Source organism: Rhodovastum atsumiense (genome assembly GCF_937425535.1).
Lineage (GTDB): Bacteria > Pseudomonadota > Alphaproteobacteria > Acetobacterales > Acetobacteraceae > Rhodovastum > Rhodovastum atsumiense.
In genome coordinates this window covers 1-57,357 of record NZ_OW485601.1, presented here as the reverse complement: position 1 = coordinate 57,357, position 57,357 = coordinate 1, and the positions used below count along the sequence as shown (strand labels likewise).

Annotated in this window: 50 protein-coding genes (1 of these 50 only partly in view); 27 read left to right on the top strand and 23 right to left on the bottom strand. The window is 69.1% G+C overall.

Annotated features, from left to right (window positions below):
- The 11 genes in view from NBY65_RS00250 to NBY65_RS00200 are tightly spaced (at most 39 nt apart) and all read left to right on the top strand, a layout consistent with a single transcriptional unit that may run on beyond the window.
- Window positions 1-992 carry the 3' portion of an ABC transporter substrate-binding protein gene (locus NBY65_RS00250; RefSeq protein WP_150042940.1) on the top strand. It extends 52 nt beyond the left edge of the window, so 992 of the gene's 1,044 nt are visible here — the last part of the coding sequence; its start codon lies off the left edge, out of view; the stop codon is at window positions 990-992.
- Between the two features lie 39 nt (window positions 993-1,031).
- The gene (locus tag NBY65_RS00245) at window positions 1,032-2,096 is read left to right on the top strand and encodes an ABC transporter ATP-binding protein (RefSeq protein ID WP_150042939.1); all 1,065 of its coding nucleotides are present in this window, start codon (window positions 1,032-1,034) and stop codon (window positions 2,094-2,096) included.
- Window positions 2,086-2,964 (top strand): ABC transporter permease, encoded by an 879-nt coding sequence (locus tag NBY65_RS00240; RefSeq protein ID WP_239002936.1) that lies wholly within the window; start codon window positions 2,086-2,088, stop codon window positions 2,962-2,964. The genes NBY65_RS00245 and NBY65_RS00240 overlap by 11 nt, the downstream gene beginning before the upstream one ends.
- Window positions 2,961-3,758, top strand: a complete 798-nt coding sequence (locus NBY65_RS00235) for an ABC transporter permease (protein WP_150042937.1) — start codon at window positions 2,961-2,963, stop codon at window positions 3,756-3,758. Before NBY65_RS00240 ends, NBY65_RS00235 begins: the two co-directional genes overlap by 4 nt.
- Window positions 3,755-4,864 (top strand): NAD(P)/FAD-dependent oxidoreductase, encoded by a 1,110-nt coding sequence (locus tag NBY65_RS00230; protein WP_150042936.1) that lies wholly within the window; start codon window positions 3,755-3,757, stop codon window positions 4,862-4,864. Before NBY65_RS00235 ends, NBY65_RS00230 begins: the two co-directional genes overlap by 4 nt.
- Window positions 4,848-5,138, top strand: a complete 291-nt coding sequence (locus NBY65_RS00225) for a (2Fe-2S)-binding protein (protein ID WP_150042935.1) — start codon at window positions 4,848-4,850, stop codon at window positions 5,136-5,138. Before NBY65_RS00230 ends, NBY65_RS00225 begins: the two co-directional genes overlap by 17 nt.
- Window positions 5,135-6,532, top strand: a complete 1,398-nt coding sequence (locus NBY65_RS00220) for an FAD/NAD(P)-dependent oxidoreductase (RefSeq protein ID WP_150042934.1) — start codon at window positions 5,135-5,137, stop codon at window positions 6,530-6,532. The genes NBY65_RS00225 and NBY65_RS00220 overlap by 4 nt, the downstream gene beginning before the upstream one ends.
- Window positions 6,529-7,686: an NAD(P)/FAD-dependent oxidoreductase gene (locus NBY65_RS00215; protein ID WP_150042933.1), complete on the top strand. Its 1,158-nt coding sequence runs from the start codon at window positions 6,529-6,531 to the stop codon at window positions 7,684-7,686. The genes NBY65_RS00220 and NBY65_RS00215 overlap by 4 nt, the downstream gene beginning before the upstream one ends.
- Window positions 7,687-8,031, top strand: coding sequence for a RidA family protein (locus NBY65_RS00210; RefSeq protein WP_150042932.1), 345 nt, complete (start codon window positions 7,687-7,689; stop codon window positions 8,029-8,031).
- Entirely contained in the window at window positions 8,028-9,446 is a 1,419-nt protein-coding gene (locus NBY65_RS00205) for a dipeptidase (protein WP_239002935.1), read from the top strand. The genes NBY65_RS00210 and NBY65_RS00205 overlap by 4 nt, the downstream gene beginning before the upstream one ends.
- Window positions 9,443-11,062 carry an ABC transporter substrate-binding protein gene (locus NBY65_RS00200; RefSeq protein ID WP_150042931.1) on the top strand — a complete coding sequence of 540 codons (1,620 nt, stop codon included), beginning with the start codon at window positions 9,443-9,445 and terminating at the stop codon, window positions 11,060-11,062. Before NBY65_RS00205 ends, NBY65_RS00200 begins: the two co-directional genes overlap by 4 nt.
- Window positions 11,063-11,203: 141 nt before the next feature.
- On the opposite strand, the gene NBY65_RS00195 is transcribed toward NBY65_RS00200, so the two are convergent.
- The 5 genes from NBY65_RS00195 to NBY65_RS00175 are packed head-to-tail and all read right to left on the bottom strand — an operon-like array spanning window position 11,204 to window position 15,609.
- Window positions 11,204-11,527 carry a cytochrome C oxidase subunit IV family protein gene (locus NBY65_RS00195; RefSeq protein ID WP_150042930.1) on the bottom strand — a complete coding sequence of 108 codons (324 nt, stop codon included), beginning with the start codon at window positions 11,525-11,527 and terminating at the stop codon, window positions 11,204-11,206.
- An 11-nt stretch (window positions 11,528-11,538) separates the two neighbouring features.
- Window positions 11,539-12,261 carry a heme-copper oxidase subunit III family protein gene (locus tag NBY65_RS00190; protein WP_150042929.1) on the bottom strand — a complete coding sequence of 241 codons (723 nt, stop codon included), beginning with the start codon at window positions 12,259-12,261 and terminating at the stop codon, window positions 11,539-11,541.
- A gap of 36 nt (window positions 12,262-12,297) precedes the next feature.
- A complete protein-coding gene (locus NBY65_RS00185; RefSeq protein WP_239002938.1) occupies window positions 12,298-13,002 on the bottom strand; it encodes a cytochrome c oxidase subunit 3 in 705 nt (234 codons plus the stop codon).
- Between the two features lie 24 nt (window positions 13,003-13,026).
- Window positions 13,027-14,787: a cytochrome c oxidase subunit I gene (gene ctaD / locus NBY65_RS00180; RefSeq protein ID WP_150042927.1), complete on the bottom strand. Its 1,761-nt coding sequence runs from the start codon at window positions 14,785-14,787 to the stop codon at window positions 13,027-13,029.
- Between the two features lie 15 nt (window positions 14,788-14,802).
- Window positions 14,803-15,609, bottom strand: a complete 807-nt coding sequence (locus NBY65_RS00175; protein WP_150042926.1) for a cytochrome c oxidase subunit II — start codon at window positions 15,607-15,609, stop codon at window positions 14,803-14,805.
- A gap of 459 nt (window positions 15,610-16,068) precedes the next feature.
- Here NBY65_RS00175 and NBY65_RS00170 point away from each other — a divergent pair, with 459 nt between their 5' ends.
- From NBY65_RS00170 to NBY65_RS00145, 6 genes are all read left to right on the top strand, one after another.
- Window positions 16,069-16,932 carry a DUF2189 domain-containing protein gene (locus NBY65_RS00170; protein WP_150042925.1) on the top strand — a complete coding sequence of 288 codons (864 nt, stop codon included), beginning with the start codon at window positions 16,069-16,071 and terminating at the stop codon, window positions 16,930-16,932.
- A gap of 82 nt (window positions 16,933-17,014) precedes the next feature.
- Window positions 17,015-17,359, top strand: a complete 345-nt coding sequence (locus tag NBY65_RS00165) for a hypothetical protein (protein WP_150042924.1) — start codon at window positions 17,015-17,017, stop codon at window positions 17,357-17,359.
- A gap of 165 nt (window positions 17,360-17,524) precedes the next feature.
- Complete coding sequence (locus tag NBY65_RS00160) at window positions 17,525-18,505, top strand: D-2-hydroxyacid dehydrogenase family protein (protein ID WP_150042923.1); 981 nt, start codon at window positions 17,525-17,527, stop codon at window positions 18,503-18,505.
- A gap of 78 nt (window positions 18,506-18,583) precedes the next feature.
- On the top strand, window positions 18,584-18,808 hold the full coding sequence (locus NBY65_RS00155) for a hypothetical protein (RefSeq protein ID WP_150042922.1): 225 nt from the start codon (window positions 18,584-18,586) through the stop codon (window positions 18,806-18,808).
- 86 nt (window positions 18,809-18,894) lie between these two features.
- Window positions 18,895-19,956: an alcohol dehydrogenase gene (locus tag NBY65_RS00150; protein WP_150042921.1), complete on the top strand. Its 1,062-nt coding sequence runs from the start codon at window positions 18,895-18,897 to the stop codon at window positions 19,954-19,956.
- Between the two features lie 101 nt (window positions 19,957-20,057).
- On the top strand, window positions 20,058-21,077 hold the full coding sequence (locus NBY65_RS00145; RefSeq protein ID WP_150042920.1) for an NADP-dependent oxidoreductase: 1,020 nt from the start codon (window positions 20,058-20,060) through the stop codon (window positions 21,075-21,077).
- Window positions 21,078-21,118: 41 nt separating this feature from the next.
- Here NBY65_RS00145 and NBY65_RS00140 read toward each other — a convergent pair whose 3' ends face one another.
- From NBY65_RS00140 to NBY65_RS00125, 4 genes are all read right to left on the bottom strand, one after another.
- Window positions 21,119-21,571 carry a MarR family winged helix-turn-helix transcriptional regulator gene (locus NBY65_RS00140; protein ID WP_203330612.1) on the bottom strand — a complete coding sequence of 151 codons (453 nt, stop codon included), beginning with the start codon at window positions 21,569-21,571 and terminating at the stop codon, window positions 21,119-21,121.
- Window positions 21,572-21,961: 390 nt separating this feature from the next.
- Complete coding sequence (locus NBY65_RS00135) at window positions 21,962-23,470, bottom strand: SpoVR family protein (RefSeq protein ID WP_150043829.1); 1,509 nt, start codon at window positions 23,468-23,470, stop codon at window positions 21,962-21,964.
- Entirely contained in the window at window positions 23,467-24,762 is a 1,296-nt protein-coding gene (locus NBY65_RS00130) for a YeaH/YhbH family protein (protein ID WP_150043827.1), read from the bottom strand. Before NBY65_RS00130 ends, NBY65_RS00135 begins: the two co-directional genes overlap by 4 nt.
- Window positions 24,763-24,799: 37 nt before the next feature.
- On the bottom strand, window positions 24,800-26,743 hold the full coding sequence (locus NBY65_RS00125) for a PrkA family serine protein kinase (protein WP_150043825.1): 1,944 nt from the start codon (window positions 26,741-26,743) through the stop codon (window positions 24,800-24,802).
- A 1,129-nt stretch (window positions 26,744-27,872) separates the two neighbouring features.
- Here NBY65_RS00125 and NBY65_RS00120 point away from each other — a divergent pair.
- The 4 genes from NBY65_RS00120 to NBY65_RS00105 all read left to right on the top strand — a co-directional run bounded on the left by NBY65_RS00120 (window position 27,873) and on the right by NBY65_RS00105 (window position 32,937).
- Entirely contained in the window at window positions 27,873-28,718 is an 846-nt protein-coding gene (locus NBY65_RS00120) for a BtpA/SgcQ family protein (protein WP_150043823.1), read from the top strand.
- The gene (locus NBY65_RS00115) at window positions 28,715-29,602 is read left to right on the top strand and encodes a ribokinase (protein WP_162530792.1); all 888 of its coding nucleotides are present in this window, start codon (window positions 28,715-28,717) and stop codon (window positions 29,600-29,602) included. The genes NBY65_RS00120 and NBY65_RS00115 overlap by 4 nt, the downstream gene beginning before the upstream one ends.
- A gap of 58 nt (window positions 29,603-29,660) precedes the next feature.
- Entirely contained in the window at window positions 29,661-30,506 is an 846-nt protein-coding gene (locus NBY65_RS00110; RefSeq protein WP_150043819.1) for a branched-chain amino acid aminotransferase, read from the top strand.
- Between the two features lie 139 nt (window positions 30,507-30,645).
- Window positions 30,646-32,937 carry a hybrid sensor histidine kinase/response regulator gene (locus tag NBY65_RS00105; protein ID WP_150043817.1) on the top strand — a complete coding sequence of 764 codons (2,292 nt, stop codon included), beginning with the start codon at window positions 30,646-30,648 and terminating at the stop codon, window positions 32,935-32,937.
- Window positions 32,938-32,942: 5 nt separating this feature from the next.
- Here the strand turns inward: NBY65_RS00105 and NBY65_RS00100 are convergent, their stop codons facing one another.
- The 6 genes from NBY65_RS00100 to NBY65_RS00075 all read right to left on the bottom strand — a co-directional run bounded on the left by NBY65_RS00100 (window position 32,943) and on the right by NBY65_RS00075 (window position 42,034).
- A complete protein-coding gene (locus NBY65_RS00100) occupies window positions 32,943-33,302 on the bottom strand; it encodes a YidB family protein (protein WP_162530791.1) in 360 nt (119 codons plus the stop codon).
- Window positions 33,303-33,458: 156 nt separating this feature from the next.
- Window positions 33,459-34,205, bottom strand: a complete 747-nt coding sequence (locus tag NBY65_RS00095; RefSeq protein ID WP_150043813.1) for an SDR family NAD(P)-dependent oxidoreductase — start codon at window positions 34,203-34,205, stop codon at window positions 33,459-33,461.
- Between the two features lie 101 nt (window positions 34,206-34,306).
- Complete coding sequence (locus NBY65_RS00090; RefSeq protein WP_150043812.1) at window positions 34,307-35,671, bottom strand: alpha/beta hydrolase family protein; 1,365 nt, start codon at window positions 35,669-35,671, stop codon at window positions 34,307-34,309.
- A 5-nt stretch (window positions 35,672-35,676) separates the two neighbouring features.
- The gene (locus NBY65_RS00085; RefSeq protein WP_150043810.1) at window positions 35,677-39,645 is read right to left on the bottom strand and encodes a non-ribosomal peptide synthetase; all 3,969 of its coding nucleotides are present in this window, start codon (window positions 39,643-39,645) and stop codon (window positions 35,677-35,679) included.
- Between the two features lie 455 nt (window positions 39,646-40,100).
- Window positions 40,101-40,880 carry a GDSL-type esterase/lipase family protein gene (locus NBY65_RS00080; protein ID WP_150043808.1) on the bottom strand — a complete coding sequence of 260 codons (780 nt, stop codon included), beginning with the start codon at window positions 40,878-40,880 and terminating at the stop codon, window positions 40,101-40,103.
- Window positions 40,877-42,034, bottom strand: coding sequence for a trans-sulfuration enzyme family protein (locus tag NBY65_RS00075; RefSeq protein ID WP_150043806.1), 1,158 nt, complete (start codon window positions 42,032-42,034; stop codon window positions 40,877-40,879). The genes NBY65_RS00080 and NBY65_RS00075 overlap by 4 nt, the downstream gene beginning before the upstream one ends.
- A 136-nt stretch (window positions 42,035-42,170) precedes the next feature.
- Here NBY65_RS00075 and hutI point away from each other — a divergent pair, with 136 nt between their 5' ends.
- The 6 genes from hutI (at window position 42,171) to NBY65_RS00045 (ending at window position 49,314) form a co-directional block, all read left to right on the top strand.
- Window positions 42,171-43,388, top strand: a complete 1,218-nt coding sequence (gene hutI, locus NBY65_RS00070; protein WP_150043804.1) for an imidazolonepropionase — start codon at window positions 42,171-42,173, stop codon at window positions 43,386-43,388.
- Entirely contained in the window at window positions 43,385-44,917 is a 1,533-nt protein-coding gene (hutH, locus tag NBY65_RS00065; RefSeq protein ID WP_203330657.1) for a histidine ammonia-lyase, read from the top strand. Before hutI ends, hutH begins: the two co-directional genes overlap by 4 nt.
- A 171-nt stretch (window positions 44,918-45,088) precedes the next feature.
- Entirely contained in the window at window positions 45,089-46,759 is a 1,671-nt protein-coding gene (gene hutU / locus NBY65_RS00060) for a urocanate hydratase (protein WP_150043833.1), read from the top strand.
- 273 nt (window positions 46,760-47,032) lie between these two features.
- Window positions 47,033-47,410, top strand: a complete 378-nt coding sequence (locus tag NBY65_RS00055) for a hypothetical protein (RefSeq protein WP_150043800.1) — start codon at window positions 47,033-47,035, stop codon at window positions 47,408-47,410.
- Window positions 47,407-48,879, top strand: a complete 1,473-nt coding sequence (locus tag NBY65_RS00050; protein ID WP_150043798.1) for an aldehyde dehydrogenase family protein — start codon at window positions 47,407-47,409, stop codon at window positions 48,877-48,879. The genes NBY65_RS00055 and NBY65_RS00050 overlap by 4 nt, the downstream gene beginning before the upstream one ends.
- Window positions 48,880-48,960: 81 nt before the next feature.
- A complete protein-coding gene (locus NBY65_RS00045) occupies window positions 48,961-49,314 on the top strand; it encodes a hypothetical protein (RefSeq protein WP_150043796.1) in 354 nt (117 codons plus the stop codon).
- Here the strand turns inward: NBY65_RS00045 and NBY65_RS00040 are convergent.
- The 8 genes from NBY65_RS00040 to NBY65_RS00005 all read right to left on the bottom strand — a co-directional run.
- Complete coding sequence (locus tag NBY65_RS00040) at window positions 49,300-51,288, bottom strand: DUF2075 domain-containing protein (protein ID WP_239003037.1); 1,989 nt, start codon at window positions 51,286-51,288, stop codon at window positions 49,300-49,302. The two genes, NBY65_RS00045 and NBY65_RS00040, sit on opposite strands and share 15 nt — an antisense overlap.
- 111 nt (window positions 51,289-51,399) lie before the next feature.
- Window positions 51,400-52,554, bottom strand: coding sequence for a GNAT family N-acetyltransferase (locus NBY65_RS00035; protein ID WP_150043792.1), 1,155 nt, complete (start codon window positions 52,552-52,554; stop codon window positions 51,400-51,402).
- A gap of 27 nt (window positions 52,555-52,581) precedes the next feature.
- Complete coding sequence (locus NBY65_RS00030; protein ID WP_150043790.1) at window positions 52,582-53,049, bottom strand: RidA family protein; 468 nt, start codon at window positions 53,047-53,049, stop codon at window positions 52,582-52,584.
- Window positions 53,050-53,105: 56 nt separating this feature from the next.
- Window positions 53,106-54,332 carry a BaiN/RdsA family NAD(P)/FAD-dependent oxidoreductase gene (locus tag NBY65_RS00025; protein ID WP_150043788.1) on the bottom strand — a complete coding sequence of 409 codons (1,227 nt, stop codon included), beginning with the start codon at window positions 54,330-54,332 and terminating at the stop codon, window positions 53,106-53,108.
- 85 nt (window positions 54,333-54,417) lie between these two features.
- On the bottom strand, window positions 54,418-55,179 hold the full coding sequence (locus NBY65_RS00020; RefSeq protein ID WP_203330656.1) for a DnaJ domain-containing protein: 762 nt from the start codon (window positions 55,177-55,179) through the stop codon (window positions 54,418-54,420).
- A gap of 327 nt (window positions 55,180-55,506) precedes the next feature.
- Window positions 55,507-56,283, bottom strand: a complete 777-nt coding sequence (locus tag NBY65_RS00015; RefSeq protein WP_150043786.1) for an arginyltransferase — start codon at window positions 56,281-56,283, stop codon at window positions 55,507-55,509.
- Window positions 56,284-56,321: 38 nt separating this feature from the next.
- Window positions 56,322-56,813: an RDD family protein gene (locus NBY65_RS00010; protein WP_150043784.1), complete on the bottom strand. Its 492-nt coding sequence runs from the start codon at window positions 56,811-56,813 to the stop codon at window positions 56,322-56,324.
- Window positions 56,810-57,357: penicillin acylase family protein (locus NBY65_RS00005; RefSeq protein WP_250265605.1), on the bottom strand; the 548-nt coding region annotated here is incomplete at its 5' end. The genes NBY65_RS00010 and NBY65_RS00005, both read right to left, overlap by 4 nt.

Below are 57,357 nucleotides of genomic sequence, written 5' to 3'. Positions count from 1 at the left end.
CCTGTGTCCCTTCGTTGGCCCAGGCGCAGCAGAAGACGCTGTACGTCGCGGCCTATGGCGGCTCGTTCGAGACCATCATGCGCCAGAAGGTCTTTCCTGACTTCGAACGATCCCGCAACGTGCGCATCGCCTATGTCGCCGGCAACTCCACCGATACATTGGCCAAGCTGCAGGCGCAGAAGAACGCGCCTGACATCGACGTCATCATCGTCGATGACGGGCCGATGCAGCGGGCGCTGCAACTGGGTTTCTGCGCGCCGCTCAAGCCGGGCCCGAGCTATGCCAACCTCTATGACGTAGCCAAGATCAGCCCGGAGGCGGTGGCGACCGGCGCGGTCGGCGTCGGCATCGCCTATAACGCCGATGCCTTCCAGAAGCTCGGCTGGGCGGTGCCGCAGGGCTGGACCGATCTCGCCGATCCCAAGTTCAAGGGCAAGATCGCGACCCCGGGCATCGACAACACCTACGGCCTGCAGGAACTGATCATGTTCGCCCGCATCAACGGCGGCGACATCGACCACATCGATCCCGGCTTCGCCTACATGAAGAGCAAGATCGCCCCCAACATGCGTGCCTTCGAATCCTCGCCCGGTCGCATGTCGGAACTGTTCCAGAGCGGCGAGATCGTTGCCGCCGTGTGGGGCAGCTCGCGCACCAAGGCGCTGGCGATGACCGGCTTCCCGGCGAAGTTCGTGTTCCCGAAGGAAGGCTCGCCGGCGCTGTTCACCACCGCCTGCGTGGTCAAGGGCGCGCGCAACGAGGCGGACGGGCAGGCCTTCATCGAGACTCTGCTGGCCCCGCCCGCCCAGGTCGCCTTCGCCGAGACCGGCGCGGGGCCGGTGAACAAGAAGGTTGAACTGACGCCGGAACAGGCGCAGGGCATGCCCTATGGCCCGGCGGAGATCGCCAAGCTGGTGACCTTCGACTGGCCGGCGATCAACACCAAGCGTGACGCCTGGACCAAGCGCTGGAACCGGGAGATCGAGCGCTGATCAGCCAGGGTGGTACCGCTTCCGCGGACGGATGCTGACATGAGCTTTCTGGAACTGACCGGCCTGGCACGTCGCTACGGAGACTTCCATGCCGTGAGCGATGTGACGCTGGCGATGCGGCAGGGCGAATTCGTTTCTCTGCTTGGTCCTTCCGGCTGTGGCAAGACCACCACGCTGCAGATGATCGCCGGCTTCATCGAGCCCACTGCCGGCTCGGTGACGATCGAGGGCCGGGACCTCACGCGGGTCCCGGCCAACCGGCGCGGCATCGGCATCGTCTTCCAGTCCTATGCGCTGTTCCCGCACATGACGGTGGCGGCGAATGTCGCCTTCGGGCTGGAGATGCGCCGCGTGCCTCGCGCCGAGCGCACCGAGCGGGTCGGGCGGGCGCTGGAACTGGTGCATCTGGCCCATCTCGCCGGGCGCTATCCGCGCCAGCTTTCCGGTGGCCAGCAGCAGCGCGTGGCGCTTGCCCGCGCGCTGGTGATCGAGCCGCGGCTGCTGCTGCTCGACGAGCCGATGTCCAACCTCGACGCCAAGCTGCGCGAGGACATGCAGATCGAGTTGCGCCGCCTGCAGCGCAGCCTGGGCATCACCACCATCATGGTGACGCATGACCAGAACGAGGCGATGGCGATGAGCGACCGCATCGCGGTGATGCGTGCCGGCCGCATCGTGCAGATCGACACGCCCGAGGCTGCCTACGAATACCCGGCGGACGATTTCGCCTCCACCTTCCTCGGCAAGAGCAACAACGTGCCCGCGCGCGTCACCGGCCGCAGCATCGCGCTGCCGGGCGGGCTGACCCTGGCCTTGCCGCCGGGCGGGCCACCGGCGCCCCAAGGGGAGGTGCTGTGTTCGTTGCGGCCGGAGAAACTGTGGATGACCGAGCCCGGCAGCGGGCAGTTGCGCGCCACCATCCGCTCCCGCCTGTTCCTCGGCACGCACTGGCTGTTCCAGGTCGACAGCGACCTCGGCGAATTGCTGGTCTACCAGCAGAACACCAACCGGGTGCCGCCGGCGGAGGGGGATGTGGTCGGGCTCGACTGGCATGCCTCCAGCCTGCGCGTGCTGCCCGCGGAGCCCGCCCGCCTTGGCCACTGATCCCGCCACGGTGCGCCGGCCCCGGGCGACGCCGTACTGGCTCTGCCTGCCGGCGCTGCTGCTCTACGGGGTGATGCTGGCCACCCCGCTGGCCATGACCGCGCTGCTCTCCTTCAACAGCTACAGCGACACCGAAGGCGTGCTGCTCACCTGGGGGCTCCACAACTACACCGAGGTGCTGTCGGACGGGTATTTCCATACGATCTTCCTGCGCACGCTGCGGATCGCGCTGGCTACCACGGTGATCTGCACCCTGATCGGCGTGCCGGAAGCCTGGATCATCAGCCGGCTGAGCCCGCGCTGGCGGGGCCTCTGCCTGCTGGTGGTGCTGGGGCCGCTGCTGATCTCGGTGGTGGTGCGCACGCTGGGCTGGACCATCCTGATGGGCCGCAACGGCCTGATCAACCAGGGACTGCAGGCCCTGCACCTGAGCGGCACGCCGGTCGAGCTGCTGTTCACCGAAACCGGCATCATCATCGCCCTGGTGCATGTGATGGTGCCATTCATGGTGCTGGCCGTCTGGACCGCGCTGCAGGGCGTCGATCCCGCCGGCGAGAACGCGGCGATTTCGCTCGGCGCTTCCGATGCTGTGGTATTCTTCCGCATCGTGCTGCCGCAGGTGATGCAGGGCGTGCTGTCGGGCAGCCTGATCGTGTTCTCGCTGTCGGCCAGTGCTTTCGCCACCCCGGCGCTGATCGGCGGACGGCGGCTGAAGGTGGCGGCGACGGCGATCTACGACGAGTTCCTTGCCACGCTCAACTGGCCGCTCGGCGCCGCCATCGCCTGCCTGCTGGTCGCATCCGTGATGGCGATCATGCTCCTGTGGAACCGCATCGTCGAACGTCGCACCCAGGGAGCCACGGCATGAGACGCAACGGTCCCCTGGCGCTGGCCTTCCACGCGCTGTTCGTCATTTTCATGCTGGCACCGCTGGTGGTGGTGGCGCTGGTTGCCTTCACCCCGGAGGGCTACCTGTCGCTGCCGGTCGATGGCCCGTCGCTGCGCTGGTTCCGGGCGATCGGCGAGAATCCCGATTTCATCGACAGCTTCTGGATCTCGGTGCGGCTGGGCCTGGCATCCGCGACGCTGGCGACGGTGGCGCTGCTGCCGGCGGCGCTGGCGATCGGCCGTTTCCGCTTCCCCGGCCGCGAGGCGATCCTGGGCTTCGTGATGTCGCCGCTGATGGTGCCGGCGGTGGTGCTTGGCGTCGGCTTCCTGCGCTTCCTGACGCTGTTCGGGGTGCAAGGGAGCTTCGGTGGGCTGGTGCTGTGCCATGCCATCGTCGTCGGTCCCTACGTGCTGCGCATGGTGCTGGCGGCGGTGGCCGGGCTTGATCCCAACCTCAACCGCGCGGCCGTCTCGCTCGGCGCGTCCTCCTGGCGGGCCTTCTGGCGCATCACCGTGCCACTGCTGCTCTCCGGCATCGCCGGCGGCTGGATCCTCGCCTTCATTTCCTCTTTCGATGAGTTGACCGTGACGATCTTCATTTCCTCGCCGCAAGTGACGCCCTTGCCGCTGCGGCTGTTCTCCCACATCGCCGAGACCACCGACCCCCTGGTTGCCTCGGTTTCGGCGGTGATCATGGCCCTGACCACCGTGCTGCTGATCCTGCTCGACCGGCTCTACGGCGTTGACCGACTGTTCTCCGGGGGGCGGCGGTGAGCGACAGTTTCGATCTGCTGGTCGTCGGCGGCGGCCTTGTCGGCAGCGCGATCGCCTGGGGGGCGGCGCGGCAGGGGGCGCGGGTCGGGTTACTGGACGAGGGCGACACGGCCTTCCGCGCCTCCCGCGGCAATTTCGGCCTGGTCTGGGTGCAGGGCAAGGGCGCGAACATGCCGGCCTATGCACGCTGGACCCTGCGCTCGTCGGAGCTTTGGCCGGAGCTGGCCGGCGACATGGCGGCGAAGACCGGCCTCGACGTGGCACTGCGCCAGCCAGGCGGGTTGATCTTCTGTCTCTCCGAGGCGGAACTGGAACAGCGTGCGGCTCTCATCCAACGCATGCACAATGAAAGCGGTGATATCGGCACCCGCATCATTCACCGCGACGAGTTGCGTGCCATGGTGCCGGCCATTGGCGACCGCGTGGTCGGCGCCGCCTATTGTCCGCGCGACGGCCACGCATCCCCGTTGTACACACTGCGGGCGTTGCAGCAGGCGCTGGTGGCGGCGGGCGGCACGTATCTGCCCAACCACATGGTCGATCGCATCGATCCCACCGAAGGCAGCTTCACCGTGCAGGCCGGGGCGAACACGCTGCGCAGCGGCAAGATCGTCATTGCCGCCGGGCTCGGCGCGGCGCGACTGGCGCCGATGGTGGGGCTCGACATGCCGGTGACGCCGTTGCGCGGCCAGATCCTGGTCACCGAGCGGATGCGGCCTTTCCTCGACTATCCCGGCCACACCATCCGCCAGACCGCGGAAGGCTCGGTGATGCTCGGCGACAGCCACGAGGATGTCGGCTTCAATGCCGGCACCACCGCCGCGGCGATGCACGAGATCGCGGCGCGCAACCTCGCGGCGCTGCCTTGCCTGGCCGATGCCACGGTTGTGCGCGTCTGGGGCGCGTTGCGTGTCATGACGCCGGACGGCTTCCCGGTCTACGACCAGTCGGAAACCCATCCCGGCGCGTTTTCGGCGGCCTGCCACAGCGGCGTGACGCTGGCCGGCGCGCATGCGCTGGCGCTGGCCCCCGCCATCCTGGCCGGCGCGCTTCCCCAAGGTTTCGAGACTTTCTCCAGCAGGCGATTCCATGTTCAAGCGGCTTGATCCGGCGCAGGCGACGCTGCGCTTCACCTTCGAGGGGCAGAGCATCGCCGCCCGGCCCGGGGAGACCGTCGCGGCGGCCCTGCTGGCGGCCGGGATCGGCGTCTTCCGCGAGACCCCGGTGAGCGGTGCCCCGCGCGCCCCGCATTGCATGATGGGCGTGTGCTTCGACTGCCTCGTCGAGATCGACGGCGTGGCCAACCGCCAGTCCTGCCAGACCCCGGTCGCCGAGGGGATGCAGGTGCGGCGCCAGCACGGCGCGCGAGGCCTGGCATGAGCACCGTCTGGGACGCCATCGTCATCGGCGCCGGCCCGGCCGGGCTTGCCGCCGCGAGCCTGCTCGCCGAGCAGGGCGCGCAGGTCGTCGTGCTGGACGAGCAGCCGGCGCCGGGCGGGCAGATCTACCGCGCCATCGAGGCCGGGCAGGCCAATGCCGGGCTGCTGCGCATCCTCGGCCCGGAATACGCCCATGGCGGCACGCTCGCGGCGCGCTTCCGCGCCAGCGGCGCCAGTTACCGGCCTGGCACCCAGGTCTGGCAGGTGACGGCCGAGCGCGAGGTCTGGGTGACCAGCGGCGGCCGTTCGGAACTGCTGCAAGGCCGTGCGGTGGTGCTGGCGACCGGTGCGATGGAACGTCCGGTGCCGGTGCCGGGTTGGACCCTGCCCGGGGTGATGACCGCGGGTGCGGTGCAGATCCTGCTGAAATCGGCACAGGTACTGCCCGCCGAAGGGCTGGTGCTGGCTGGTTCCGGGCCGCTGCTTTCCGTGGTGGCGATGCAGTGCCTGCGCGCCGGGGTGAAGCCGGCGGCGATCCTGGAGACGGCGACGCGGGCGGATGCACTGGCGGCGCTGCGGCATCTGCCGGCGGCGCTGGGGCGGGTGGCGCGCGGCTACCTGCTCAAGGGCGTGCAGATGAAGCTGGCGCTGTGGCGCGCCGGCATCCCGGTCTTCCGCGAGGTCAGCGACATCCGCATCGAGGGTGACACCGAGGCGCAGGCGGTCAGCTTCCGCACGCCGGGCGGTCCGCGGCGCGTCGCGGCGACGCTGGTGGCGCTGCACGAGGGCGTGGTGCCGATGACGCAGGTCACCCGTTCGCTCGGCTGCGAGCATGTCTGGGACGACGCGCAATGCTGTTTCCGTCCGGTGCTGGATTCCTGGGGCAACAGCAGCGTGCCGGGCTTCCTGGTCGCGGGCGATGGCGGCGGCATCGGCGGCGCGCTCGCGGCCGAGCATGCCGGACGGATCGCCGCCTGGGAGGTGCTGCACCAGCTTGGCCGCATCGACGCGGCGCGGCGTGACGCCGGGGCCGCCCCGGACCGGCGGGAACTGGCGGCGCATCTGGCGATCCGGCCTTTGCTGGAGCGCATATTCCGTCCGCGCGCGGAGATCCTGACCCCGGCCGACGAGGTGGTGGTCTGCCGCTGCGAGGAGATCACCGCCGGTCAGGTTCGGGAGGTGGTGCGGCACGGCTGCCTTGGTCCCAACCAGGCCAAGAGCTTCCTGCGCGCCGGCATGGGGCCGTGCCAGGGGCGCATGTGCGGCCTGACCGTCTCGGCGCTGATCGCCGCCGAGCGCGGCATCGGCATGGACGAGGTCGGGTATTTCCGCATCCGCCCGCCACTCAAGCCGGTCACCGTGGGCGAGTTGGCCGCCATGGACATCCCCCGGTGAGCCTGACGGCGGATGCGGTGGTGGTGGGGGGCGGCCTGCACGGCTGCTCCGCCGCCCTGCATCTGGCCCGGCGCGGCCGCCGCGTGATCCTGCTGGAGAAGGAAAGCGCCGGCCGCCATGCCTCGGGCGTGAACGCGGGCGGGGTGCGGCGGCTGCTGCGCGTGCTGCCGGAGGTGCCGCTCTCTTGCGCCTCCATGCGCATCTGGCACCATATCGCCGATCTGGTCGGCGAGGACTGTGGTTTTCAGGTCAGCGGCCAGGTCGCGGTGGCGGAGACCGAGGCCGGGCTCGCCCGCCTGCGCGACCGTGCCGCGGAGATGGCGGCGCATGGCTACACGCATGAGGAACTGATCGGCCCGGAGGAGCTGTACGCGCTGTTGCCGGCGCTGGCGCCGGGTTGCCTGGGCGGGCTGGTCTCGCGCGAGGACGGTTTCGCCAGTCCCTATCACACCACCATGGCCTTCCGTGCCGCGGCGATCCGCGCCGGCGCCACCGTGCTGGAAGGCACGCGCGCCACCGGCTTCCGCCGCGTGGCCGGGCGGTGGCAGGTGGCAAGCACCGCTGGCCCGGTGGAAGCCGCGGTGCTGCTGAACTGCGGCGGTGCCTGGGGCGCGGAGGTGGCGGCGGCGCTGGGCGAGACGGTGCCGCTGGAACCGATCGCGCCGATGATGATGGTGACCGCGCCGCTGCCGCCTTTCGTCGAGCCGGTGGTGATCGGCGTGGAGCGCAAGCTGTCCTTCAAGCAGATGCCGAACCGGACGGTGATGATCGGCGGCGGCTATCGCGGCATTCCCTATCTGGACCGCGAGACCTCCTCGGTCGATTTCCGCAAGCTGCACGAGAGCGCTGCGACCGTGGCCTCGCTGTTTCCGGTGATGCGCGATGCGGTGGTGGTGCGCAGTTGGTCCGGCATCGAATCGCGCCTGCCCGACGACATGCCGGTGATCGGCCCGAGCAGCACCGAGGAAGGTGCCTTCCACGCCTTCGGTTTCTCCGCACACGGCTTCCAGCTTGGCCCCATCGTCGGCCAGTTGCTGGCCGAGCTGGTGGAGACCGGCACCGCCTCCCTGCCGATCGCCCCGTTTTCGGTCCGCCGTTTCGCCGCTTTCGGGGATTCGGCCGGCATGACCCCTTCCAACCAGGAGATTTTGTAAATGATCGAACGACACGGCCGCACGCCGATCATGCACCGCGTGGTGGAATATAACGGCGTGCTGCATGTCGGCGGGCTGGTCGCCGAGGACCGCAGCGTCGGCATGAAGGGGCAGACCGAGCAGGTGCTGCAGCGGCTCGAGGCCATTCTCGCCCCGTTCGGCAGCGGCCGCGACAAGGTGCTGGCGGCCACCATCTACGTCACTGACCTGGGGCTGAAGAAGGAGATGAACGAGGCCTGGGTCGCCTTCTTCGGCGAGCATCTGCCGACCCGTGCGACCATTGGCGTCGCCGATCTCGGCAGCAAGGACACGCTGCTGGAAGTCGTGTTCACGGCGGCGCGGTGACCGTGCAGCAGGCGCCGCGGTCCTCTGCCGCGGCGCAGTCGTGGCTGGCGGTCCACCGCGACCGCCTGCTGCAGCAGATGCTGGCGCTGATGCGTATCCCCAGCGTCAGCACTGATCCCGCCTGCGCGGGGGCGGTCGCCGAGGCCGCGGCCTTCCTGCGCGATCATGTCACGCGCATCGGCCTGCAAGGGGCGCGGCTGATCGAGGAAGGCGGCAATCCGGCGGTCTATGCCGAATGGCTCGGCGCTCCCGGCGCCCCCACCATCCTGGTCTACGGCCATTACGACGTGCAGCCGCCCGACCCGCTGGATTTGTGGCGATCGCCGCCGTTCGAGCCAACCATCCGCGACGGGCGTGTCTATTGCCGCGGTGCTTCGGACGACAAGGGGCCGCTGTGGACCGCGCTCGCCGCCATCGAGGCGGTGCTGGCGACCGAGGGCCGGCTGCCGGTCAATGTCCGGCTGCTGCTGGAAGGCGAGGAGGAGGTCGGCAGCCGTTCGCTCGCCACCATCCTGCAGCGCCATGCCGCGTTGCTGCGTGCCGATGTGCTGATCTCGGCCGATGGCAGCCGCTGGCGGCCCGATCTGGTCAGCGTCAATACCAACAGCCGCGGTCTCTGCGCGCTGGAATTCACCGTCGAGACGGCCAACGAGGACCTGCATTCGGGCCGCTACGGCGGGGCGGTGGCCAATGCCGCCACGGTTCTCTGCCAGATGGTCGCCAGTCTGCACGATGCCGACCGCCGCGTTGCCGTCGCCGGCTTCTTCGAAGGGTTGCGTCCGCCAGGGCCGCAGGACCGTGCCGCCATCGCCGCGATCGATTTCGACGAGGCGGGGTTTCTCGGCGAGATCGGCGCCCTGCCGGGGGCGGTGGAACGTGGCGTGAATATGCTGGAGGCGATGTGGCTGCGCCCGACGCTGGAGATCAACGGCATCACCTCCGGCTATAGCGGGCCCGGCACCAAGACGGTGCTGCCGCATACCGCCAGCGCCAAGATCACCTGCCGCCTGGGCATCGGCCAGGATCCGCAGGTGGTGGCAGCGGCGGTGGAGCGGCATCTGCAGGCGCAGTGCCCGCCTTACGCCCGTCTGACCGTGCGACGCGGAGCCGGCGGTGCCCGCGCCTATGCGCTGCCCGACGACCATCCGGCGCTGCTGGCCGTCGAGCGCATGATGCTGGCCCTGCACGGAGAGCGCCCGCTGCATGTCGGCGTCGGCGGGACCCTGCCGATCTCGTCGCTGATCAAAGAGCATCTTGGAATGGAAACGGTGATGGTCTCCTACGCCATTTCCGATTCCGGCGTGCACGCGCCCAACGAGTTCTTCCGGCTGTCCTCCTTCGACGAAGGCATGGCTGCCTGGACGCTGTTGCTGCCGGAACTCGCCGCCGCCTATGCCGGGGAGGGGGGCGCATGATCCGTCGCATTTCGCTGGCTGCCGCGGCCGGTCTCGCGCTCGGGCTGGCAGCGCCCGCCGCCCGGGCCGCCAGCACGCTGGTGGTCTGCACCGAGGCGAGTCCGGCGGTGCTGAACCCGCAGCTTTCGACCGCCAACACCGTCTTCGATGTCGGTGCGCAGATCTACGACGAACTGGTCGAGACCGAGCGCGGCGGCTCGGTCATTCAGCCGGCCCTGGCAGAATCCTGGAGCACGGCACCGGACGGGCTGTCGGTGACGTTCCATCTGCGCCGCGGCGTGAAGTTCCACGCCAACAAGTCATTCACGCCGACACGCGATCTCACGGCCACCGACGTGGTGTTCAGCTTCAACCGCATGCTGGACCCCAACCATCCGTTCCATCGTATCGGCGGCCTCAGCTACGACGAATGGGATTCGCTGCTGCGCGACCGCGTCAACGCCGTGGTCGCGGTGGATGATCACACCGTCCGCTTCGACCTCAAGGAACCGGTAGCCTCCCTGCTCGGCATCCTGTCGATGCAGTCCTTCGCCATCTTCTCGGCCGAATATGCGGAGAAGTTGCTGGCGGCGGGCACGCCGGAGCGGCTGGACAGCGAGCCGATCGGCACTGGCGCGTTCTCCTTCGTGCGCTACCAGCGCGACACCGATCTGCGCTTCCGCGCCTTCCCGCAGCATTGGGCGAAACAGGCCAGGCTGCCGGACCGGGTTGCCCAGGTCGAGTCCCTCGTATTTACCATCGTGCCTGATCCGGCGGTGCGGCTGGCCAAGCTGCGGGCTGGCGAATGCCATATCGCCCGCTATCCGAACCCGGCCGATTTCGACGCCATTCGCGCCAATCCGCAACTGCGGCTCGCGAGCGGGAAGATGGCCTCGATCGGCTATATCGCCTTCCGCTCCGACCGCCCGCCTTTCGACAAGCGGGAGGTGCGCGAGGCGCTGGCCATGGCAATCGACCTGAAATCGCTGGTGGCAAGCGTCTTCCAGGGGGTGGGGGAGCCGACCGGGGCCCTGATCCCGCCGGTGCTGTGGGGGCACAATCCCGGCGTGCGGCCGCGCCCGTACGATCCCGCCGCGGCGAAGGCGAAGCTGGTGCAGGCCGGCTATCCGGAGGGATTCCGCACTCAGATCTGGGCCATCCCGGTGGCGCGCGCCTACATGCCCAACGGACGCCGGGCCGCGGAAATGATCCAGGCCGACTGGGCGAAGATCGGCGTGCAGGCCGAGATCGTGACCTATGAATGGGGCGAGTACCTGCGCCGGGTGCGCAGCAGCGAGGCCCCGGTCGGCATGCTGGGCGGCAGTTGGGATTACCCGGACCCGAGCCAGCTCGTCTACGGCTACTGGGCCTGCCCCGGCGGCAAGCCCCGGCCCGGCAACTGGAGCCGCTGGTGCAACGCCGCCTTCAGCGATCTCGTCTCCCGCGCCAACGTGGTCAGCGATCCAGTCGAGCGGACGAAGCTGTACCAACAGGCGCAGGAGGTTTTCGCCGAAGACGTTCCCGCCGTGCTGTTCGCTGACACCCCGGCGTTTTCAGCGGTGCGCAGCAATGTGGTCGGCTACAAGGTGCATGTGCTGGGAGGCACGCCGTTTACCGGAATCACTCTCAGGCCGTGACGGCGGGGCCTTGCCCCGCACCCTACCAGGAGGCTTTGCCTCCTGGACCTCCACCAAGGGCCATAGGCCCTTGGATCCCATTCTTGGGCCGCGGGGGCCTTGTGGCCCCTGCCGGGTTAAGGGCAAAGCCCTTGTCTTTTCCTATTGTCCCATCGCGAAGAACGCCAGCCGGGTAAAGCGGGTGTAGTCCGACTCGAAGGCCATGATGCCCACGAACACCAGCAGGACCAGTGGCGGCACCAGGATCGCATAGACCAGGGCGAGCCGTTCCCAGGCCATGTGCATGAACACCGCCACGATCAGGCCCGCCTTCACGATCATGAACAGCAGGATCAGGAACCAGCGGAGATAGCCTTGGAATCCGAAATAATCGACCAGGTAGGAACAGGTGCTGAGCACGAACAGCCAGCCCCAGACGATGAGGTAGAGCCGGATCGGATGCTGCTGCGCCTCGGCCTGCGCCATGGTCGTGCCCCTTACCAAAGATAGAACAGCGCGAAGATGAAGACCCAGACCAGATCGACGAAGTGCCAGTAGAGGCCGGTGATCTCGACGATCTCGTAGCGTCCGGACCGGCTGGTGAAGAAGCCCTTGCGGCCCTGGTCGAAGTCGCCCCGCCAGACCTTGCGCGCGATCAGGATCAGGAAGATCACGCCGATGGTGACGTGCGTGCCGTGGAATCCGGTTATCATGAAGAAGCTTGATCCGAACTGGAAGGCACCCCAGGGATTGCCCCAGGGGCGGACGCCCTCGGTGATCAGCTTGGTCCACTCGAAGGCCTGCATGCCGACGAAGGTGGCGCCGAAGGCGGCCGTCAGCAGCATCAGGATCACCGTCCGCACCCGGTCGCGCCGATAGGCGTAGTTGACCGCCATGGCCATGGTGCCACTGCTGCTGATCAGGACGAAGGTCATGATGGCGATCAGGATCAGCGGGATCTCCTGGCCGCCGATCCGCAGCGCGAAGACCTCGCTGGGATTGGGCCAGGGCTCGGTGGTGGACATCCGCACCGTCATGTACGACAGCAGAAAGCAACTGAAGATGAAGGTGTCGCTCAGGAGGAAGATCCACATCATGACCTTGCCCCAGGACGCGGTCCGGAACGCCCGCTGGTCGGAGGCCCAGTCGCCGGCGACGCCTTGCCAGCGTCCGGGGCGCGCCAGGGCGTCCGGTGTGTTCGGCAGTGTGGAATCGTCCATCGTTCCCTCGCGCATGCGTCGGTCCCCGCTGCGGCATCAGCCAAGCCAGGCACGGCAGACATCGAGGACATTGCCGGCCCAGCCCATCAGCACGGCGAACAGGACCACCCAGGCCAGCAGCAGGAAGTGCCAGTAGAGGGCGCAAAGCTCCACGCCCAGGCACAGGCTTTCCGTGGGCACGCCGTGCCGCAGCCGGGCGGTGGTCCGGGCCAGGGCCGCCACGCCGCCCAGCACGTGCAGCCCGTGCAGGCCGGTGATCAGGTAGAAGAAGGAACTGGCCGGGCTGGTCGTCAGGAAATATCCGGCCTCCGCGAGTTGCCGCCATACCAGCACCTGTCCCGCTACGAAGGTCAGGGCCGCCAGCCCGCCGGCCAGCAACCCATCGCGCAGGCCGGCCCTGTGGCCCCGGCGCGCCGCGGCCTGGGCCAGGTGCAGGGCAACGCTGCCGGTGGCAAGCACGCCTGTGTTGAACCACAGCAGCCGGGGCGCCGACAGCAGAAGCAGACCGCTGCCATCGGGCGCCGCCACCTCCGTGCGCAGCACATAGGCGCTGATCAGCAACGCGAACAGCGATCCGGCCACGGCGAGGAACACACCCAGGCCGAGCTTCGCGGCCGGCAGGCGCACGGCGCCGCTGCCCTCGTCCGGGATGCCTTCCTCCAGCCATGGCCTGGATGCGAGCCGCTGCCGCGCCAGCCATCCGAAGCTGATGGCGGCGATGATGCCCAGGAACACGAGCATGGCGGCCACGCGCCGGCTTCCCGGTCAGGCGGTCTGGGGGGAGGGGGGCTGGTTCTGTGGCAGGAAATCGCGTTCGGCGCCCGGCACGCTGTAGTCATAGGCCCAGCGATAGACCACCGGCAGGTCGCGGCCCCAGTTGCCATGCTGCGGCGGCGTGTGCGGCGTCTGCCATTCCAGCGTGGTGGCGTTCCAGGGGTTGCCGCCGGCCGCCCGGCCCCTGACGAGGCTCCAGACCAGATTGAAGAAGAACAGCAGTTGCGCCGCCCCGACCACCAGGGCCGCCACGGTGATGAAGATGTTCAGCGTCTCCGCTGAGGGCGGCACGAAGGCGGCGGCCCCCATCTCGTAATAGCGGCGCGGCACCCCCATCAGGCCGAGATAGTGCATGGGGAAGAAGATCGCGTAGGCGCCCAGGAAGGTGATCCAGAAATGCAGCTTGCCCAGCCGATCGTCGAGCATCCGTCCGGTGATCTTCGGGTACCAGTGATAGATGCCGCCGAAGACGACGAGGATCGGTGCCACGCCCATCACCATGTGGAAATGGGCAACCACGAACATGGTCCCCGACAGCGGCACGTCCACCACCACGTTGCCGAGGAACAGGCCGGTCAGCCCGCCATTGACGAAGGTGACGATGAACCCCAGGGCGAACAGCATCGGCACCGTCAGGTGGATGTCGCCGCGCCACAGCGTCAGGATCCAGTTATAGACCTTGATCGCGGTCGGCACGGCGATGATCAGTGTCGTGGTGGCGAAGAAGAATCCGAAGCGCGGGTTCATGCCGCTGACGTACATGTGGTGGGCCCAGACGACGAAGCTGAGCGCGCCGATCGCCACGATCGCCCAGACCATCATGCGGTAGCCGAAGATGTTCTTGCGCGCATGCGTGCTGATCAGGTCGGAGACGATGCCGAAGGCGGGCAGGGCGACGATGTAGACCTCGGGATGGCCGAAGAACCAGAACAGGTGCTGCCACAGGATCGGGCTGCCGCCGCCGTATTTCAGGTGCTCGCCCATTGCCACCAGGCCCGGCATGAAGAAGCTGGTGCCCAACAGCCGGTCGAACAGCATCATCACGGAGGCGACGAACAGGGCGGGGAAGGCCAGCAAGGCCATCACGGTCGCGGTGAAGATGCCCCAGACCGTCAGCGGCAGGCGCATCAGCGTCATCCCGCGCGTGCGTGCCTGCAGCACCGTCACCACGTAGTTCAGCCCGCCCATGGTGAAGCCGATGATGAACAGGATCAGCGAGACGAGCATCAGGATGATGCCCCAGCTTTCCCCCGGTGTGCCGGCGAGGATGGCCTGGGGCGGATAGAGCGTCCAGCCCGCGCCGGTGGGGCCGTCGGGGACGAAGAAGCCGGCAACCAGGACCAGCACCGCGAGCAGGTAGATCCAGTAGCTCAGCATGTTCGCATAGGGGAACACCATGTCCCGGGCCCCCACCATCAGCGGAATGAGGTAGTTGCCGAATCCCCCCAGGAACAGCGCCGTGAGCAGGTAGATCACCATGATCATGCCGTGCATGGTGATGAACTGATAGTAGTCGGATGACTGGATGAAGGCGAACTGGCCGGGGAAGGCCAGTTGCAGTCGCATCAGCCAGGACAGCACCAGCGCCACCAGGCCGATTGCCATCGCCGTCAGCGCATACTGGATGGCGATGACCTTGGCGTCCTGCGACCAGACATATTTCGTGACCCAGCTCTGCGGGTGGTAAAGCTCCATCTCCCCGCTTTCGGCCGCCGCGCCGGCCCCGCCCGCGCCCAGCGTGACATCGACCATCGCAACGCTTCCCCCTTATTTTTCCGCGGCCGGCGGTGACAATTCGGCGAAGGTCTTCTGCTTTGCCAGCCAGCTCCGGTAGTCGCCCTCGGTATCGACCACGAGATTGCCGCGCATCTGCGGGTGCCCGATACCGCAGAAGCCGGCACAGAAGATCTCGAACGTGCCGGTTCGCGTCGGCGTGACCCAGAAATACGTGACCAGGCCCGGCATCAGGTCCATCTTGGCGCGGAACTCCGGCACCCAGAAATCGTGCACGACATCGATGGAGCGGAGCAGCAGCTTGACGGGGTGGCCGACCGGCAGATGCAGGTCATCGCCGATCACCACGACGTTGTCCCGTCCGGCGGGATCGTCGGGATTGAGCCCGAGCGGGTTGTCGGCGCTCACGAATTTGGCGTCGGTCGTGCCAAGGCGGCCTTCCTTGCCGGGCAGGCGGAAACCCCATTGCCATTGCTGGCCGACGATCTCGATTTCGGCAGCCTGCTGCGGCACGTTCACGAAGTCCCGCCAGACGAACAGGCCGGGGGCCAACATCGCCGCGACCCCGATCGCGGTCGCGATGCCCAGCCATGATTCCAGGCGCCGGTTTTCGGGATCGTAGGCGGCGCGGTGTCCGGGGCGGTGGCGGAAGCGGAACACGCACCAGGCCATGAACAGGACGACGGCGGTGAAGACGAAGCCGGTGATCCAGAACGTGATCAGGATCGTGGTGTCGATATAGTGCCAGTTCGAGGCGATGGGCGTGAACCACCAGGGGCTGAGGAAGTGGAACAGCACCGAGCCGACGACGATCAGCACCAGGACGAGTGCGGGAACCATGCGTCAGGGATCCTTGCCGCCCGCCGGGATCAGCGGGCCCGGTCGCCGGGCTTGGGTTCCGAATCATGCAGTCGGGCCGTGGATGCATCGGCGTGATCGCGCTCAGATGGCGTCACACTCGCCATGATCTCCCCCTTCGCGTGCGCGTCATTGTTCTGTCGGAGGCGATGTACACAGCCGGCACTGCCAGTCTTGATCAGACTGCAACTTAATCTCAATTAATAATCGACTTTCGCTTGTGCTGTCAATTGCCGCGGAGTCCCGGGCACGGTGCGTGGCGGACGGATCGCGTAACCGTGCCCGGGCACCGGCCCGGATACCACGTGGATTCCGCCAGGACGCGGGTGATATGTTTTCCCGATACAAGGGCTGTGGGTTTCATGACTGGTGACCCGGCCTGGATGACCCGGTCATGGTTTGCCCACGGCCCTCGGAACCAGAAATCCGGGAGGAAACAGCATGACCATTCGCAATCCCGTCGAATGGGTGGCCGATCGCTCCATCCATGCCGGCTCGGCCATCCGCTCGGCGAGCCACTCCGTCCACCCGGTCGATCGCCCCGCGGCGGCCGTGACGCCGGTCGTCCGCCGCATCCGATCGTCCGAGCTCTGGGATGTGCTGGCCAGGGGTCTGGACGATTTCGGGGCGAACCGCACGGACGTGCTGTTCCTCTGTGTCCTCTATCCGGTGCTGGGTCTTGTCATGGCGCGTGCGGCCGCCGGCTATGGCATGGTGCCGCTGCTGTTCCCGCTCGCATCCGGCTTCGCGCTGGTCGGCCCGCTGGCGGGGGTCGGGCTCTATGAAATGAGCCGGCAACGGGAACGGGGCGGGCATGCCGGCTGGTCGAGCGCCTTTGGCGTGGTCCGTGCGCCTGCCTTCGGCGCGATCCTGCTGCTGGGGCTCATCCTGACCGGCATTTTCGTGCTCTGGCTGCTGGCGGCGCAGGCGATCTACGACGTGACCCTTGGTCCCGAACCGCCTGTCTCCGTCTCGGCCTTCGTCCAGGACGTCTTCACCACCCCGGCGGGCTGGGCGATGATCGTCGGCGGGATCGGCGCCGGCTTTCTCTTCGCCCTGCTGGTCATGGCGATCAGCGTCGTTTCCTTTCCGCTGATGCTGGACCGCGAGGTGGGGCTCGAGACGGCGGTGTGGACCTCGATTCGCGCGGTCGCCGCGAATCCGCGGCCGATGGCGATGTGGGGACTGATCGTTGCCGCCAGCCTGGTGATCGGCTCGATCCCGCTCTTTTTCGGGCTTGTCATCGTGCTGCCCGTACTTGGCCATGCCACCTGGCATCTTTATCGCAAGGTCGTGGCGCACTGATCCCGTATCCGCCCTGGGCCGCGTTCCGACGACGGTACTTCTCCTGATCCCGCGCGTTTCTCCAGGCAGGGAGGATGCCGCCATGCCGCCGCGCACGATGCCGCGTCTTGCATTCTTTGCCACCCTGCTGCTGCCGGCCGTTGCCACCGGCCAACCGGCTCGCAATGGCAATGTCTGGGATGGCACGGCCCACCAGCCCGGCGCCACCGGCGTCGAGGACAGCCAGCGCCGGGCCGGCGTCGCGCCGAGCGATGCCCAGGCCCGCCAGGAAGAGCAGGATCTCGACCGGATCGGGCGCCAGTTGAACGACCGCGCCGCCCAGGACGCCGCTGCCGTACCCGAGAGCAAAAGCAATGCCTATGGCGTGCGGCCGGGGGGAGAGATTCCGATCACCCAACCACCGAAGACGACGCCGCCACAGCGCTGATGCTCCTGCCCCGGGGGGCGGCAAGCCGTCATCTGCGCCTGACCGGCCTGGTTCCGTTGCCGACACGCAATGCCATGGATTTTCTTCGTGTGCGACCTGTCACACGTTGCCTTGCGAACGGGGGGCGGCCGTTGCAGGGTGTAGCGGGCCGGAGTGGAGAGAGTGATGGCGCGGGTTGCGGTGTTGGACGACTGGCAGGGTATCGCCGAGAAGCTGGCGGACTGGTCGGTCCTGCGCGCGCGCGCCGAGGTGGTGTTCTTCCGCAATGCCATCGCCACGCCCGACGACCTCGTGCAGAGGCTCGCGGGCTTCGACATCGTGCTGGCCATGCGCGAGCGCACGCAGTTTCCCGCCGCGGTGCTGCAGCGCCTCGGCGAGTTGCGGCTGCTCAGCTTCACCGGTGCCCGCAATGCCGCGATCGACACGGCGGCCGCGACGGCGAAGGGCATCCTGGTCTGCAACACCGCCGGCCGTTCCTCCCACGCCACGGCGGAACTGGCGCTTGGGCTGTTGCTGGCCTGCGCGCGGCGGATCCCGCTGGGCGATGCGCGCATCCGCACGGGCTTCTTCCAGGACGGTGTGCCGCCCGGGCTGGAACTGGCCGGTCGCACGCTCGGCCTCGTTGGCCTGGGCCATATCGGCGGTCGCGTCGCGCGGTACGGCAAGGCGCTCGACATGCAGGTGATCGCCTGGAGCCAGAACCTGACCGAAGCGCGCGCCCAGGAACTGGGCGTCACCCGCGTCGGCAAGGACGAGTTGTTCGCCCGCGCCGATGCCATCAGCATCCATCTCGTGCTCTCGCCGCGCACCCGCGGGGTGGTGGGGGCGCGCGAGATCGCGGCGATGAAGCGTGGTGCCATTCTGGTCAACACCTCGCGCGGCCCGCTGGTCGACCAGGACGCGCTGCTCGCCGCCCTGGATGGCGGGCGCATCCTCGCCGGGCTCGATGTCTACGACATCGAGCCGTTGCCGCCGGCGCATCCGTTGCGCATCGTTCCCAACGCGGTGCTGACGCCCCATCTCGGCTATGTCACCGAGACCAACATGGCCGCCTTCTACCGGGCCAGCATCGAGAATGTCCTGGCGTTTCTCGACGGCGCGCCGATCCGCGTGGTCAATCCCGAGCTGCTCGCCGAGGACGCCTGAGGCCACGCGCGATCCGGTCGAACCATGGGCAGCGCCGCGGGAATCTGGCTATGATCGCGCCAACAGGGGGAATGCCACATGGGACGGCATCATCTGACCGACGAGCAGATCGACGCTCTCTACGAGCGCATCCGGGTCCTGGAAGCGGCGCTCGAACCCTTCGCGGCGATCGGGCGGGAGCCTTCCCTGCTCGAAATGGAGGAAGCGGCGCAGAAAGCCGCTGAATTGCTGCCGCGGACGGGGCGCGACAGCTCTGGTCCGGACGACTATTTCCTCGAGCAGGGGCGTCAGCAGGACGCCTGATCCGGCGCGCCGTCGCCGCCCTGCTTGACGCCCGCATCGCGCCCGCATTCACTTCATCCGGACAATCAATAAACGGAGGAAGTCCCATGCGCGCCTGGGCTGTGGTCGAGAACGAAGCGCCCTTGCAGGAACTGGATCTGCCAACCCCGGAGCCGCAAGGGACCGAAATCCTGCTCGAGACCACATATTGTGGTGTCTGCCACTCTGATATCCACATCTGGGAGGGGCGCTACGACCTTGGCGGCGGCAAGGTGATGAACCTGAAGGATCGTGGCCTGACCCTGCCGGTGGCGATGGGGCATGAGGTGGTTGGCCGCGTCGTCAAGCTTGGCCCGGAGGCGACCGGGGTGAAGCCGGGCGATATCCGCATCGTCTTCCCATGGGTCGGCTGCGGCAACTGCGCCGCCTGCAGCTCCGAACAGGACAATATGTGCCTCACGCCGCGGTCGATCGGCATCTACCAGCATGGCGGCTACGCGACGCATGTGCTGGCGCCGCATCCCCGGCATCTGGTTGATCCCGGCACCATCGATCCGGCTGTCGCCGCCACCTATGCCTGTTCGGGCATCACCGTCTATTCCGCCATCAACAAGGTGCTGCCGTTGCCGCCCGACGAGCCGATCGTCCTGGTGGGGGCGGGCGGGCTTGGCCTGCAGGCGATCTCGGTGCTGCGGGCCCTGGGACACCGGGCCATCGTCGTGGTCGACATCAGCGCCGAGAAGCGCGCCGCCGCGGAGCAGGCCGGCGCCAGCCGGACGGTGGATGGTTCCGGACCCGCGGTGCATCGTGCCATCATCGAGGCCTGTGGCGCCCAGCCGGTCGCCATCATCGACCTCGTGAACGGCACCGCCACGGCCCGCTTTGCCTTCGATTCGCTGCGCAAGGGCGGCAAGCTGATCCAGGTCGGGCTGTTCGGGGGCGAGTTGTCCCTGCCGCTGCCGCTGATGCCGATCCGGGCGCTGACCGTGCAGGGAAGCTATGTCGGCAATCCCCGGGAATTGCGGGAACTGGTGGCGCTGGCGCAGGACGGCCGGCTCGCGCCGGTGCCGGTGCAGACCGTGCCGCAGAGCCAGGCCAACGAGGCATTGATGCGCCTGCGCGACGGCAAGGTGACGGGACGGCTTGTGCTCAAGGCCGAGACGGCCTGAAAAGGGGAGGGATCAGGTTCCCCGTGCCCGCTGCCCCGTGCCGCGTGATGTCACGGCATCGGGCCGGGTCCTGAGGCCCTTGACTGAAAGGGAGTACCCCCGTGCCAGACATCCGCCGCTCGATCATCCTGCGCCGCCGCCCTACCGGCGAGCCGCGGCGGGAGGATTTCCAGATCGTCGAGGAGCCGGTTCCCGAACCGGGGCCGGGCGAGGTGCTGACCCGCACGATCTGGCTGTCGATCGATCCCTATATGCGCGGCCGCATGTCGGACCGGAAATCCTATGCCGAGCCGGTGGCGATCGGCGGCGTCATGACCGGGGAGACGGTCGGCGAGGTGCTCGCCAGCAACGATCCCGGCTTCTCCCCCGGCGACGTGGTGGTGGGCAGCCGCGGCTGGCAGACCCACAGCATCAGCCGGGCCGGGGCACTGGCCCGGATCGAGCGTCCCGGTGCGCCGCTCGGCGCCTATCTCGGCGTGCTGGGCATGCCCGGTACCACCGCCTATTCGGGCATGAAGGATATCGGCCAGCCGAAGGCGGGCGAGACGGTGGTGGTGTCGGCGGCCTCGGGCGGGGTCGGGTCGGTCGCCGGCCAACTGGCCAAGCGGGCCGGCGCGCGCGTGGTGGGCATCGCCGGCGGGGCGGATAAATGCGTCTGGGTGCAGGAGACGCTGGGCTTCGATGATTGCGTCGATCATCGCGTCGGCAATCTCGACCTGGCACTCGCCGATGCCTGCCCGAACGGCATCGATGTCTATTTCGAGAATGTCGGCGGTGCCGTGCAGGAAGCGGTGTTCGCCCGGCTCAATCCCTTCGCCCGCGTGGTCATGTGCGGCATGATCGCCCAGTACAACGAGGCCGAGTTCCCGCCCGGCCCCAATCTGGGCTTCGTGGTGGCCAAGCGCGTGCGCATCGAGGGCATGATCGTCAGCGACAAGCCGGAACGCTTCGCCGAGTGGCGCGCGCTCGCCGCCCCATGGGTCGCGGACGGATCGCTCCGGCATCGCGAGACGATCGTCGATGGCCTCGATGCAGCGCCCGAAGCCTTGCGCCAGGTGCTGCGGGGCGGGAATTTCGGGAAGATGCTGGTCCGCGTCGGCCGCGAGCCGGCGGGCGCCTGAACCGACCGCGCGGGCGGTCCAGCCGTCCCGCGCGGCCCCGCTTATTCCCGGCGTTCGGCGGAGAACACCTCGCCGGAGCGCTCGTGCAGGATCGCCACGATGCGATCGAGCGCCGCCAGGTCTTCCTTGGTCAGGTCGGCGGTCAGGCGGGTGGCGTATTCACGGGCGAGTGGGACGATCTCGGCATAGACGCGCTGTCCTTTCTCGCTCAGCGAGAGGAACACCTCGCGCTTGTCGGCCCGGTTCGGCTCGCGCACCACCAGGTCGTCGCGTTCCAGGTCGGAGACCGCGCGCGAGACCATGGTCTTGTGCATGAACGTCCGCTCGCCGACGGCTTTCGAGGTCAGGGTGCCGTGCTGGCCCAGCATGGCGATTACCCGCCATTCCGGCAGGCCGACGCCGAAGCGCTGGGTATAGAGCCGGGTGAAGCCCTGGCCGACGCTGGATGCGAGCACGACCAGTCGGAAGGGCAGGAACTCTTCGAGGAGGAGCACGTCCTCCTGTCCGGTCGGTCGAGACTCTGTGACCCGCTGCCGGGACGGTGATGCCATGGTCGCTCTCAAGGTCTGACGCCGCTGGTGCGACGCGGTGGGGCATTTGATTTATCATGATGATACGGCCATGCCGGCCGCGACAATCATCGATTGCGCCCATACCGCGATTCTGCGGTTCTGTCGCTAAACCGAAAACGGGTGCTGATAAGCGGGATCCAAGGGCGAAGCCCTTGGTGGGTCCAGGGCAAGGCCCTGGTGGGGTTTGGGGCAACGCCCCAAGATGCCTGGGTCGAGAAGGTCGTTGGGGCGTTGCCCCAAACCCCACCAGGAGGCTTCGCCTCCTGGACCTCCACCAAGGGCGAAGCCCTTGGATCCCGGGTTTTCGGCCGGCTACATGCCGGCGCGGATCTCGCCCAGCACCCGGTCGGTCTCGGCGTCGACTTCCTGCAGCGTCACCGGATACCCCCACAGCACCTGCAGATGCGCCAGCGTCTGACGGGCCGAGGAATCGTGCAGGCGGGACTTGCGACGGGAGATATGCGTCACCAGCAGGCTGCGGTCGCCGAACAGGTCGACATCGGTGGCCTCGATCAGCGGCCCGTAATGCGCCGGGTCGTAGCGGTCGGCGAGTTGCGAGCGGATGCGGCGATAGCCCACATCGTCATGGATATCCGTCACCACCAGGGCCGGATCGTTGGACCGGTCGGTCAGGTTCACCATGCGGAACTGGCGCATGACCTTGGGACCGAGGAACTGCCGCACCAGGCTTTCGTCGCGATACTCCGCCCAGGCCTCGCGCAACGTGCCCCAGGGATCGCCGTTGCCGGCGAAGCCGGGGAACCAGCGCTCGTCCTCTGCGTCCGGCTCGGTGCAGATGCGCTCGACGTCGCGCATGATGGCGAATCCCAGGGCGTACGGGTTCCAGCCCTGGAAATTCTGGTCGGCGAGCGTCGGCTGGCGCGTGACCGCGGTGTGGGAAGCCAGGAACTCCATGAAGGCGCCGTCGCTGATCTGGCCGCGGTCGTGCAGCCGGCTCATGATGGCGTAGTGCACCGTGGTGGCGCAGCCCTCGTTGGACAGCTTGGTCTGCATCTGCGGGTAGAAATACTGGGCGACCACCCGCACGATCCGGACCAGCTCACGTTCCCATCCCCGCAACCGGGGCGAGTGCTTCTCGCAGAGATAGAGCAGGTTCTCCTCGGGCAGGTTCAGCCGCGCCTTGGCCTCGTTCACGGCCTTCTTGGCCACCGCGCTGCGCTCGGGTGCCGGAACGGTGGTCCAGAGCGGATTGTAACTTTCCTCCTCGTGCTTCTGCCGCTCGCGCGCCCGCGTCTCTTCGTCCGCAAGCCGCCATTTGCGCCGCAGATAGCGATGCACGCCCTGGCCCTGCAGCGCGTGGGCGGCGTCGAGGATGCGCTCCACCGCGGCCATGCCGTGACGCTCCTCGCATTCGGCGACGAAGCGGCGGGCGAAGGCGAGGTAATCGAGGATGCCGTCGGCATCCGTCCATTGCCGGAACAGGTGGTTGTTGCGGAAGAAGTGGTTATGGCCAAAACAGGCGTGGGCAATCACCAGCGCCTGCATCGTCATCGTGTTCTCCTCCATCAGATAGGCGATGCAGGGATTGGAGTTGATGACGATTTCGTAGGCGAGATTCTGCATGCCGGCCCGGTAGAGCAGATCGTCGCGGGCGAAGCGCTTGCCGAAGCTCCAGTGGCGGTACATCAGCGGCAGGCCGACGCTGGAATAGGCATCCAGCATCTGCTCGGAGGTGATCACCTCGACCTGGTTCGGGTAGCAGGTCAGCCCCAGTTCGCCGACCGCGATTTCCTCGCAGGCACGGAAGGTGGCGTCGAGCTTGCCGAAATCCCATTCCGCGCCGTCGAACAGCAGAGTCATGGCGTCGCTCCGGCAGGATTCTTGCGGAACAGGTCGGCGAACACGCCCCAGACGTCGCGGACCTCCGACAGCTTGCGCATCGCCAGTTGTGGCGCGCTCTCGCCGAGGATGCTGCGATAGGTGCCCCACAGGCTGGTTTCCAGCCCGCGCGCGATGCCGAAGCGTTCCTCCTCGCCATGGCCGGTCTCGACATAGGCGAAGTAGCGGACCAGTGGCAGGATGCGGCCCATCAGCTCGACCACCGCCCCGGCATCGGCGTGCAGGTTGTCGCCGTCCGACGCCTGCGCCACGTAGATGTTGTAGTCGCTCGGCGGGAAACGTTCCGATTGCACGCGCAGCATCTCGGTCAGCGCCGAGGAGACGATGGTGCCGCCGGTCTCGCGGGAGCGGAAGAAAGTATCCTCGTCCACTTCCTGCGCCTTCTCGGTGTGGCGGATGAACACCACATGCACGCGCGTATATTTGCGTTCGAGGAACAGGTGCAACAGCATGAAGAAGCGCTTGGCCAGCCCCTTCATGTGCTCGGTCATCGATCCGGAGACGTCCATCAGGCAGAACATGACGGCGTCCGAGGCCGGCAGCTTGACCCTTTCGTGACGGCGATAGCGCACGTCGATCGGATCGACGAAGGGAATGCGGGCGGTGCGTCGCAGCACCAGGTCGAGATGCGCCCGTGCCCGCGCGAGCCGGGCGTCGTCATGCGCCTTGATGGCGGCGGCGACCTCGGCCTGCGCTTCCTCGATCTCCTCGCGGTCGGGGCGGCGCAGCGCCACCCGGCGGGCGAGGCTGTTGCGCATGGTCCGCCGCACATCCAGCGCGGTGGGCGAGCCGGAGACGGTGAAGCCGGCACGGCGCGGCTTGCTGAGAGTCGCCTCGCCGAGCTGGGTGCGGGCCAGGCGCGGCAGTTCCAGTTCCTCGAAGAAGAAGTCGAGGAACTCCTCGCGGGAGAGGGTGAATTCGAAGGCATCCTCGCCGCCCCCCGAATCCGCCGCTTCCCGTCCGCGACCGCCCCCGCCGCCCTGGGGCTTGGGGATGCGGTCGCCGCGGTTCAGCGTGCCGGTGCCGGGGACCACATAGTCTCCGTCACCGCCGGGGGCGATGCGGAAATGCGGCTCGGAGGTCCCGGCCACCCGGACCTTTACCTCCTCCTCGGCGCCGACGTCCGAGACGCGCCGGCGGTCGATGCTGTCAGCGACAGCCCTCCGCACCTGGGCTTTCACGCGGGACAGGAAGCGCTGCCGGTTGGGCAGGCTCTTGCCCTGCGGATTCGGACGGCGGTCGACGATGATCATGGCATGGCCTGTGTTGATGGTCTTGCGGCCGGGCGTCTCACCCGGACTTCTGCACGCGCATGAACCACTCCACGGAGCGGCGTACCTGCCGTTCGGTGTAGCCGCGGTCACGCATGCGCGCGATGAAGTCACCGTGCTTGCGCTCGGTCTCGACGTCCTTCTTCGCCCCAAAGGAGATGATCGGCAGCAGGTCTTCCACCTGGCTGAACATGCGCCGTTCAATCACTTCGCGGATCTTCTCATAGGCGGTCCAGCGTGGCATCCGCCCGCCGTCGCGCGCCTTGGCGCGCAGGGCGAACTTCACCACCTCGTTGCGGAAGTCCTTGGGATTGGCGATGCCCGCGGGCTTCTCGATCTTGGTGAGCTCGGCGTTCAGCTCGTCCCGGCTCATCAGCGTGCCGGTATCGGGATCCTTGAAATCGGCGTCCTCGATCCAGGCATCGGCCAGGGAGATGTAGCGTTCGAACAGGTTCTGGCCGTAGTCGCTGTAGGATTCCAGGTACGCCTTCTGGATCTCGTTGCCGATGAACTCGGCATAACGCGGCGCCAGCATCGCCTTGATGAAGTTCAACAGTTTCTTCTCGACATCCTCGGGGAACTGCTCTTGGCGCAGCAGCCGCTCGAGCACGTACATGAGGTGGACCGGATCGGCCGCAACCTCGGTGCTGTCGAAATTGAAGGTTTGCGAGAGCACCTTGAAGGCGAAGCGGGTGGAGATGCCGGACATGCCCTCGTCCACGCCGGCGGCGTCGCGGTATTCCTGCACGCTGCGCGCCTGCGGGTCCTGTTCCTTGATGGCCTCGCCATCATAGACGCGCATCTTGCTGAACAGGTTGGAATTCGGGTGCTCCTTCACCCGCGACAGCACGGCGAAGCGGGCGAGCATCTCGATCGTGCCCGGGGCGCAGGCCGCGTTGGCGAGCTCGGAGGCGGCCAGCATCTTGCGGTAGATCGCCTGTTCCTCGGTCACGCGCAGGCAGTACGGCACCTTTACGACATAAATGCGGTCGATGAAGGCTTCGTTGTTGCGATTGTTCTTGAAGGTCTGCCACTCGGCCTCGTTGGAGTGGGCGAGGATCAGGCCCTGGAAGGGCAGGGCGCCGATGTTCTCCGTGCCGACATAGTTGCCTTCCTGGGTGGCGGTCAGCAGCGGATGCAGCATCTTGATCGGCGCCTTGAACATCTCGACGAACTCGAGGATGCCCTGGTTGGCGCGATTGAGCCCGCCCGAGAAGCTGTAGGCGTCGGGGTCGTTCTGGGCGAAGGCTTCCAGCTTGCGGATATCGACCTTGCCGACCAGGGTGGAGATGTCCTGGTTGTTCTCGTCGCCCGGCTCGGTCTTGGCCACCCCGACCTGGCGCAGCCGGCTCGGCATCATCTTCATCACGCTGAAGCGGAAGGCGTCGCCGCCGAATTCCTGCAACCGCTTCAGCGCCCACGGGCTCATCGGCCCGCGCACCGCGCGCCGCGGGATGCCGTACTCGGTCTCCAGCGTGTCGACCATGTGCGGGTCGCTGAACAGCGAGAGCGGGCTCTCGAACACGGGGCTGACTTCCTCGCCGGCCTTGAGCACGTAGATCGGCTCGCGCTCCATCAGCTCCTTCAGCCGCTCGGCGAGCGAGGACTTCCCACCGCCGACCGGGCCGAGCAGGTACAGGATCTGCTTGCGTTCCTCGAGCCCCTGCGCGGCATGGCGGAGAAAGCCGACGATGCGCTCGATCGTCTCCTCCATGCCGTGGAACTCGCTGAAGGCGGGGTAGCGGCGGATCGTCCGGTTGGCGAAGATCCGGCCGAGCCGCGGGTCCTGGGAGGTGTCGATGATTTCGGCCTCGCCGATCGCCGTCAGCAGTCGCTCGGCAGCGCTGCTATAGGTCTTCGGGTCGGTACGGCAGCGTTCGAGGAACGCTTCCAGGGGTATTTCCGCATCGCGCCGGGCCTCGAAATGGCTCGAGAAGCGCGAGCGAAGAAGGTCGACGCTCATAGAGATACTCCTCACGCATCGGAGCGCAGCTTTCGGCCACGGCGCCCCTTTTCAGGGTGTGTAACGGGTGACGCGCCTAGCCACGGACCTCGTCACCCGAATGTTAAGGAGCGGGGTGGGAGTCCCCTCTCCTAAATTCTCTGCCACGAAGATAAAAAAACCAGTTTACGGGCGTCGAGAACAATCGACCCCAGACGCGATGACCCTTGCTGCTCGTGGCGGGCGGGCCACTCTCTCACATCCACGATCCGGCTGGTGGGCATTTCATCTTCTGCCCGCAGACGGACCGATGATCCGACGACTCTGCCCAGGTGTGGCTCAGGTTGTCGGCCGTGCTTTGATTGAAATGCCGTGTGTCCCCGTGTTTGTAACACGGGCTTGACTGCATGCTTGCACGCCAGGGGCGAAAAATCCATCACAATCCATCGCCGTAAAAGTGAGAAATTCGTGCCTTTCCCTCGACAATGTTTGATGGGAAAGGAGCCTGTCCAAGGGCCGCTACTGCTGACGACCACCTGATCCCGTCCCTGCGTCTGCCAACGCAACCGACGCACATTGCACCATGACCGCGCGCGCCCGACATGGCCGGTTCATTCAGGCCATTCTTGCTGTCGGGGAGTGCGGCGACATCCCTCGCCAGGGCACCGGGCTTCGGGATCCATGGCATGAACAACGCTGTGTAGCACCCCCCGTGCGTCAACGATTCACCATCGGCCGATATCCGCGACGATGTGAACGGCAATGCTCGCCGGGCCTGATCGTCGTCGCGCCATTCCGATCGCGCCAGGGCCGCAGCCGGTACGAACGGGAGGCACGACGGTTCCTGCGCCTGCCCCCGATCAGGCCAGGGACGTTACGCGATCGCACGCCTCCGTTTTGCCAGATGGTGCTGCGGCGCCGTCTGGCAACCGGGCGGAACGGCCGGGGCGACGATCCCCGCCGTCCGCTGCGGCATCGTCTCCATTCGTTGAAGCATCGGGTCCGGCCGGGGTAGTGTTCCGGTTGCGACAAATGCCTCTGCCCCGTCGCGCGAATCGGAACACCAAATCAAGGGCCAGGGCCGCGGCGCGATGGGATTGTCCGTCGCGGTCACAGCACTGGCGTTGCCCGCCCCGTGCCAGGAGGTCCCATGCCAGCCAAGCCCGTGTTCCTTTCCAAGCCGAACGCTGTCGCCGCCCTGTTCGGCCGCCGGCAGGCGGTGATCGGGGTCATTCATTCGCGTCCCTTGCCCGGCTCCCCCGCCTATGACGGCGAGCCCATGGCCGAGATCCTGGATTTCGCCCTCGCCGAGGCCGAGCGCTACCGCGCCGGCGGGGTGGACGGCCTGATCGTCGAGAACCATGGCGACATCCCCTTCGCCAAGCCCGAGGCGCTCGGTCCGGAGACCGCCGCCTGCATGGCGGTGATGACCCAGGCGGTGCGCGTGGCCAGCGGCCTGCCGACCGGGGTGAACGTGCTTGCCAACGGGGCCGTGATGGCGCTCGCGGTGGCCAAGGCGGCGGGGGCGGGTTTCATCCGGGTGAACCAGTGGGCCAACGCCTATGTTGCCAACGAAGGCCTCATCGAGGGGCCGGCCGGCGCGGCGGCGCGCTACCGGGCCTGGCTGCGCGCGCGGGAGGTGCGCATTTTCGCGGACGTGCATGTCAAGCATGGCGCGCATGCCATCGTCGCCGACCGTTCGATCCCCGAGATGGCGCGCGATGCCGAATTCTTCGACGCGGATGCCGCGATCGTCACCGGCCAGCGCACCGGCGACGCCGCCCCGCTCGAGGAGCTGCGCGCCGTTGCCGCGGGCTGTTCGTTGCCGGTGGTGGTAGGGTCGGGCGTGACCCCGGACAATGTCGGCGACATCCTCGCCGTGGCGGATGCGGTCATCGTGGCAAGCTGGTTGAAAGTGGACGGCGTATGGTGGAATCCGGTGGATCCGGACCGGTTGCGGACCTTCATGACGGCGGTCGCACGGGCCCGTGCATGACCCACGTCTTTGTCCTGGGCAATGCCAGCGTCGACATCACGCTGCGCGTGCCGCGGCTGCCGCTGCCCGGCGAGACGCTGCTGGCCTCGGCGATGGCGCGCGCGCCCGGCGGCAAGGGGCTGAACCAGGCGGTGGTGGCCGCCCGCGCGGGCGTGCCGGTGCATCTCTGCGCGCCGCTCGGGCCAGGGCCGGAGGCGGTGGTGGTGCGCACCGCGCTGGCGCAGGAGCCCTTCGCCTCGTTGCGCCTGCCGGAGGTGGAGGCGCCCACCGACCTGTCCACCCTGCTGGTCGACGACACCGCCGAGAACTGCATCGTCAGCACCGGCGACTGTGCCATGGCGCTGCCGGCCGTCGAGGCCGAGGCCTTCGTGGTGGAGATGGGGGCGGGTGACATCCTGCTGCTGCAGGGCAATCTGTCGGAAACGGTGACCGTTGACGCCGCCACCCTGGCCCGTGCCCGGGGTGCCCGCCTCGTGGTGAACGCCGCGCCGCTGCGCTGGAACTACGGGCGCCTGCTGAAGCTGTGCGACGTGGTGGTAGCCAACGAGGGCGAGGCGGCGGAGCTCACCGGCCATGCCGATCCGGCGCGGGCGGCCGAGGCGCTGCGCGGCGCGGGCATGGCGATCGTGACCCTCGGCCCGCAGGGCTGCGTGGTGGCGGATGCGGCGGGGGTGGCACGGCTGCCGGCGGTGGCGACCGTGGTGAATGACACCAGCGGGGGCGGCGATGCGTTCTGCGGCGCCCTGGTTGCCGCCATGGCGCTGGGGGCCACGCGCCCGGTCGACACCGCCCTGCGCGCCGCCGCCCTCGCGGTGTCGCGGCCGGGCTGCTTCACCGCCTTCCCCTCGCGCCACGAGATGGCGGCCCTGCTGGCGGTGGCTTGACGCGGCGTGCCGCGCGCACAAGGTTGCGCGATCAACGGTCAAGCGACGGAGCACGGACATGCGGGCAACCTTCTGGCTGGACGGGGCATGGACAGAGACGCCGCCGCGCCTGCTCGGGCCGCAGGATCATGCGTTCTGGCTGGCCTCGGTGACGTTCGACGGCGCCCGCGCCTTCCAGGGCTGCGCCCCCGACCTCGACCTGCATTGCCGGCGCGCCGTGGCCTCGGCCACCAATCTCGGGCTGCATCCGGCCATCGCCGCCGAGGAGATCGAGCGGCTCGCGATCGAGGGGATCCGCCGCTTCGGACCAGAGGCGGAACTCTACATCAAGCCGGTGTTCTACGCCGCCGGCGAAGGCCATTTCGTCGGGGCGGCAGAGACCCGCTTCGTGCTGCACATCTTCGAGGCGCCGCTGCCCGGCCCGGCCGGGTTCTCGGCCACGCTGTCGCCGCTGCGCCGCCCGGCGCCGGAAATGGCCCCGACCAATGCCAAGGCCGCCTGTCTCTATCCCAATTCCGACCGCGCCACCCGCGAGGCCAATGACCGCGGCTTCGAGGCGGCGGTGATGCTCGATCCCTGGGACAACGTGGCGGAATTCGCCTTCGCCAACCTGATGATCGCCAAGGACGGCCGGGTGCTGACGCCGGCAGCCAACGGCACCTTCCTCGCTGGCATCACCCGCCGGCGCGTGCTGGCGCTGCTGAACGAGGCCGGCATCCCCGCCGAGGAGGCAAAGCTGACCGTCGCGGACCTGCAGGACGCCGACGAAATCTTCTCGACCGGCAATTACGGCAAGGTCGTGCCCTGCAGCCGCTTCGAGCAACGGGCGCTGAATGCCGGCCCGATCGGTGCGAAGGCGCGGCAGCTCTATTTCGACTGGGCGCGGACCACCCGGGTGATCTGATCCCGCGCGGGGAAGCGGTCCGGCAGGGCGGCTTTCCCGCCGATCAGGCGGGTTTCGGCCCCGGCGGGTTTCGGCGTGGACTCGAAACGGAGTGCCGCCTATAGGCGTGCGCGTCGTTCACCGATTCCCGGGCCACCCAATGAGCCTGCTGCTGCGCGTGGTCCTGGTCATCGTGGTGGCGCTGCTGCCCGCCCTGGGCATCCAGCTCTACAACGAGAACGCCCTGCGCGCCGCCACCGAGCGGGACATGCGCGCCGAGGCGCAGCACGAGGCGCGCAGCGTCGCCGGCGAACTGGAACTGTTGCTCAGTGGCATCCGCGGCATGCTGGTCGCGCTCGCCGCGCATCCGGCGATTCGCGCCGGCGACCCGGCCGCCTGCATGGCGGCGCTCGCCGACGTGCGCGAGCGGGCGCTGCCGGACGGTACGCTCGCGCTGGTCGATGCCGCGGGGCGGGTGCTCTGCGGCAGTCCCCAGGCATCCCCGGAGGCAGCCTCCGGCACGTTCGTGCCTGTCCCGTCGGCCGCCGGGCGGGGTGGTTTCAGCGTCGGCGGCCATGTCCTTGACCCTTTTACCGGCCGCTCCCTGCTCGGCGTGGTGTATCCGGTGCACGGCCTCGCCGGGGTGCCGGACGCCATGCTGATGGCCGGCCTGGACCTGCGGCGCCTGCGCACGCAGATCGAGGGCCGGGAGTTGCCGGCGCCGTACAGCGTGATGCTGGCCGATCGGGCGGGGCATATCCTGCTGCCGTTGCCGGAAGGCGGCAAGGAAGACGATCTGGTCACGGCCGGATTCGGCTGGATGATGACCGCCACCGCGCCGGGCGTGACCGAATGGCGCGGCGGCGACGGCGTGCGCCGTATCATCGGCTACGTCCCGCCGGTGGCGCCGATGCCGGATCTGTTCGTCAGCGTCGGCTATGACACCGATGCCGCCTATGCCGAAGGCGCGGCGGCCTCGCGGCGCACCTACCTGCTGATGGCCCTGGGGTTCGGCCTGGCCTGCATCCTGGCCTTCCTGGTGGCGCGGCGGATCATCGGTGAGCCGGTCGGGGACATCCTGCGGGCGGTGGAGCAGTGGCGCGAAGGGACCCGCGGCATCCATGTGCGTGTGCCGGGCGGCGGCGGCGAGATCGCGCGCATCGCGCGGGCCGTCAACGAGTTGGTGGATGCCGCCGGGCACAGCGAGGCGGCGCTGGCGCGGGCCAATGCCGAGCTCGAGCGGCGCGTCGCCGAACGCACGCAGCAGCTCGAGGCCGAAATGCGGGAGCGCCAGAGGGCCCAGGCCGATCTGCTGCAGTCGCAGAAAATGGAGGTGCTGGGCTACCTGACCGGCGGCATCGCCCATGACTTCAACAACCTGCTCACGGCGGTGATCGGCAACCTGCAACTGGCGATGCGCCGCAGCGCCGGCCAGGCCGAATTGCAGCGCCTGCTCCTCGGCGCATCGCGCGCGGCCGATCGCGGCGCGGCGTTGATCCGGCGCATGCTGGCCTTCGCCCGCCGCCAGGTGCTGCATCCGCAGGCGGTGGATCTGCAGGCCCTGGTCGGCGGCATGGAAAACCTGCTTGCCCGCACCATTGGCCCGGCCGTGCGGGTCGCCGGCCTGCTGCCGCCCGGCCTGTGGCATGTCCGCTCCGATCCCGCCCAACTGGAGCTGGTGCTGCTGAACCTCGCCATCAATGCGCGTGACGCCATGCCCGAGGGGGGCACGCTGATCATCTCGGCCGGCAACGAGACGGTTCTTCCCGGGGCGACCCATCCGGCGGAGCTGGCCGCGGGTGAATACGTTCGCATTTCGGTGGTCGATACCGGGGTCGGGATGGATGTGGCGACGCTGGCGCGGGCCTGCGAGCCGTTCTTCACCACCAAGCCGGTGGGCCGCGGCTCCGGGTTGGGATTGTCGATGGTGCACGGGGTCGCCATGCAGTCGGGGGGCGGCGTGCAGATCGAGAGCCAGCCCGGCGAGGGAACCACGGTCAGCCTCTGGCTGCCGCGCGCCGAGGCCCTCCCGGTCGATCTCTCCGCCGGGAGCGCCGAGGCACCGCCGGCAGCGGTGGGCGGGGCCACGATCCTGCTGGTGGATGATGACGAGGATGTCGTGGAATTCGCCGCCTGCACGCTGGATGAGGCCGGCTACCGTGTCCTGCAGGCGGGGAACGGCGCGGTCGCGCTGGCGCTGCTGCAGGCGGGCACGGCGGTCGATCTGCTGGTGACCGACCTGGCGATGCCGAAGATGACCGGTAGCGTGCTCGTCCGCCATGCGCGCGCGCTGCGGCCGGGGCTGCCGGTGCTTGTGGTCACCGGCTATGCCGATCTGGACAAGGCCACTGGCGACATGGCGGGGCTGCCCGTCCTCGACAAGCCGTACCGCGCCGTGCAGTTGCTGGAAGCGGTGGCCCGGTTGCTGGCGACCGTCCCGGCGGGACGCTGATCAGCTCAGCCCGGGAACCTGCCGTCCGTCGAGAGATGGGCGACGATGCCCGGAAGATGCTGGCTGAGTTTGCCGACCAGCTCGTCGGGCGTGAGGTTGGCGCGATGCGCCATCGCCTGCACCTGCGCGTCGCCCAGGGCGGCATGCAGGTCGTGCGGTGCCACGTCCGGGGTCTTCAGCCCATGCGTCCAGGCGCGCACCGCGGCGCCGTAGCCGGCCGCTTCCAGTCTCTGCAGGACCCAGGCGATGCCGGGGCCGGCGCCCTGGTCGTCGCCGGCGATGCCGCGCACGGCCTGGATCAGCCAGGGATGAGTCCCTCCCTGGGTGCCTGACAGGGCGTTCAGCATGTCATCGACGAAGCTCATCTCGCTCCTCCCACGGGGAAACCCGTTGTCATCCTGCGGCCGTCGTGACGAACCGGAGCCGGACGAGCGAACAAGACCCCGCACCGGCAGGGTCTGCCCGTGCGGCCGCGGCTCCCGGCCAGTATGGCACGGCACCGGGGCGGGCCTGCTCAACATTCAACCAGTGCCCTGCCCGCCGTCGACATGCAGGACCTGGCCGGAGACGAAGCCGCCGGCAGGGCTGCTCAGGAACAGGCAGGCCGCCGCGACCTCGTCGGCGCTGCCAAGCCGGCCGAGCGGCACCTGCGCGGTGATGCGGTTGCGGATCCGGTGCTCGCGCCACCATTCGCCCCCCGCCGTGTCGATCGCGCCGGCGGCGACGATGTTCGCGGTGATGCCGTCGGCGCCGAATTCGCTTGCGATCGCCCGGGCGAGGCCCTGCAGCCCGGCCTGTGCGGCGAGCATCGGTCCGGCCGGCGCGCCCGGCATCAGGATCACGCGGCCCCATTTGCGGACGGACATGTAAGCAAGTGCGTGCCGTGCCAGGAAGAAGGCTGCGGAGAGATGCCGGCGCAGCCCGTCCTCCCACTCCTCCGCGGTGATGTCGCGCAAGGCGAGCGGCGCGGCTGCGCCGCTGCTGGTGACCAGGACGTCGAGCCCGCCGAGCTGCCGCACGACGCTGTCGATCAGCCCGGCCGCGGCGGCGGCGTCGGCGGGATCGGCCGGCAGCGCCAGCGCCTCGCCGCCGCTTGCGCGGATGCCGCCGGCGACGGCTTCGGCCGCCGCGGCATCGGCCGGTTCGACCACGCCCACCCGGGCCCCCGCCGCCCCGAATGCCTCGGCCACCGCGCGCCCGATGCCATGTCCGGCACCGCTCACCAGGGCCACGCGCCCCTCCAGCCGGAAATCCTCGATGCTCAGCATCCGCCCGCGTTGCCGTTTTCTCCCATGGCCGAACAAACCGCCCGGTGCCGGGTCGGGCGGAGACACAATCGCGTGCGCGATCCCGGTGCCCCGGCCGGGCCTTACCCGGCAGCGGCCTCGGCCGGCGCGGGAAGCGGCCAGGTCTGCCGCCGGATTTCCGGGAAGGGCGATCCGTCCTGGTCCGGTGGCGGGGCCGGATCACCGCGCAGCCACCGGCCGAAGAAGGTGACGGCGATGCGCCGCTGGATCGCGGTGGCACGGGCCGGGTCGATCCGGCCCGCGCCGCTCCAGCGGCGAATCGGCGAGTAGTACGGCCGGTCCGAAAAATTGGTGTGCAGCGATCCGGTCAGGAACATCAGCTCGCCGCCATGGCGGGCGAAGCCGGCGCGCATGCAGGTCCAGTCGCGGTTCATCAGGATGGCCCAGTTGCGCCGGCCGGCATCGGCGGCCGTCTCGTCGCCGGGCGCGGGCAGGGGGGCGTCGTCGCTCATGACCAGGTATGGCACCGCGACGCCGGTGCGCTGGACCGGGCCGAACAGCCAGCCATCCATGTTCATGACCGCGACCACGCGCCGGTCGATGCGGGCGGTCTCGGCCGCGACCGAGCCGCCGAAGGAAAAGCCGAGCACCCCGGCCCGTGCGGCCTGCAAGGCTCCGGTAAAGGGGCCGGCGGGATCGCCGGCATTCAGCGCGGCCAGTGTGTCCAGCACCCGCACCAGGTCGCGTGCCCGGGCGGCGGTGTTCAGCGCCCCGATCAGTTGCGTAGTGGCGGTCGCCGCGTCGCTGGAGAGGTCGAGTGGCCCGTCCAGGTCGACCGGCCTGCCGTCCGCCGCGTGCCCGGTGCCCAAGCCGCCGGGCGTGCCCACCGCGACCACGACGAAGCCGTGGCTCGCGAGGTCTTCCACCAGCGCTGTGTTGTCCTGCGGGAAGCCGCCCCAGCCATGCGCGTACAGGACGACCGGATGCGGGCCCGGCGTGATCGGTGCTTCCAGGCGGGCATGGGTGGGCACCAGGGGAAGATGCGACAGCAGTAGCCCCGGGGCGGTGTCGCGATAGCGAGCGGTGGCGAGGGCCGCGTCCGGCCGGGCCGGGTACCAGATCTGCAGCGACAACACCCGCCCGTCCGGCCCGGCCGGCACCTGCAGCAGCCGTGTGCCAACCGGGGCGGATCCGGTCGGCGGCGGCAGGCGGAAGATCGGGAAGGCGATGGCGGCGCCCACGCCGGCGACCGCCAGCACCATCGCGCCGCAGAGGGCGGCCAGGCGCAGCCCCTTGCGATCGGACAGCTCCGCCACGCCGGCGAGCACGGCCAGGGACGCCGCCAGATAGACCGGCACCATCTGCCAGCGCGCCCCTTCGACCACGAGCTGCGCCGCCGCCGCCAGTACCGCCAGGGCCGCCAGCCATCCCGGTCGCAGCAGCCCGGCCAGCACCGCGAGCACGGCCAGGATCTCCAGGGGGCGCATGCGGATCAGTCCTCGGCCTCGGCGGCGGCCAGGGCGCGCCGGATATGCGCCGCGAGCACGCCCGCATGCGGGTCCTGGAACATGCCCACATGCGTGCCGGGCACCTCGTGCACCTCGTGCGGCCCCTGCAGCAGTCCGCTCCAGCCGAGCAGCGGGTCGAGGAAGCGGCCGTGTGGCTGGTCGCGGCGATGCAGCAGCAGCACCCGTCCGGCATAGGGCGTCGCCGTGTAGTCCTGCGCCGCGGCGACGAGATGCGCCTGGTACCAGGGCGTGTCGGCGGGCGGCGGCGGCGGCCGGCGCAGGCGCAGCTTCTCGGCGACGCGGCGGGTGACATAGCCCAGCCGTGCCGCCGTGCCCGGCCGTTCCAGCATTTCGTTGCGGAAATTCTGCCAGCGATAGCTGAGTTCGGCCAGGACCCGGCCGCGTCGTGTCAGCCGCCGAGTATAGCCCGGCGCCCAGCTGTCGAACATCACCAGCAGCTTCACCGTCTCGCCCTGGGCGGTGAGTTGCTGCGCGATCTCCCAGGCCAGGCAGCCGGCCACGCACAGCCCGACCAGCACGTAGGGGCCATGCGGCTGCGCCCGGCGGATGATGCGCAACTGCGCGGCCGCGATGTCCTCGAAGCTGCGCGGTGGCCATGCCTGCGGCAGGGCCGGGTCGAACAGTTGCACCGCCAGGAAGGGCTGGTCGTTGCCGAGCCGTCGCGCCAGGGGCGCGAACACCCCGGTATTGTTGATGGCGATCACCGGGATCCGGCTGCCATGCGGCTGCACCCGGACCAGTTGGTGGCATGCGATGTCGGCCGGCTCCTGGCCGACCAGGGTAGCAAGCTCGGCCACTGTCGGCGCCTGGAACAGGGCAGCGACCGGGATGCGTTGGCCGAACTGCGCCTCCAGCTTCGCCAGCATGCGCGCGGCCAGCAGCGAATGTCCCCCGAGGTCGAAGAAATTGTCCGTCGCCGCGGCCGGCATGACCCCGAGCACTTCCTGCCAGATCCCGGCGATGCGCCGTTCGGTCGCGGTGGCGAGGGCCGGGTCGCGGCCGGGCGCGGTGGGGGCCGGGCGCGGCGCAACCAGCCGGGTCCGGTCGATCTTGCCGGTGCTGGTGCGCGGCAGGGATTGCAGCAGGGTGATGGTGGCGGGCCGCATGTAGGCGGGCAGGATCTGCCCGGCCTGTGCCCGCAGCTCCGCCAGCAGGGTGGCGGCATCGACCGGTGCGCTCGGCCGCTTCACCACGAAGGCGGCGAGCGTGGCGGCGGTTTCGTCGGCCATCACCACCGCCTCGGCGATGCCCGGATGCTGCAGCAGCGCCGCCTCGACCTCGCCGAGCTCGATGCGGAAGCCGCGCAGCTTCACCTGGTGGTCGGCGCGGCCGAGATAGTCGAGCTGTCCGTCATGTCGCCAGCGGACGATGTCGCCGGTCCGGTACAGCCGCCCTTCGCCGAACGGGTTGGCGATGAAGCGTTCGGCGGTCAGGTCGGGCCGGTTCAAATAGCCCGCCGCCAGCCCGGCACCACCGATGTACAGGAATCCTGGCGCGCCTTCCGGCATCGGGTGCAGCGCCCCGTCCAGGACATAGGCGGTGGTGTTGGCGATCGGCCGGCCGATCGGCACCGCTCCGCTGCCCGGCGCGACCACAGAGGCGAGGCTGTCGCCATTGGCTTCCGAGGCGCCGTAGAAATTCATCAGCCGCAGCTCGGGAAAGGCGGCGTGCAGGCGATCGGCCAGGCGTCGCGGCAACACCTCGCCGCTGCAGATCACCAGGCGCAGGCTGGAGAGATCGGCCCGCAGGTCGAGCAGGGCTTCCAGCAGGCTCGGCACCAGTGTCAGCCGGGTGACCCGGTGCGTCCGGATCAGCGCGCCCAGCCGTGCGGGATCGGCGCCGTCCTCGGGCGAGGCCACCAGCACCGGCACGCCGCGCAGCAGCGGGCCGAGCAGTTCGGTGACGGCATCGACGAAATTCGGCGAGGTCTTGTGGATTGACAGTTCGCGCGGGCCATACGGCTCGGTTCGCCACAGCCAGGCCAGGCGGTTGATCAGGCCGCGATGCGTGTTGGCGACACCTTTCGGCTGGCCGGTCGAGCCCGAGGTGAAGATGACATAGGCGATGTCCTCCGGCCGCGCCGCGGCGGGGGCGGCAGTCGGCAGGCTGCCTGTGGCCCGTTCCGGCACCAGGCAGGGCAGCCCGGCCGGCAGGCTGGCCTCGATCGCCTCGCTGGTCACCACCAGCCTGACCCCGGCGGTCCGGACCATGTACAGCAGCCGGCTGGCCGGATGATCGGGATCGAGCGGCAGGTACGCCGCCCCGGCCTTGAGGACGCCGAGCAGTGCCGCCACCAGCGCCGGCGAGCGCCGCAGCGCCACGCCCACCACCGCCCCGGGCCCGATGCCCGCCGCCACCAGGTGCGCGGCGATCCGCGTCGCCTCGGCGTCCAGTGCGCCGCAACCGAGGCTGCCGCCGTCCCACAGCAGCGCCGGGGCCGCGGGGGTGCGCGCGACCTGTTGCGCCCACAGGTCCGCGACCGTCATGTCCGCGGGGAAGGGGGCGGCGGTGTCGTTCCAGGTCTCCAGCAGGCGCTGGTGTTCGTCCGGCAGCAGGATTGGCAGCTCGGAAAGCCGGCAATGCGGGGTGGCAACGATGGCGCCGAGCAGGAGCTGCAGTCGCTCCAGCATCCCCCGCACCGTCGCTTCTTCGAACAGGTCGGTGTTGTATTCGCAGGAGAGCCGCCAGCCTTCCGGGCGCTCCACCATGAAGAAATTGAGGTCGTAGATCGCGCCGGGCGAGACCGAGGGGATGTCGGTCAGCCGCCACTCGCCGTAATCGGCATTGCTGATGAAGCTGCGCTGGAAGATGAAATTGACCGAGAACAGCGCATTGCGGCTGGGATCGCGCGGCGGCTTCAGCATTTCCACCAGATGCTGGATCGGCATCTGCGCATGCGCGAGCGCCTCTTCCACCGTGCAGCGCACCCGGTCGAGGAAAGCGGAAAAGCCTGGGTCGCCGCCGGCGTCGTCGCGCAGCACCAGGGTGTTGATGAAGACGCCGATCATGCCTTCCAGTTCGGGGGCATGGCGGCCGGCGATCTGGGTGCCGATGCCGATGTCGGTTTCGCCGGTGAGCCGGTGCAGCAGCGCCTTCAGGGCGGCGAGGGCGGTGGCGAAGAAGGTGGCGCCGTGGCGGGCCCCGAGGGCCCGCACCTCTGTCGTCAGCGCCTTCGGCAGCAGCACCGAGACGATCTGGCCGTTCGAGCTCTGCACCGGCGGGCGCGGCCGGTCCGGCATGACCTCGAAATGTTTCATGCCGGCGAGCTTGACGGCCCAGTACTCGGCTTCCGCCCCCAGGGCTTCGGATCTCAGCCATTCCTGCTGCCAGAGCGCGAAATCGCCGCACTGGATCGGCAGGTCCGCCAGCGGGTGCGGGCGTTGCTCGCGCAGGCTGCGATAGATCGTGCCGACCTCCCGCGCCAGCACGCCGATCGACCAGCCGTCGCAGGCGATGTGGTGGGCGGTGACCAGCAGGATGGCGCGCGTGGGCTCCACCCGCAGCAGCGTTGCGCGGATCAGCGGCGGCGCGGCGATGTCGAACGGCGTCATCCCCTCCAGCCGGCTGATGCGCAGCACCTGCGCGGCCCGCTCGGTGTCCGGCAACCCGGTCAGGTCGACATCGGCCAGCCGGAACGGCGGCAGCGCGGAGGCCACGCGCTGGACCGGATTGCCCTCCACCTCGACAAAGCCGGTGCGCAGCACTTCATGACGGTCGATGACGATGCGGAAGGCCTGTTCCATCACCTCCGTCGAGATCCGCCCGTCGAGCTGCCAGCGCACCGCGACGTTCATCGCCGGATTGCCCGGCTCCAGCCGGTCGAGCACCCAGAATTGCTGCTGCTGAACCGAACAGGGAAAGGAGAGCCCGGTCGACGCCGAGGCTCCCCGACGCTCCCCGGGAAGCGTCGTGTCCATGACAGTGCTGCTCATCTCGAGTGCGTTACCTTCGCTGCCGTCGCCGAACCCGTGGCGCGATGTTCTTTTCCACCGCACGACCCTTCCCGATGCGGCGAAACGGTGCAGTAGCAATTTCCGCACAATTACATCGCGAAAATGGATAGACCACTCACAGACGCTTGTCTGGAAAAGCCGCCGATCGCCCACATCCGAATTGTTATCGCGGAGGCAGCCGTTCCTGTCACCAGACAATCACAAAAGTTTGCGTCGGTGGGTATTGGGGAAATTATTATAATCAAATCTACGAGATAAAATTTTATTTTGATAAATAACGCTATGACATAAGTTTTCTCTGCGATATCTACCAGAGATATATTAAATAGTATTACGATTCTGTTTGAAATGCGGCCGTCTTTTGCGGATTTGAGACAAAATGATCTCCCGGATCCTGATGGAATCCGGGATTTCTTTCCATGCCAGTGCCCGGCTCAGTGCCGTGGTGCCTGCCCAAGCAGGCGGGCAAGCGTCGGCTCGATGGCGGCGGCGAGGCGCGCCTGGCCCTCGGCGGTGGGATGCAGCGGCGGCTGGGGCGGAGACAGCAGCGGGTCATAGAACAGGCTGCGGTCGAACCGTCCCCCCGGGGCGAACACCGGTTCGGGATCGAACCAGACCACGCCCGGCACCTGCCCTTTGCCGAAACGGGACGCGAGCGCCCGGTTGACCGTCTGCGTGGTTGCGCTGGCCCAGGCGCTGCGCTCGCTCGGCAGGATGCCCAGCAGCAGGATCCCGCTGTCCGGCAGGCGGTGCCGCGTCTCCGCCACCACCGCCTCGATGCCGGCGAGGGTGTCCTCGGCCGGCCAGTGCAGCCGGCCGAGATTGTTGGCGCCGATCAGGATGACCGTCGCCTTCGGCGCGATGCCGTCGATTTCGCCGTTCCGCAGCCGCCAGAGCAGGTGGCAGGTGGCGTCGCCGCTGAAACCCAGGTTGACTGCCTGCCGGTCGCCATACCAGTGCCGCCAGAGCGGCGCGAAATCCCGCCAGGGCGGCGGGCCGGAGGTTTCCCAGTTCTGCGTGATCGAATCGCCGAGGAACACCAGTTCGACCGGGCGCGACCGGATCTCGGCCAGCTTCGCCGCGTGCCGCTCCCGCCACCAGCGCAGGTCCATGCGCGAGACCGGGGTTGCCGCCAGCGGCAGCGCCGCGGCGGCGGGCACCGCGCCGCCGAGCGCAGCGGCGCCCGCGGCCAGCAGGGCCCGCCGGCCGATCATGCGTTGGCGCCGCGCAGCGCCGCGTCGAGATCGGCGAACAGGTCGGCCGGGTCCTCGATGCCCACCGACAGACGCAGCAGGTCGGGCGGGCAGGGAGATCCCGTCCCTTCGATCGAGGCGCGATGCTCGATCAGGCTCTCCACCCCGCCCAGCGAGGTCGCGCGCTTCCACAACCGCACCCGTGCCGCCGCGTCGATCGCCGCGCGCTCGCCGCCGCGCACGCGGATGCTGAGCATGCCGCCGAAGCCGCCCTGCATCTGCCGGCAGGCGATGTCGTGGCCGGGATGGCCGGGCAGGCCCGGATACAGCACCTGCGCGACGTGGTCATGGCCGGCGAAGCGGGTGGCGAGGTCCATGGCGCTGGTGCAGGCGGCGGCGACGCGCAGCGGCAGCGTGCGCATGCCGCGAATCAGCAGGTATGCCTCCAGCGGGCCCAGGATCTGGCCGAACATCGACCGGTTGCGACGAATGCGCTCCCAGAACGCGTCGGGGCGGAGGGTCGCCAGCGCCCCGGCGATCACGTCGGAATGGCCGTTCAGGTATTTCGTGGCGGCATGCATGACGATGTCGGCCCCAAGGGCGAGGGGCCGGGTCAGCACCGGGGTGGCACAGGTCGAATCGACGGCCAGCTTTGCCCCGGCGGCATGCGCGATGTCCGCCGCGGCGGCGATGTCGGTCACGCCCCAGAGCGGGTTGGCGGGCGATTCCAGCCAGACGAGCTTCGTCTCGCCGGGCCGCATGGCCTGGCGCAGGGCGTCGAGGTCGGTGGTGTCCACGCCCTCGACCCGCAGGCCCCAGTGCGTGGCGTCGTTCTGCAGCCAGCCGCGCAGCGCCCAGTACATCACCTTCGGCACCACCACGTGGTCCCCCGGTGCCAGCGCCAGGAACACGGCGGTCGCGGCCGACATGCCCGAGCCCAGCACCATGGCGGCATCGGCACCCTCGAGGGCCGCGATGATCGACTCGGCCTCGCGCACGGTGACGTTGTCGGCGCGGCCGTAGACGTTGCCGCTGCGATACTGGTTGTCGGGATCGCGCAGGAAGGTGGTGGCGATGTGGATGGGCGGCACGACGGCACGCGAAGGCTCGTCGATATGCCCGAGCGCCTGGGCGGCAAGGGTACGGGGGGACCAGGCGGGGGAAGGTTCGGTCATGCGGGCATGATCGACGCCCCGGTGCCGGCGGGCAAGCGCTACGCGAGAATTCACTGCCCGGTGGTACCCACGTGTCGCTTCTGAGTGGACAGGCCGGGCGCCCGCCGTGTCTCCTGTGGCGAGGAGAGCCCGCCCCATGCGTTGCGACCGTCTCTGGTTCCGCGCCCGCCTGCTCACCTTCGACCCCGGTCGCCCTGGCCTGGGCGCCATCGATGATGGCCTGATCGCGACGCAGGATGGCCGCATCGCCTATGCCGGCGAGGCGCAAGTGGCCCCGTCCGCCCTGGATGCCGCCGAGCGCATCGACTGTGCCGGGCGCTGGGTCACGCCCGGCCTGGTCGATTGCCATACCCATCTGGTCTTCGCCGGCGATCGTGCCGGGGAATTCGCGCAGCGCCTGGCCGGCGCCAGCTACGAGGAGATCGCGCGTGCCGGCGGCGGCATCCTCTCCACGGTGCGGGCGACGCGGGCGGCGGACGAGACGGCCTTGCTCGCCGCCACGCTGCCGCGGCTGGACGCGCTGCTGGCCGAAGGCGCGACCACCGTCGAGGTGAAGTCGGGGTACGGCCTGCAGGCCACGGCCGAGCTGCGCCAGTTGCGCGTGGCCCGTTATCTGGCCGGCCTGCGCCCGGTGCGGATCGTGCCGACCTTCCTTGGCGCCCATGCCCTGCCGCCCGAAGCCATCGATGCCGACACCTATGTCGAGCAGGTCTGCCGCGACATGATCCCGGCGGTCGCCGCGGCGAAACTTGCCGCGGCGGCCGACGTCTTCTGCGAGCGCATCGCCTTCTCGCCGGAGCAGGCCGCGCGCGTCCTCGCCGCTGCCCGCGCCGCCGGACTGGCGGTGAAGCTGCATGCCGACCAGCTTTCCGATCTCGGTGGCGCCGGGCTCGCGGCCGAACACGGCGCGCTTTCGGCCGATCACCTGGAATACGCCTCGGATGCCGGCGTGGCGGCGATGGCGCGCGCCGGCACGGTGGCCGTGCTGCTGCCCGGTGCCTTCCACGTGCTGCGCGAAACCCGGGTCCCGCCGGTCGCGGCGTTGCGCCACCATGGCGTGCCGATCGCCCTTGCCACCGACTGCAATCCCGGCACTTCGCCGCTGACCTCGCTGCTGCTGACGATGAATCTGGCGGCGACACTGTTCCGCCTGACGGTGGAGGAATGCCTCGCCGGCGTCACCCGCGAGGCCGCCCGCGCGCTGGGGCGGTTGCCTGATATCGGCACGCTGCAGCCGGGCAAGGTCTGCGACCTGGCCATCTGGGACATCGAGACTCCCGCCGAGCTGGTCTGGCGCATGGGATTCAACCCGTTGCACCAGCGCGTCTTCGGGGGTGTGCCGTGCCGGCCGTGACCTTGCGCCCGGGGCAGGTGCCGCTCGGCGACTGGCGGGCGATCTGGCAGGGCGTCCCGGCCGCGCTTGATCCCGCCTGCCGGCCCGCGGTCGAGGCCGCGGCGGCGACCGTGGACAAGGTCGTGACCGCGGACGCGCCGGTCTACGGCGTCAATACCGGCTTCGGCCGGCTCGCCTCGGTCCGCATCGCCCCCGGCGAGCTTGCGGCCTTGCAGCGCAACATCGTGCTGTCGCACGCGGCGGGGGTGGGGCCGCCCTTGCCGGCACCGGTGGTGCGGCTGGTGCTGGCGCTGAAGATCGCCAGCCTCGGCCAGGGCGCTTCCGGAATCCGCTGGCCCACGCTGCAGCGCCTGAACGATCTGCTGCGGCGCGATATCCTGCCGGTGATCCCGGCGCAGGGATCGGTCGGCGCCTCCGGCGACCTCGCGCCACTGGCGCACCTTGCCGCGACCCTGATCGGCGTGGGCGAGGCGACCCTGGAAGGGGCGCGCATGCCGGCGGCGCAGGCGCTGCAGCGGGCCGGACTGGCCCCGCTCACGCTCGCGCCGAAAGAGGGCCTGGCCTTGCTCAACGGCACCCAGGTCTCGACCGCGCTCGCGCTCGCCTTCCTGTTCGCCGCCGAGGATGCCCATCGCGCCGCCCTGGTGAGCGGCGCGCTCTCGACCGATGCGGCCCGTGGCTCCGACGCGCCATTCGACGCCCGCATCCACGCGCTGCGCCGCCAGCCAGGGCAGATCGAGGTGGCCGCCGCGTTGCGCGCCCTGATGGCGGGATCGGAGATCCGTGCCTCCCATCGCGACGGCGACGATCGCGTGCAGGATCCCTATTGCCTGCGCTGCCAGCCCCAGGTCATGGGCGCCTGCCTCGACCTGCTGCGCGCCGCCGCGGTCACCCTCGCCGCCGAAGCCAACGGCGTCACCGACAACCCGCTGGTGTTCGCGGCCACCGGGGAGATCCTCTCCGGCGGCAATTTCCACGCCGAGCCGGTCGCCTTCGCCGCCGACCAGATCGCGCTCGCGCTCTGCGAGATCGGCGCGCTCGCCGAGCGGCGCATCGCCATGCTGGTCGATCCCACGCTGTCACGCCTGCCGGCCTTCCTGACGCCCGCACCGGGGCTGAATTCCGGCTTCATGATCCCGCAGGTCACCGCCGCGGCACTGGTGGCGGAGAACCGCCAGCGCGCCCATCCCGCCAGCGTCGATTCCATCCCGACCTCGGCCAACCAGGAAGATCACGTGTCGATGGCCACCCATGGCGCGCGGCGCCTGGGCGAGATGGCGGAGAACCTGATGCAGATCCTCGGCATCGAACTGCTCGCGGCGGCACAGGGCTGCGACATGCACGCGCCGCTGGCCTCCAGCCCGCCGCTCGAACGCGTGCGCGCGGCCCTGCGCCGCCGCGTGCCCACCCTGGGTGAGGACCGGTTGCTCGCCCCGGATATTGCCTGCGCCGCTGGCATGATCCGGGAGCGCATATGCCTGGAAGTGGCCGAAATCGCCCTGCCTGGCCTTGATCCGGAGCTGACCTGAGATGCGGGGCGCTGCCCCGCCCCCGCCAGGGGCTCCGCCCCTGGACCGGGCCAAGGGCTTTGCCCTTGGAACCCATGACTCTGTGCCGCGCAGCGCGAATGGGATCCAAGGGCCTTGTGGCCCTTGGCAGGTCCAGGGCGGAGCCCTGGCCTTATCAGATGGACATGCCCCCTGATGACCCGCATCGACAATGCCCGGAGCATCCGCAGTCCGCGTGGGACAACGTTGTCGGCGCGCAGTTGGCAGACCGAAGCGCCGCTGCGCATGCTGATGAACAACCTCGACCCGGAGGTGGCGGAACGCCCGGCCGAGTTGGTGGTCTATGGCGGCATCGGTCGGGCCGCGCGCGATTGGGACAGTTTCGACCGCATTGTCGCCGCGCTGCGACGCCTGGAGGCGGATCAGACCCTGCTGGTGCAATCGGGCAAGCCGGTCGGTGTGTTCCGCACCCATGCCGATGCGCCGCGCGTGCTGATTGCCAACTCCAATCTCGTGCCGCACTGGGCAAACTGGGACAGTTTCCACGAGCTCGATCGCAAGGGGCTGATGATGTACGGCCAGATGACAGCGGGGTCGTGGATCTATATCGGCAGCCAGGGCATCGTGCAGGGCACGTATGAGACTTTCGCCGAGATCGGCCGTCGGCATTATGGCGGCGACCTGACGGGAAGATGGATCCTGACCGCGGGGCTGGGTGGCATGGGCGGTGCCCAGCCGCTGGCCGCCACCATGGCCGGTGCCTCGCTGCTCGCGGTGGAGTGCCAGCCCTCCCGCATCGAGATGCGGCTGCGTACGCGCTACCTCGACCGGCAGGCGCGCGATCTTGACGAGGCGCTGGCGATCATCGCGCAGGCGACGCGCGAGCGACGGCCGGTCTCGGTCGGCGTGCTGGGCAATGCGGCTGAGGTTCTGCCGGACCTGCTGAAGCGGGGCGTGCGCCCGGACGTGGTGACCGACCAGACCTCGGCGCATGATCCGGTCAATGGCTACCTGCCGCGCGGCTGGACGCTCGATCGCTGGGAACAGGCCCGTGCGAGCGATCCCCGTGGTGTCGAACGGGCCGCCAGGGCGTCGATGGCCGACCATGTGCGCGCCATGCTGGGCTTTCACCGCCTGGGCATTCCCACCTTCGACTACGGCAACAACATCCGCCAGATGGCGAAGGACGAAGGCGTGGACGATGCCTTCGATTTTCCGGGATTTGTTCCGGCCTATATCCGCCCGTTGTTCTGCCGTGGCATCGGGCCGTTCCGCTGGGCGGCGTTGTCGGGTGATCCCGAGGACATCTTCCGCACCGATGCGAAGGTGAAGGAACTGCTTCCCGAGGATCGGCATCTGCATCACTGGCTCGACATGGCCCGTGCGCGCATTGCCTTCCAGGGATTGCCGGCCCGCATCTGCTGGGTCGGGCTCGGCGATCGCCACCGCATCGGGCTGGCCTTCAACGAGATGGTGGCACGCGGCGAGGTATCGGCGCCGGTGGTGATTGGCCGCGATCATCTTGATGCCGGCTCGGTCGCCAGCCCCAACCGCGAGACCGAGGCCATGCGTGATGGCTCGGATGCCGTGTCCGACTGGCCGCTGCTGAACGCGCTGCTCAATTGCGCGTCCGGTGCCACCTGGGTGTCGATCCATCATGGCGGTGGCGTGGGCATGGGCTTCTCGCAGCATGCCGGCATGGTCGTGGTCTGCGACGGCACGCCGGAGGCGGCGCGACGGATTGCGCGCGTGCTCTGGAACGATCCGGCCAGCGGCGTCATGCGGCATGCGGATGCGGGGTACGACGACGCATTGGCCTGCGCCCGCACCCATCGGCTGGATCTGCCCGGCATTCTTGCCTGAGGCGGATGGCCGGGCTCCACCGCCATTGTGAAGCACGGCTTCCGGCTGGTGCGGCAACCGGTGCCTGGATGGCTCCGTTCGGGGGCACAGGTGACAAAACCTTGGGATGCCCGGAGCCCATCCGCGCATGTAGTTCATTCGTTTCCACGACTTCGCTGGTCCCGGGAAGATGGGGACGATGCGAACGACTTGCCGGCAACCTCGGGGTGATGAAAGGGGGGTGAGAGGGCAATCGGCGAATATTCGTCACCGATCGTCGCTGGGGACGGCCTTGTGGATTTGAGGAAGATTCGGGTCGATTCTGGAGATAATTCGAAAAAAGATGACCTTGTCTACGCAATGCCCGGTATCGACCATCGTGCCTGGGCCGGGTTAGTGCTGGTCAAGGCCGCCGCTTTGGCGGCAAAATCGAAACCGGATGCAAGCCGGTCCCGTTTCGTTTGCGGCGCCGAGCGCCTGGCAGGGGCTGTTGGGCCATGCCTTAACAACAACAAGAACCAGCATTGCGAGGACAGCTTGCGCAAGACAGACATCGTTTCCGGGCTGCGTGAAAGTGAGGTCCGGCAGCACGGCCTGTCCCGGTTCAGGACGGGCGGCGAAGGAGGGCAGACTCCTGCCATGGCGGGCCGCCCCCCCGGAGCGGCGCAGTGAGCCCGCCCGCCCCGTATGACGGGTTCGATCGCCAGCCGATCGGCGGCAGTTGGCGCCACGGCAGCGGCAAGGCCACGATCCGCGACGAGGATCCCTATCGTGGCGAGACCATCCTGGAAATTCCCTCTGCGGGACTGGCAGATCTTGATGTCGCCTATGCCACCGCCCGCGTGGCCCAACCCGCCTGGGCCGCGTCGCTGCCGACGGTGCGGGCCACGGTGTTGCGTCGTGCGGCCTGCATCATGCGGGCACGTCGCGGCGAAATCGTCGACTGGCTGATCCGCGAATCCGGCAGCACCCGTCTCAAGGCGGAGATGGAATGGAGCGCGGTGCATGCGGTGATGCTGGAAAGCGCCTCGATGCCCTATCGGGTGGAAGGGCGCATCCTGCCCGGCGACGTCACCGGCAAGGAGTTCCGGGTCTATCGTGGCCCGGTCGGCGTGGTCGGCGTGATCAGCCCGTGGAACTGGCCGTTGCAGCTCACGGCGCGCTCGCTGGCGCCGGCACTGGCTGTCGGCAATGCGGTGGTGGTCAAGCCTGCGTCCGACACGCCGGTCACCGGCGGCCTGCTGCTGGCGAAGATCCTGGAAGAGGCCGGGTTGCCCGAGGGCGTGTTCAGCGTCGTCGCCGGCGCCGCGCGCGAGATCGGTGATGCCTTCGTCCTGCATCCGGTCCCGCGCGTCATTTCCTTCACCGGCTCCACCGGGATCGGGCGGCATGTTGCCATGCTGGCCGTGCAATCCTCGATGCTCAAGCGCACCGAGCTTGAGCTTGGCGGCAATGGCAGCATCGTGGTGCTGGAGGATGCGGATCTCGATCAGGCAGCGAGCTGCGCCTGTTTCGGCAAGTTCCTGCATCAGGGCCAGATCTGCATGATCGCCAACCGGCTGATCGTGACGGATGCGGTGTACGACGCCTTCCTCGACCGTTTCATCGCTTATGTACGGGGGCTGCGGGTTGGCGACCCTGCCGACCCGTCAACGATGATCGGACCACTGATCAACCGGCGCCAGCGTGATGCCTTGCTCGCGCGCATCCGGCTGGCACGCGAGGCGGGGACGCGCGAAGTGCTCGGCGGCGAGCCTCGTGGCCTGGTCGTGCCGCCACATGTCTTCGCCGACGTGGCCAACGACTCACCGCTCGCCCAGGAGGAATTGTTCGGCCCGGTCGCGCCGGTGATCCGTGCCGCCGACGAGGAGGAGGCGCTGCGTTTCGCCAATGCCACGCAGCAGGGGCTTTCCGGCGCCGTGTTCACCCGCGACCTCGAACGCGGTGTCCGCTTCGCCCGGCGACTGGCGGTGGGCATGGCGCATGTCAACGACCATCCGGTGCACGATCTGCCGAACAATCCGTTTGGCGGTGAGAAGAACTCCGGCTTTGGTCGTTTCGGCGGGGACTGGGCGATCACCGCCTTCACCACCGACCAATGGGTCACGCTGCAGCACGAGCCTGCCAGCACACCTTTCTGATCCGCCACCTGTCGCAATCCGGTGCGTGGGCGGGCCGCGGGGGACGTCCGGTCAGCGCCATCGATACGGGAAGCCGACACCATGCCGCATGACATTGCCCGCGACTGGATGCTCCATTGGCTGGACCAGCATGCCTTCCATCCGGTGCTGCAACTTGACGCGGAGGCCGTCCCGGCAATGCAACGCCAGGAGTTGCGCGCGCTGCAACATCGCGTCCTGATACAGGCTGACCGGTTTCGTCAGGCCGATTCGGCAGGAGCGGTGCTGACGCGATTTCGTCACGACCTGCGCTCGACGCGGATGCGCGAGGTGGAGCGACGCCTGCGGGCCTTGCGCCTGCCGACGATCGGGGATCTGCATCTGTCCTTCGAGGATCTTGCTGCGGGTCTCGGCGTGGAGTCGGGGGGCGGCGGACCAGCTTCAGAGCAGGAGTGACGGTTCCGCGGTCGCGCCCGTCTTCACCTCGTCCGCGTCGCTCAAGGCGGTGACGCCACAGGCGCGCAGGGTATCGGCGACGGCATCGAATTCCACGGGGTGACGCGTGGGGTCCACGGCCGCGCCGCGCGGCACCCAGATCACCGTCCCGTAGCGCGCCCGCGTCAGCAGCACGCGATAGGTGTTGATGCGGTTGGCGATGGCCTCCGCTCCGCGCGGGATCTGCCAGCGCGTGCCGACGAAATCCCGCACCAGCCAGTTCCCGCGCGCGCGGATCAGGTCGCCACCCCAACAGAGCCCGACATGGTCCAGTTCGAGACCCTGCACCGAGAATTCGCTTGCCACCACCTCCAGCGCGTCGGAGGCGCGCACATCGGCGGGCCAGCGGTCCAGGAACCAGTGCGCGACCGTGGCGGCGTCCATATGCGGCAACTCCGCGCCCAGCCCGTCCGCCCGCAACCGCTTCGCCCCGGAACTGGCGACCAGCCCGGCCCGCCGTTCGCCGCGGCAACGGGCGCGGAGTTGCGCGCGCATTCCATCGAGGTCGCGGGTCAGCACGAAGGGCAGCGGGCCGTGGTCGCGTGCGATGGCGGCGGCTTCGTCGCAGGCGTTGCGCAGCAGCGCATCCACCCAGGGCGCGGCGAAGGGATTGCGCAGGTTGCGCACCGGCACATCGAGATGCAGGTCCGGGACGATCCGCAGCCCGGGCAGGGCGGGCAGGCGCTGGCGCGGATCGGCTTGCCGCAGGACGGGCTCGGCTGCCAATACCTGCCAGCACGGGCGCGTCGCCAGGGCGTTGCCCCATTCCGCCAGCCCGCCTTCGCCGTCATGGATCTCCTGCCCGCCGCCAACCAGGCAGACCAGCACCGCCCAATCCCGGTGCCGGGCCATGATGTCCAGCAGGTGCCCCGGTTCCGAATCCGACAACTGCACCTCGCGGTCACGGCTTTTTCGCACCGCATGCGCGCGCGCCCAGGCCCGCTGCGCCTCGTCGATGACGGCGACGTGCTCGGGCGGCACATGGCCGCGCTGGATCGCGTCGTCGCGGAATCCGGGCAGGGCCTGGATCGCCGCCTTGGTGCGCTGGCGGGCGGCGCGCAGGCTGGTGCCTCCGGGGGCCGCGGCATCACGGGCGAGCGCCTCGCGCAGCACGTGGACCAGGGTGGGATTGCCGGTGAGGAAGATGGTGCCCTGGTCGCGCCCGGCGCCGAAGGTGGCATTCAGGCCGCACAGTGTCTTGCCCGCGCCGGGGATGCCGGTCACGAACAGCACGAGGTGCCGGCTTTCGACTTCGGCGCCGCGAACCGCCGCCAGGATGGCTTGCGTGGTCGCGGTCAGGTTGCGCGCCCCGGCCTGGGCGGTGGCGATCTCCTGCACGCCGTGATGCGAATAGAGCGTGCAGGCGGCGTCGATGATGCCGGGCACCGGGCGATACGGCGCGTCTTCCCAGGCGGTCACGTCCAGTGGCCGCGCCGGGACGGGCAGGCGTCGCCAGAGATCGCGCAGCAACCCGGCCAGCGTGGCGGCATTGGCGTCCAGCACCTCCGTCACCGCCGGGATCAGCAGCGGCCAGGTCACCGGCCGGGCCGGGGCATCAGTGGCAACCAGGATCGGCACCACCGGATGCGCGCCGCTCGCGGCATGGAAGTCGCGCAGGTCGAGCGCGTAATCGTCCACCTGCCGCCGGTCTGCCGCCTCGTGGCGCGCCGCGCCGATCTTGAACTCCAGCACCAGAATGGCGCGCGGGGTCGCCAGCACCGCATCGATCCGGCGCGACAGGCGGCGCATCGGATATTCCAGCACCATGCGCCATGACGCCGCGTCCGGCCAGTCGGCCAGCGCCGCCCGCAACGCCGCGATCGAGGCGGTCCAGGCGCGCAATTGCTGCGGTTCGTTGCGCCGGAAGCGCTGCTGGTCCTGCCAGGCCAGGCGATGCGCGAGCGCGGCCGGATCGGCCGTCAGGAAGTCACTCACCCGGTACGAGATCACGTGTGCGCCGCCCCGGCCAGGTTGCCAACAGGATCGAGGCCAACATCAGCGCGAAACCGATCGACAGCGCAACGGTCATCTGCTCGCCGGGCGGCGTCAGTCCGTTTCGCCCGCATGGCGGAACGGCGAGAATTCCGCCAGGGCCGCCATTTCCGCTATCTTCTGCGCCCGTTCCTGGTCCAGGAACTCGGCCACCGCCCGGCGCAGGGCGGGATGGGCGATCCAATGCGCCGACCAGGTCGGCTGCGGCAGGTAGCCGCGCTGGATCTTGTGCTCGCCCTGCGCGCCGGCCTCGACCCGGGCCAGCCCTTGCTCGATCGCGAACGCGATGGCGCGGTAATAGCAAAGTTCGAAATGCAGGAACGGCCACTCGCCGCGGCAGCCCCAGTTGCGGCCATAGAGCGTGTCGGCGCCCATCAGGTTCAGCGCCCCGGCCTCCCAGCCGCGTGGCGAGCGGGCCATCATCAGCACCACCTTTTCCCCGAGCCGCTCGCCCAGCAGGGTGAAGAAGCGCCGGGTGAGATAGGCGCTGCCCCATTTGCGGTCCACGGTCGAGGTATAGAAGCCGTAGAACGCGTCCCAGTCGCGCCGGCCGATGTCGCCGCCGCGCAGGGTGACGAATTCCAGGCCGCAGTTCTGGGCGTCGCGGCGTTCGCGGCGGATGCTCTTGCGCTTGCGGGCGTTCAGGGCGGCGAGGAAGCCCTCGAAATCACCGTAGCCGGCATTCTGCCAGTGGAACTGCATGCCGGTTCGCTGCAGCCAGCCGGCCTCGCCGAGCGCCTGCCATTCGGCTTCGGTGCAGAAGGTCACATGCGCCGAGGACAGTCCGAGTTCCGCGCAGGCCTGCGCCAGTCCCTCCGCCAGCGCCGCCGGCGGCACGCTGCGCGTCAGCAGGCGCGGGCCGGGCACCGGGCTGAACGGGCTGGCGATCTGCAACTTTGGGTAATACTGCCCGCCGGCCCGCTCGAAGGCGTGCGCCCAGCCATGGTCGAAGACGTATTCGCCATAGCTGTGCGACTTCGCGTACATCGGCGCGACCGCCACCACGTGCCCCTTGCCGTCGCGCAGCACCGCGTGCTGCGGCAGCCAGCCGGTGCGCGCGCCGGCCGAGCCGCTGTCCTCGATCGCCGAGAGGAAGGCATGCGAGACGAACGGATTGCCCTCGCCGCCGCAACCATCCCAGGCGGATGGCGCGATATCGGCGATGGCCTTGTGCAACGTCAGCGAGAGCGAGGTCGATCCGTCCGGCATGCCCTTTCAGGTAGGGACGGGTTGCGATCAGGCAATCCGGAACATGCCCTCGACTTCCACCGCCGCGTCCGCGGGCAGGGACGGCACGCCGACCGTGCTGCGCGCATGCCGCCCGGCATCGCCGAACACGGCCACGGCGAGGTCGGAGGCGCCGTTCATCACCTGGGCATGGCCGGTGAACTCGGACGGCGCGGCGATGAAGCCGCCGAGGCGGACCACCTGCTGCACCCGGTCGAGATCGCCGCCGCAGGCCACCCGCAATTGCGCCAGCACGTTGATCAGGCAGAGGCGCGCGGCCTGCTGCGCCTGCTCGACAGAAACCCCGGCCCCGACCTTGCCGGTGACCGCCACCTTGCCGTCGACCGCCGGGATCTGGCCGCTGACCACCACCAGGTCGCCGGTCTGCACGAAGGGGACGTAATTGGCCAGGGGCGCCATCGGGGTCGGCAGCGTGATCCCCAGTTCCTGCAGCCTCGCCTCGATCCTGCCAGCCATCGCCGTGCGATCCTCCATCTGATGCCGGGACACTCTGCGCGACGCCTGCCCGCCGCTCAAGCGCGGGCCAGCCATGCAAGCGCCCCGCGCCCCGCGGCGCCGCCGGTGGCCAGGCAGGCCTGCAACAGGTAGCCCCCGGTCGGCGCTTCCCAGTCCAGCATCTCGCCCGCGGCGAACACGCCGGGGCGGCGGCGCAGCATCCAGTTTTCGTCCAGTTCGTCCATCGACAGCCCGCCGGCGGTGGAGATCGCCCTGGCGAGCGGGGTCGGCGCCTGCAGGCGCAGCGGCAACGCCTTCACCAGCGCCACCAGATCGGGTGCCGCGCCGCCATGCAGCGCCTCCTGCACCAGTCCGATGCCGACCGGCGGCAGCCCGCCCGCCTTGCGCAGGAAGCCCGACAGCGAGGCGCTGCCGCGCGGCCCGCCCAGCCGCCGGTCCAGGGCCGCGCGGTCGCTATCGGGGCGCAGGTCGAGATGCAGCGTCACCGGCCCCTCGGCGGCGATGGCGTCGCGCAACGCGGCCGAGAGCGCGTAGACGGCGCCGCCCTCGATGCCGGTTTCGGTCACCACCGCCTCGCCGCGGACGACCCGGCCGCGGAAGGACAGCGCGATGCGCTTGAGCGGTGTGCCGGCGAAACGGCTGCGGAACACCTCCGACCAGTCGATGACGAAGCCGCAATTGGCCGGGCGCAGCGGTGTGATCGCGCAATCGGCCAGCAGCGTGGTCCAGCCGCCATCCGAACCGAGCCGGGGCCAGGACGCGCCGCCCAGGGCCAGCACGACGGCATCGGCCCGCACCGGCGCCGCGCCGGCGAAGGTAAGCGCCCCGTCTTCGGTCCAGCCGGTCCAGCGCTGGCGCAGGACGAAGCGCACGCCCCTCGCTGCCAGCCGCCCGAGCCAGGCCCGCAGCAGCGGCGAGGCCTTCATCGCCCGCGGGAACACGCGTCCGCTGGAGCCGACGAAGGTCGGCTGCGCCAGCCCTTCGCACCAGGCGATCGTGGCCTCGGGCGGAAAGGCGGTGATGGCGTCCTGCAGCCGGGCGCGGGCGGAACCGTAACGATCGAGGAAGGCGTCAAGGTGTTCGCTATGGGTCAGGTTCAATCCGCCGCGCCCCGCCATCAGCAGCTTGCGGCCCGGAGATGGCATATGATCGTAGACAGTCACTGCGGCTCCGCCGGCGGCAAGCGTTTCGGCGGCCATCAATCCCGCCGGTCCGGCACCGATCACGGCGACGGTGGCAGGTGGGGCAGAAGGTGGGGCAGGGGGGGCGGCATCATCGGACATGGCGGCATCATGCCGTGCCGGGGAACCGTGGGCAGCCATCCACGGGCGCATTTCGGTTGAGCGCCCATGGAAGGGCGGCCGCGGCCTATTTCGTGCCGGCTGCCCAGCCCAGGCGGGAGAACAGGCGCTGCAGCACGACGAAGATGCCCAGGCCGCCCAGGAAGACGCAGCCCCCCACCAGCGCGGCATCCACGCCGCCGGTGGCCGTGCCGACCGCGATCGTCAGCAGCAGGTCCATGGCCAGGAACACGACCAGGCCGACGATGACGGCATCGGAAAGTTTCTTTGCCATCGCCGTCACCCGTCCCCGCGTGGTGTGCCGGCCCGCCCTGGACGTGGTGGCGGCCTGGGCATAGGCGCGGGCCTGGGCGGCGCGGCATTCCTCGTCCAGCCGCGCACGGGCCGCGGCCTCGGCCTGCCGGCGGGCCTGGTCGGCCTTGATCTGGGCGAACATCCGGGCCCGGGCCGCCCGGGTGGCCTGCCGCAATGCCTCGACATCGGCCTCGCGGCGGGACTGGGCCTGGCTGGTCGCACCGGCCTGGCGGCGAGGGCTGGCTTGCGCCGCCGCACCGGTCTCGCGGCGGGCTCTCTCCGGGCCGGCGGCGCCGGCCTCGTGGCGGACTCCGGCATGGGCGGAGCCGGTCCTCAGGGTGCGGTCATAGGCGGCACGCCGCTCCGGATTGCCGAGAACGGCATGGGCTTCGTTGATGGCCTTGAAGGCCGCTTCGGCATGCCTGTTGCCGGGATTGCGGTCGGGGTGCAGGCGCATCGCCAAGCGGCGATAGGCCTGCTTGATCGCTGCTGCATCGGCATCCACGGCAATGCCGAGTACATCGTAATGGTTCACGGCGGAAGCCTGACGCAATGTATTTGTTATGATTTAGCACCCTATCGCGGGACGATCCAGCTTTTCGTGGAACACCACCGAAAAGTGTAATCAGTACAATTTTTTCCGCAAATATTCCTGGTGCGCATTTTGTTGCCATTCCCGCATCGCTGGCACCGTCACCGCCATCCACGACAGCAGCCGAGAGCAAAACATGGAGTTCCGGCCACGGTTGATATCAATTCGTAACGAAATCGTGACGCCGATACCTTCTCCACCGCCGGCTTTCCTGCGGCGTGCCCTTCGCGGCTTGCCGCCGGGGGTGCCTTGTTCCGCTCTCGCCTCGGGTCAGCCGGCGGTTTCCGGAACCAGGGCCCTGGCACCCGCCGGCGTGGTCAGGTCGGCCTCGGTCAGCACCCGCCACACGCCGCCGGCGAGGATCTCGCTGGGCTTGAAGCGGGCCTTGTAGGCCATCTTGCGGCTCTCCGGCACCCAGTAGCCCAGGTAGACATAGGGCAGGCCCGACAGGCGCGCCCGCTCGATCAGCCACAGGATCGTGTAGGTGCCGATCGAGCGTTTCTCCAGGCCCGGCGCATAGAAGGAATAGACCGCCGACAACCCGTCGCCGAGGCGATCGGTCAGGCAGGCCCCCACCAGCCGGTCGCTCTCGTCGCGGAACTCCGCGATGAAGGTGTCGATCGGGGTGTCTTCCACCATGGCGCGATAGTCGTAGAAGCTCATACTCGCCATGTCGCCGTCGCGGTGGCGTGCCTGCTGATAGCGCTGGAACAACTGGAACTGCTCGGCATTGGCGCGCGCCGGCACCTCGTAGCCTTCCAGTTGCTCGTTGGCGCGCGCGATGCGGCGCAGCGTGCGGTCGGGCTGGAAGTCGCGCACCGGCACGCGGATGGGGATGCAGGCGTTGCAGCCCGGACAGACCGGCGCATAGGCGATGTTGTGGCTGCGGCGGAAGCCGGCCCGCGACAGGCGGTCGTGCAGCATGTCGGCTTCCGGGCCGGCGATTTCCGTGACCACCTTCCGCTCGATGCGGCCGGCGACATAGGGACAGGGCAGCGGCGCGGTTGTGTAGAAGAACTGGGGGCGCCGCGGGGGCTTGTAGCTCATACGGTGGGGGGACCTCCCACGGGCATGTTCCAGCCCGGTTATCGCGTCGTCAATGGCGAGAGCATGTCGCGCCGCACCACCACCAGCCCGGATACCAGGTCGTGAAGGGTGCGATTGCGCGTCGTCAGCAGTGCCACCGCCAGCCAGAACGCGCCCAGCGCCAGGGTCAGATAGAACCCGCCGACGCTGATCAGCGCCTCCAGCGTATCGGGGCGGCGCAGGTCGGCGTCCCGCCGCACTACCAGGTCCATCATCATCTGGCCGGGCGTGGCGGCCCAGGGGCCGGCCAGGAAAAGAAAGTGGTACAGTGGTGGTGCCACCGGCAGCAGCGACAGCAGCGGCATGCCCAGGCCCAGCGTGACCAGGCCGAACACAAACAGCAGCGCCCACAACGCCGTCATCAGCACCGCCAGGATGACCACATCGATTCCGAAGGCCATCAGGCGCCGCACCAGCACGCCCCGGGTCAGCCAGTCTTCCTGCAGGACGGCGGCCCGGGACGGTGGCGCGGGCCGGAAGCGATCGCTCATGGCTGGGCTCCAGGGGTCAGGTGCAGGCGGACGTCCACCACCTCGGGCTCGGCGCGGATCGTCACCATACCGCCATCGCGCCAGCGTTCGATGAAGTTTCGCGCCAGCCGGCTGGCCGGGTTGCCGGACTGGCCGGGCACCACCATGAACAGGCTGCGGTCCGGGTCGGCAAGGTCGAACACGCCGCGCAGCCCGGCGCCATGCACGGCATCGAAGCTGCCCGGGCCCATGCCGGCACGGAACAGCGTGGAGTCGTCGCCCGGCGCGGCGATGCGCGCCCCGGCCATGCCGCCCAGGCGGCCGAAGGCGCGCAGGATCGGATGCTCGAATCGGGCCTCGTGCGCCGTTCCCCAGTGCCATGACGCCGGATCGGGGCCATAGGCGGCGCTGAGTTCGGCCGTGGCCGCCGCCAGCGCGTCCGGCAGCAGCGCACTGCAATCGCCGCCGCACAGGGCCGCGCCGCCCGGGCCGAGTGCATGCGGCACCAGGGTGGTCCAGGGGGCCGCGGCCGCGCGCGCCGCGGCCGGTACCCCGGCGCGGGCCA

Excerpts from the sequence above, each read along its gene's own strand:
- ctaD (WP_150042927.1), bottom strand. The coding sequence starts at position 14,787 with ATGGTCGATGTCACGCTGGGCGCGGGCGGGGCCGGCGCGGCGGCCGAA.
- NBY65_RS00100 (WP_162530791.1), bottom strand. The coding sequence starts at position 33,302 with ATGAGCTTCGTCGATGACATGCTGAACGCCCTGTCAGGCACCCAGGGA.
- NBY65_RS00130 (WP_150043827.1), bottom strand. The coding sequence starts at position 24,762 with ATGATCATCGTCGACCGCCGTCCGAATCCGCAGGGCAAGAGCCTGCCC.
- NBY65_RS00175 (WP_150042926.1), bottom strand. The coding sequence starts at position 15,609 with ATGGTTCCCGCACTCGTCCTGGTGCTGATCGTCGTCGGCTCGGTGCTG.
- NBY65_RS00195 (WP_150042930.1), bottom strand. The coding sequence starts at position 11,527 with ATGGCGCAGGCCGAGGCGCAGCAGCATCCGATCCGGCTCTACCTCATC.
- NBY65_RS00165 (WP_150042924.1), top strand. The coding sequence starts at position 17,015 with ATGCCGCCGCGCACGATGCCGCGTCTTGCATTCTTTGCCACCCTGCTG.
- NBY65_RS00110 (WP_150043819.1), top strand. The coding sequence starts at position 29,661 with ATGCGGGCAACCTTCTGGCTGGACGGGGCATGGACAGAGACGCCGCCG.
- NBY65_RS00150 (WP_150042921.1), top strand. The coding sequence starts at position 18,895 with ATGCGCGCCTGGGCTGTGGTCGAGAACGAAGCGCCCTTGCAGGAACTG.
- NBY65_RS00035 (WP_150043792.1), bottom strand. The coding sequence starts at position 52,554 with ATGCCGGACGGATCGACCTCGCTCTCGCTGACGTTGCACAAGGCCATC.
- NBY65_RS00225 (WP_150042935.1), top strand. The coding sequence starts at position 4,848 with ATGTTCAAGCGGCTTGATCCGGCGCAGGCGACGCTGCGCTTCACCTTC.
- NBY65_RS00105 (WP_150043817.1), top strand. The coding sequence starts at position 30,646 with ATGAGCCTGCTGCTGCGCGTGGTCCTGGTCATCGTGGTGGCGCTGCTG.
- NBY65_RS00030 (WP_150043790.1), bottom strand. The coding sequence starts at position 53,049 with ATGGCTGGCAGGATCGAGGCGAGGCTGCAGGAACTGGGGATCACGCTG.
- NBY65_RS00120 (WP_150043823.1), top strand. The coding sequence starts at position 27,873 with ATGCCAGCCAAGCCCGTGTTCCTTTCCAAGCCGAACGCTGTCGCCGCC.
- hutI (WP_150043804.1), top strand. The coding sequence starts at position 42,171 with ATGCGTTGCGACCGTCTCTGGTTCCGCGCCCGCCTGCTCACCTTCGAC.
- NBY65_RS00210 (WP_150042932.1), top strand. The coding sequence starts at position 7,687 with ATGATCGAACGACACGGCCGCACGCCGATCATGCACCGCGTGGTGGAA.
- NBY65_RS00115 (WP_162530792.1), top strand. The coding sequence starts at position 28,715 with ATGACCCACGTCTTTGTCCTGGGCAATGCCAGCGTCGACATCACGCTG.
- NBY65_RS00155 (WP_150042922.1), top strand. The coding sequence starts at position 18,584 with ATGGGACGGCATCATCTGACCGACGAGCAGATCGACGCTCTCTACGAG.
- NBY65_RS00010 (WP_150043784.1), bottom strand. The coding sequence starts at position 56,813 with ATGAGCGATCGCTTCCGGCCCGCGCCACCGTCCCGGGCCGCCGTCCTG.
- NBY65_RS00015 (WP_150043786.1), bottom strand. The coding sequence starts at position 56,283 with ATGAGCTACAAGCCCCCGCGGCGCCCCCAGTTCTTCTACACAACCGCG.
- NBY65_RS00185 (WP_239002938.1), bottom strand. The coding sequence starts at position 13,002 with ATGCTCGTGTTCCTGGGCATCATCGCCGCCATCAGCTTCGGATGGCTG.
- NBY65_RS00090 (WP_150043812.1), bottom strand. The coding sequence starts at position 35,671 with ATGCGCCCCCTGGAGATCCTGGCCGTGCTCGCGGTGCTGGCCGGGCTG.
- NBY65_RS00045 (WP_150043796.1), top strand. The coding sequence starts at position 48,961 with ATGCCGCATGACATTGCCCGCGACTGGATGCTCCATTGGCTGGACCAG.
- NBY65_RS00190 (WP_150042929.1), bottom strand. The coding sequence starts at position 12,261 with ATGGACGATTCCACACTGCCGAACACACCGGACGCCCTGGCGCGCCCC.
- NBY65_RS00170 (WP_150042925.1), top strand. The coding sequence starts at position 16,069 with ATGACCATTCGCAATCCCGTCGAATGGGTGGCCGATCGCTCCATCCAT.
- NBY65_RS00025 (WP_150043788.1), bottom strand. The coding sequence starts at position 54,332 with ATGTCCGATGATGCCGCCCCCCCTGCCCCACCTTCTGCCCCACCTGCC.
- NBY65_RS00220 (WP_150042934.1), top strand. The coding sequence starts at position 5,135 with ATGAGCACCGTCTGGGACGCCATCGTCATCGGCGCCGGCCCGGCCGGG.
- NBY65_RS00200 (WP_150042931.1), top strand. The coding sequence starts at position 9,443 with ATGATCCGTCGCATTTCGCTGGCTGCCGCGGCCGGTCTCGCGCTCGGG.
- NBY65_RS00235 (WP_150042937.1), top strand. The coding sequence starts at position 2,961 with ATGAGACGCAACGGTCCCCTGGCGCTGGCCTTCCACGCGCTGTTCGTC.
- NBY65_RS00160 (WP_150042923.1), top strand. The coding sequence starts at position 17,525 with ATGGCGCGGGTTGCGGTGTTGGACGACTGGCAGGGTATCGCCGAGAAG.
- NBY65_RS00085 (WP_150043810.1), bottom strand. The coding sequence starts at position 39,645 with ATGAGCAGCACTGTCATGGACACGACGCTTCCCGGGGAGCGTCGGGGA.
- NBY65_RS00080 (WP_150043808.1), bottom strand. The coding sequence starts at position 40,880 with ATGATCGGCCGGCGGGCCCTGCTGGCCGCGGGCGCCGCTGCGCTCGGC.
- NBY65_RS00075 (WP_150043806.1), bottom strand. The coding sequence starts at position 42,034 with ATGACCGAACCTTCCCCCGCCTGGTCCCCCCGTACCCTTGCCGCCCAG.
- NBY65_RS00095 (WP_150043813.1), bottom strand. The coding sequence starts at position 34,205 with ATGCTGAGCATCGAGGATTTCCGGCTGGAGGGGCGCGTGGCCCTGGTG.
- NBY65_RS00135 (WP_150043829.1), bottom strand. The coding sequence starts at position 23,470 with ATGACTCTGCTGTTCGACGGCGCGGAATGGGATTTCGGCAAGCTCGAC.
- NBY65_RS00125 (WP_150043825.1), bottom strand. The coding sequence starts at position 26,743 with ATGAGCGTCGACCTTCTTCGCTCGCGCTTCTCGAGCCATTTCGAGGCC.
- NBY65_RS00245 (WP_150042939.1), top strand. The coding sequence starts at position 1,032 with ATGAGCTTTCTGGAACTGACCGGCCTGGCACGTCGCTACGGAGACTTC.